This is a genomic window from Rhizobium sp. 11_C7_N12_5 (assembly GCF_051811145.1).
In the GTDB taxonomy this organism is placed as follows: Bacteria; Pseudomonadota; Alphaproteobacteria; order Rhizobiales; family Rhizobiaceae; genus Rhizobium; species Rhizobium lusitanum.
In genome coordinates, this window is the sequence record NZ_JBPWPY010000004.1 from 114,271 (window position 1) to 171,941 (window position 57,671).

At 57.6% G+C, this 57,671-nt stretch carries 51 protein-coding genes and 2 pseudogenes (2 of these 53 only partly in view); 31 read left to right on the plus strand and 22 right to left on the minus strand.

What is annotated here, in order from left to right:
* The 3 genes in view from istA to AB8B29_RS35570 are tightly spaced (at most 35 nt apart) and all read left to right on the plus strand, a layout consistent with a single transcriptional unit that may run on beyond the window.
* Positions 1-959: the 3' portion of an IS21 family transposase gene (gene istA, locus AB8B29_RS35560; protein WP_439006679.1), read on the plus strand. Its footprint begins 562 nt before the window's first position; 959 of the gene's 1,521 nt are visible here — the last part of the coding sequence; its start codon lies off the left edge, out of view; the stop codon is at positions 957-959.
* Positions 949-1,743 carry an IS21-like element helper ATPase IstB gene (gene istB / locus AB8B29_RS35565; protein ID WP_421446353.1) on the plus strand — a complete coding sequence of 265 codons (795 nt, stop codon included), beginning with the start codon at positions 949-951 and terminating at the stop codon, positions 1,741-1,743. Before istA ends, istB begins: the two co-directional genes overlap by 11 nt.
* 35 nt (positions 1,744-1,778) lie before the next feature.
* The gene (locus AB8B29_RS35570; RefSeq protein ID WP_439007231.1) at positions 1,779-2,138 is read left to right on the plus strand and encodes a hypothetical protein; all 360 of its coding nucleotides are present in this window, start codon (positions 1,779-1,781) and stop codon (positions 2,136-2,138) included.
* A 211-nt stretch (positions 2,139-2,349) separates the two neighbouring features.
* On the opposite strand, the gene AB8B29_RS35575 is transcribed toward AB8B29_RS35570, so the two are convergent.
* A complete protein-coding gene (locus AB8B29_RS35575; RefSeq protein WP_037201436.1) occupies positions 2,350-3,246 on the minus strand; it encodes a LysR family transcriptional regulator in 897 nt (298 codons plus the stop codon).
* A gap of 218 nt (positions 3,247-3,464) precedes the next feature.
* Here AB8B29_RS35575 and dctA point away from each other — a divergent pair, with 218 nt between their 5' ends.
* Positions 3,465-4,772, plus strand: a complete 1,308-nt coding sequence (dctA, locus tag AB8B29_RS35580; protein WP_439007232.1) for a C4-dicarboxylate transporter DctA — start codon at positions 3,465-3,467, stop codon at positions 4,770-4,772.
* 38 nt (positions 4,773-4,810) lie between these two features.
* Entirely contained in the window at positions 4,811-5,974 is a 1,164-nt protein-coding gene (locus tag AB8B29_RS35585; RefSeq protein WP_037201439.1) for a mandelate racemase/muconate lactonizing enzyme family protein, read from the plus strand.
* A gap of 182 nt (positions 5,975-6,156) precedes the next feature.
* Here the strand turns inward: AB8B29_RS35585 and AB8B29_RS35590 are convergent, their stop codons facing one another.
* Positions 6,157-6,555, minus strand: a complete 399-nt coding sequence (locus tag AB8B29_RS35590; RefSeq protein ID WP_037201441.1) for a winged helix-turn-helix transcriptional regulator — start codon at positions 6,553-6,555, stop codon at positions 6,157-6,159.
* A 136-nt stretch (positions 6,556-6,691) separates the two neighbouring features.
* Between AB8B29_RS35590 and AB8B29_RS35595 the strand changes: the two genes are divergently transcribed.
* Positions 6,692-7,426, plus strand: a complete 735-nt coding sequence (locus AB8B29_RS35595) for an NADPH-dependent F420 reductase (protein WP_037201443.1) — start codon at positions 6,692-6,694, stop codon at positions 7,424-7,426.
* Between the two features lie 17 nt (positions 7,427-7,443).
* Positions 7,444-8,190 carry an NAD(P)-binding domain-containing protein gene (locus tag AB8B29_RS35600; RefSeq protein ID WP_037201445.1) on the plus strand — a complete coding sequence of 249 codons (747 nt, stop codon included), beginning with the start codon at positions 7,444-7,446 and terminating at the stop codon, positions 8,188-8,190.
* A gap of 32 nt (positions 8,191-8,222) precedes the next feature.
* On the opposite strand, the gene AB8B29_RS35605 is transcribed toward AB8B29_RS35600, so the two are convergent.
* From AB8B29_RS35605 to AB8B29_RS35630, 6 genes are all read right to left on the minus strand, one after another.
* A complete protein-coding gene (locus AB8B29_RS35605; RefSeq protein WP_037201447.1) occupies positions 8,223-8,510 on the minus strand; it encodes a MurR/RpiR family transcriptional regulator in 288 nt (95 codons plus the stop codon).
* A gap of 129 nt (positions 8,511-8,639) precedes the next feature.
* A complete protein-coding gene (gene iolG, locus AB8B29_RS35610; protein WP_037201448.1) occupies positions 8,640-9,632 on the minus strand; it encodes an inositol 2-dehydrogenase in 993 nt (330 codons plus the stop codon).
* 42 nt (positions 9,633-9,674) lie between these two features.
* Positions 9,675-10,478, minus strand: coding sequence for a TIM barrel protein (locus AB8B29_RS35615; RefSeq protein ID WP_037201450.1), 804 nt, complete (start codon positions 10,476-10,478; stop codon positions 9,675-9,677).
* An 81-nt stretch (positions 10,479-10,559) separates the two neighbouring features.
* Complete coding sequence (locus AB8B29_RS35620) at positions 10,560-11,354, minus strand: ATP-binding cassette domain-containing protein (protein WP_037199829.1); 795 nt, start codon at positions 11,352-11,354, stop codon at positions 10,560-10,562.
* 2 nt (positions 11,355-11,356) lie between these two features.
* Positions 11,357-12,478 (minus strand): ABC transporter permease, encoded by a 1,122-nt coding sequence (locus AB8B29_RS35625; protein WP_037199827.1) that lies wholly within the window; start codon positions 12,476-12,478, stop codon positions 11,357-11,359.
* A 125-nt stretch (positions 12,479-12,603) separates the two neighbouring features.
* Entirely contained in the window at positions 12,604-13,551 is a 948-nt protein-coding gene (locus AB8B29_RS35630) for a sugar ABC transporter substrate-binding protein (RefSeq protein ID WP_439007234.1), read from the minus strand.
* A gap of 172 nt (positions 13,552-13,723) precedes the next feature.
* On the opposite strand from AB8B29_RS35630, the gene AB8B29_RS35635 reads away from it, so the two are divergent.
* A complete protein-coding gene (locus AB8B29_RS35635) occupies positions 13,724-14,719 on the plus strand; it encodes a LacI family DNA-binding transcriptional regulator (protein ID WP_037199824.1) in 996 nt (331 codons plus the stop codon).
* 325 nt (positions 14,720-15,044) lie between these two features.
* Here AB8B29_RS35635 and AB8B29_RS35640 read toward each other — a convergent pair whose 3' ends face one another.
* Positions 15,045-15,761 (minus strand): FadR/GntR family transcriptional regulator, encoded by a 717-nt coding sequence (locus AB8B29_RS35640; protein WP_037199823.1) that lies wholly within the window; start codon positions 15,759-15,761, stop codon positions 15,045-15,047.
* A 594-nt stretch (positions 15,762-16,355) separates the two neighbouring features.
* Here AB8B29_RS35640 and AB8B29_RS35645 point away from each other — a divergent pair.
* Positions 16,356-17,735 carry an MFS transporter gene (locus AB8B29_RS35645; RefSeq protein WP_439007235.1) on the plus strand — a complete coding sequence of 460 codons (1,380 nt, stop codon included), beginning with the start codon at positions 16,356-16,358 and terminating at the stop codon, positions 17,733-17,735.
* A 316-nt stretch (positions 17,736-18,051) separates the two neighbouring features.
* On the opposite strand, the pseudogene AB8B29_RS35650 reads toward AB8B29_RS35645, so the two are convergent.
* Positions 18,052-18,231 (minus strand): annotated as a pseudogene (locus AB8B29_RS35650) (DUF2934 domain-containing protein); the annotation flags it as partial.
* 317 nt (positions 18,232-18,548) lie between these two features.
* Here AB8B29_RS35650 and AB8B29_RS35655 point away from each other — a divergent pair.
* On the plus strand, positions 18,549-19,721 hold the full coding sequence (locus tag AB8B29_RS35655; protein ID WP_051964122.1) for a DUF2252 family protein: 1,173 nt from the start codon (positions 18,549-18,551) through the stop codon (positions 19,719-19,721).
* Between the two features lie 602 nt (positions 19,722-20,323).
* On the opposite strand, the gene AB8B29_RS35660 is transcribed toward AB8B29_RS35655, so the two are convergent.
* From AB8B29_RS35660 to AB8B29_RS35670, 3 genes are all read right to left on the minus strand, one after another.
* The gene (locus AB8B29_RS35660) at positions 20,324-22,258 is read right to left on the minus strand and encodes a methyl-accepting chemotaxis protein (RefSeq protein ID WP_037199822.1); all 1,935 of its coding nucleotides are present in this window, start codon (positions 22,256-22,258) and stop codon (positions 20,324-20,326) included.
* A 446-nt stretch (positions 22,259-22,704) separates the two neighbouring features.
* Positions 22,705-23,334, minus strand: a complete 630-nt coding sequence (locus AB8B29_RS35665; protein WP_051964117.1) for a carbonic anhydrase — start codon at positions 23,332-23,334, stop codon at positions 22,705-22,707.
* A gap of 95 nt (positions 23,335-23,429) precedes the next feature.
* On the minus strand, positions 23,430-25,250 hold the full coding sequence (locus AB8B29_RS35670; protein ID WP_439007236.1) for a chloride channel protein: 1,821 nt from the start codon (positions 25,248-25,250) through the stop codon (positions 23,430-23,432).
* A gap of 112 nt (positions 25,251-25,362) precedes the next feature.
* Between AB8B29_RS35670 and AB8B29_RS35675 the strand changes: the two genes are divergently transcribed.
* The 4 genes from AB8B29_RS35675 (at position 25,363) to AB8B29_RS35690 (ending at position 27,088) form a co-directional block, all read left to right on the plus strand.
* Positions 25,363-25,821, plus strand: a complete 459-nt coding sequence (locus AB8B29_RS35675) for a MarR family winged helix-turn-helix transcriptional regulator (RefSeq protein ID WP_037199818.1) — start codon at positions 25,363-25,365, stop codon at positions 25,819-25,821.
* Positions 25,822-25,863: 42 nt separating this feature from the next.
* Complete coding sequence (locus tag AB8B29_RS35680) at positions 25,864-26,286, plus strand: MarR family transcriptional regulator (RefSeq protein WP_037199855.1); 423 nt, start codon at positions 25,864-25,866, stop codon at positions 26,284-26,286.
* A gap of 74 nt (positions 26,287-26,360) precedes the next feature.
* Entirely contained in the window at positions 26,361-26,630 is a 270-nt protein-coding gene (locus tag AB8B29_RS35685; RefSeq protein ID WP_439007237.1) for a hypothetical protein, read from the plus strand.
* A 110-nt stretch (positions 26,631-26,740) separates the two neighbouring features.
* The gene (locus tag AB8B29_RS35690) at positions 26,741-27,088 is read left to right on the plus strand and encodes a DUF488 domain-containing protein (protein WP_439007238.1); all 348 of its coding nucleotides are present in this window, start codon (positions 26,741-26,743) and stop codon (positions 27,086-27,088) included.
* A 75-nt stretch (positions 27,089-27,163) separates the two neighbouring features.
* Here AB8B29_RS35690 and AB8B29_RS35695 read toward each other — a convergent pair whose 3' ends face one another.
* Positions 27,164-27,439 (minus strand): DUF6522 family protein, encoded by a 276-nt coding sequence (locus AB8B29_RS35695; RefSeq protein WP_037199815.1) that lies wholly within the window; start codon positions 27,437-27,439, stop codon positions 27,164-27,166.
* Positions 27,440-27,664: 225 nt separating this feature from the next.
* Here AB8B29_RS35695 and metB point away from each other — a divergent pair, with 225 nt between their 5' ends.
* A complete protein-coding gene (metB, locus tag AB8B29_RS35700; protein WP_439007239.1) occupies positions 27,665-28,822 on the plus strand; it encodes a cystathionine gamma-synthase in 1,158 nt (385 codons plus the stop codon).
* Positions 28,823-28,874: 52 nt separating this feature from the next.
* On the opposite strand, the gene AB8B29_RS35705 is transcribed toward metB, so the two are convergent.
* Positions 28,875-29,996: an HPP family protein gene (locus AB8B29_RS35705; protein WP_092574684.1), complete on the minus strand. Its 1,122-nt coding sequence runs from the start codon at positions 29,994-29,996 to the stop codon at positions 28,875-28,877.
* Between the two features lie 52 nt (positions 29,997-30,048).
* The gene (locus tag AB8B29_RS35710) at positions 30,049-30,954 is read right to left on the minus strand and encodes a LysR family transcriptional regulator (protein ID WP_439007240.1); all 906 of its coding nucleotides are present in this window, start codon (positions 30,952-30,954) and stop codon (positions 30,049-30,051) included.
* On the opposite strand from AB8B29_RS35710, the gene AB8B29_RS35715 reads away from it, so the two are divergent.
* The gene (locus AB8B29_RS35715) at positions 30,899-31,747 is read left to right on the plus strand and encodes a 5-formyltetrahydrofolate cyclo-ligase (RefSeq protein ID WP_439007241.1); all 849 of its coding nucleotides are present in this window, start codon (positions 30,899-30,901) and stop codon (positions 31,745-31,747) included. The two genes, AB8B29_RS35710 and AB8B29_RS35715, sit on opposite strands and share 56 nt — an antisense overlap.
* A 399-nt stretch (positions 31,748-32,146) precedes the next feature.
* Complete coding sequence (locus tag AB8B29_RS35720; protein WP_439007242.1) at positions 32,147-32,557, plus strand: hypothetical protein; 411 nt, start codon at positions 32,147-32,149, stop codon at positions 32,555-32,557.
* Between the two features lie 207 nt (positions 32,558-32,764).
* Here the strand turns inward: AB8B29_RS35720 and AB8B29_RS35725 are convergent, their stop codons facing one another.
* Both AB8B29_RS35725 and AB8B29_RS35730 read right to left on the minus strand, forming a co-directional pair.
* Positions 32,765-34,063 (minus strand): NRAMP family divalent metal transporter, encoded by a 1,299-nt coding sequence (locus AB8B29_RS35725; protein WP_439007243.1) that lies wholly within the window; start codon positions 34,061-34,063, stop codon positions 32,765-32,767.
* A 488-nt stretch (positions 34,064-34,551) separates the two neighbouring features.
* Entirely contained in the window at positions 34,552-34,815 is a 264-nt protein-coding gene (locus AB8B29_RS35730) for a DUF6894 family protein (RefSeq protein WP_092574691.1), read from the minus strand.
* A 140-nt stretch (positions 34,816-34,955) separates the two neighbouring features.
* Between AB8B29_RS35730 and AB8B29_RS35735 the strand changes: the two genes are divergently transcribed.
* Positions 34,956-35,396: a hypothetical protein gene (locus tag AB8B29_RS35735; RefSeq protein ID WP_167669578.1), complete on the plus strand. Its 441-nt coding sequence runs from the start codon at positions 34,956-34,958 to the stop codon at positions 35,394-35,396.
* A 92-nt stretch (positions 35,397-35,488) separates the two neighbouring features.
* Here AB8B29_RS35735 and AB8B29_RS35740 read toward each other — a convergent pair whose 3' ends face one another.
* Positions 35,489-36,448, minus strand: coding sequence for a zinc-binding dehydrogenase (locus tag AB8B29_RS35740; RefSeq protein WP_439007244.1), 960 nt, complete (start codon positions 36,446-36,448; stop codon positions 35,489-35,491).
* A gap of 148 nt (positions 36,449-36,596) precedes the next feature.
* On the opposite strand from AB8B29_RS35740, the gene AB8B29_RS35745 reads away from it, so the two are divergent.
* From AB8B29_RS35745 to AB8B29_RS35795, 11 genes are all read left to right on the plus strand, one after another.
* Positions 36,597-37,004: a winged helix-turn-helix transcriptional regulator gene (locus tag AB8B29_RS35745; protein WP_092574698.1), complete on the plus strand. Its 408-nt coding sequence runs from the start codon at positions 36,597-36,599 to the stop codon at positions 37,002-37,004.
* 776 nt (positions 37,005-37,780) lie between these two features.
* A complete protein-coding gene (locus AB8B29_RS35750; protein WP_439007245.1) occupies positions 37,781-38,077 on the plus strand; it encodes a helix-turn-helix domain-containing protein in 297 nt (98 codons plus the stop codon).
* 364 nt (positions 38,078-38,441) lie between these two features.
* The gene (locus AB8B29_RS35755; protein ID WP_439007246.1) at positions 38,442-38,705 is read left to right on the plus strand and encodes a hypothetical protein; all 264 of its coding nucleotides are present in this window, start codon (positions 38,442-38,444) and stop codon (positions 38,703-38,705) included.
* Between the two features lie 1,136 nt (positions 38,706-39,841).
* Positions 39,842-40,444 (plus strand): ANTAR domain-containing response regulator, encoded by a 603-nt coding sequence (locus AB8B29_RS35760; RefSeq protein ID WP_439007247.1) that lies wholly within the window; start codon positions 39,842-39,844, stop codon positions 40,442-40,444.
* Complete coding sequence (locus AB8B29_RS35765) at positions 40,441-41,658, plus strand: CmpA/NrtA family ABC transporter substrate-binding protein (RefSeq protein WP_439007248.1); 1,218 nt, start codon at positions 40,441-40,443, stop codon at positions 41,656-41,658. Before AB8B29_RS35760 ends, AB8B29_RS35765 begins: the two co-directional genes overlap by 4 nt.
* Before the next feature lie 312 nt (positions 41,659-41,970).
* Positions 41,971-43,242 carry an MFS transporter gene (locus AB8B29_RS35770; protein WP_439007249.1) on the plus strand — a complete coding sequence of 424 codons (1,272 nt, stop codon included), beginning with the start codon at positions 41,971-41,973 and terminating at the stop codon, positions 43,240-43,242.
* A 19-nt stretch (positions 43,243-43,261) separates the two neighbouring features.
* The gene (gene nirB / locus AB8B29_RS35775; protein ID WP_439007250.1) at positions 43,262-45,712 is read left to right on the plus strand and encodes a nitrite reductase large subunit NirB; all 2,451 of its coding nucleotides are present in this window, start codon (positions 43,262-43,264) and stop codon (positions 45,710-45,712) included.
* A gap of 4 nt (positions 45,713-45,716) precedes the next feature.
* Positions 45,717-46,052: a nitrite reductase small subunit NirD gene (nirD, locus tag AB8B29_RS35780; protein WP_439007251.1), complete on the plus strand. Its 336-nt coding sequence runs from the start codon at positions 45,717-45,719 to the stop codon at positions 46,050-46,052.
* Between the two features lie 244 nt (positions 46,053-46,296).
* Positions 46,297-48,951: a nitrate reductase gene (locus AB8B29_RS35785; protein WP_439007252.1), complete on the plus strand. Its 2,655-nt coding sequence runs from the start codon at positions 46,297-46,299 to the stop codon at positions 48,949-48,951.
* Positions 48,923-50,395, plus strand: a complete 1,473-nt coding sequence (cysG, locus tag AB8B29_RS35790) for a siroheme synthase CysG (RefSeq protein ID WP_439007253.1) — start codon at positions 48,923-48,925, stop codon at positions 50,393-50,395. The genes AB8B29_RS35785 and cysG overlap by 29 nt, the downstream gene beginning before the upstream one ends.
* A 370-nt stretch (positions 50,396-50,765) precedes the next feature.
* The gene (locus tag AB8B29_RS35795) at positions 50,766-51,956 is read left to right on the plus strand and encodes a diguanylate cyclase (protein ID WP_439007254.1); all 1,191 of its coding nucleotides are present in this window, start codon (positions 50,766-50,768) and stop codon (positions 51,954-51,956) included.
* Between the two features lie 59 nt (positions 51,957-52,015).
* Here the strand turns inward: AB8B29_RS35795 and AB8B29_RS35800 are convergent.
* Both AB8B29_RS35800 and AB8B29_RS35805 read right to left on the minus strand, forming a co-directional pair.
* A pseudogene (locus AB8B29_RS35800) lies at positions 52,016-52,741 on the minus strand (substrate-binding domain-containing protein); the annotation flags it as partial.
* 140 nt (positions 52,742-52,881) lie between these two features.
* Positions 52,882-53,640 (minus strand): metallophosphoesterase, encoded by a 759-nt coding sequence (locus AB8B29_RS35805; RefSeq protein ID WP_439007255.1) that lies wholly within the window; start codon positions 53,638-53,640, stop codon positions 52,882-52,884.
* A gap of 293 nt (positions 53,641-53,933) precedes the next feature.
* On the opposite strand from AB8B29_RS35805, the gene AB8B29_RS35810 reads away from it, so the two are divergent.
* Complete coding sequence (locus AB8B29_RS35810) at positions 53,934-54,131, plus strand: hypothetical protein (protein WP_439007256.1); 198 nt, start codon at positions 53,934-53,936, stop codon at positions 54,129-54,131.
* On the plus strand, positions 54,124-54,738 hold the full coding sequence (locus tag AB8B29_RS35815) for a hypothetical protein (protein ID WP_439007257.1): 615 nt from the start codon (positions 54,124-54,126) through the stop codon (positions 54,736-54,738). Before AB8B29_RS35810 ends, AB8B29_RS35815 begins: the two co-directional genes overlap by 8 nt.
* A gap of 399 nt (positions 54,739-55,137) precedes the next feature.
* On the opposite strand, the gene AB8B29_RS35820 is transcribed toward AB8B29_RS35815, so the two are convergent.
* Positions 55,138-57,671, minus strand: the 3' portion of a protein-coding gene (locus tag AB8B29_RS35820; RefSeq protein ID WP_439007258.1) for an error-prone DNA polymerase. It continues 727 nt past the right edge of the window; only the last 2,534 of its 3,261 coding nucleotides appear in the window; its start codon lies off the right edge, out of view; the stop codon is at positions 55,138-55,140.

A 57,671-nucleotide genomic window follows, 5' to 3' on the forward strand; every position in this document is an offset into this window, starting at 1 on the left:
GTCGCGGCATTTACGACAACATGAAGACCGCGGTTGATCGTGTCGGTCGTGGCAAAGAACGGCAGGTCAATATCCGTTTCCTCGCGATGACGAACCACTACGTCTTTGCGCCTGAGTTTTGCAATCCCGCCGCGGGTTGGGAGAAGGGTCAGGTCGAGAAGAATGTCCAGGATGCCCGACCGCGACTGTGGCAACAGATGCCTGACTTTCCGGATCTGGCGGCATTGAATGCCTGGCTGGAACAGCATTGCCAGGACCTGTGGCGCGACACAGCACACGGCACCTTGCCCGGCACGATCGCGGACGTCTGGTCGGCAGAACGCCCGGCATTGATGGCGCTCCCTGCCGCGTTTGACGGCTTCGTCGAGCAGAGCAAGCGCGTCTCGCCCACCTGCCTGATCACTTTTGAGCGGAACCGCTACAGCGTGCCTGCATCGTTTGCCAACCGGCCTGTCAGCCTGCGGATCTATCCCGAGCGACTGGTCGTTGCGGCAGAAGGCAATATCCTATGCGAGCATGAGCGGGTCATTGAACGTAGCCACGACAAGCCGCCACGTACGATTTATGACTGGCGGCATTATCTTGCGGTCATCCAGCGCAAGCCCGGTGCCCTGCGTAATGGTGCGCCTTTCCTGGAATTACCGTTGGCCTTTCGGCAACTTCAGGACCAGATGCTCCGCCGCTCCGGCGGTGATCGTGAGATGGCCGATATCCTTGCTCTTGTACTTCACCACGACGAACAAGTTGTTGTCAGGGCTGTGGAATTGGCCCTGGATGCAGGCGTGGCGACCAAGACGCATGTCTTGAACCTGCTGCATCGGCTGATCGATGGCAAGACAATCGATGGTCCCGACGTTGATACGCCACAGGCGCTCACGCTGTTGCGTGAACCCAAGGCTGATGTTGAACGCTACGATGGTTTGCGCCTGCGGACCGCAGGAGGCCGTCATGCGTCATGATCCTGCCAGCGCAGCCGTCGTCATCATGCTGCGCAGCCTGAAGATGTATGGCATGGCCCAAGCCGTCATCGACCTGATCGAGCAAGGGGCTCCAGCCTTCGATGCGGCCGTGCCGATCTTGTCCCAGTTGCTGAAAGCCGAAATGGCCGAGCGCGAGGTTCGCTCGATCGCCTACCACATGAAGGCAGCTCGCTTCCCGGCCTACAAGGACATCTCCGGGTTCGACTTCGCAGCCAGCGAGATCAACGAGGCGACGGTGCGCCAACTGCACCGATGCGAGTTCATGGACGGAGCGCAGAATATCGTGCTCGTCGGCGGGCCGGGCACAGGAAAAACACATGTCGCGACCGCCCTTGGTGTCCAGGCGATCGAGCATCATCGCCGAAAGGTCCGCTTCTTCTCGACCATCGAATTGGTCAATGCGCTCGAACAGGAGAAGGCCAAAGGCAAGGCAGGCCAGATTGCTGAGACGCTGGTTCGCCTCGATCTGCTGATCCTCGATGAGCTCGGATACCTTCCGTTCAGTGCCTCAGGCGGTGCGCTGCTCTTCCATCTGCTGAGCAAGCTCTATGAGCGCACCAGCGTCATCATCACTACCAACCTCAGCTTCAGCGAATGGGCGACCGTCTTCGGTGATGCCAAGATGACCACGGCTCTGCTCGACCGCCTGACCCATCGTTGCCATATCCTGGAAACCGGGAACGATAGCTTCCGCTTCAAAGCCAGCTCGGCTGCAGCAGCCCAAAAGAGAGGAGAAAAAGCTAATCCCTTGACCAAATCCTGATCAGAAAACCATACTCAGAGGTGGCTCACTTCTCGGTGGAAAAACCGGCTCAGTTCCGCGTGGAAACCAACACGTTAGACGAACCATTCCGTTCGCCTTCTTTCCGCGGCTGTCCGTTCGTGAAAGGTCTGGCCGAATTCGGACCGGAGGCTAACTCCCCTGACGTACAGGCGACCATCGCCTTCTATTTTAAGGGCTTACATGAATTTGTTACCTCACTCATCAAGCCCCTGGCATTGAGCGACCCCGAAAAAGCCGTGATCCAGATCCTGTCGCTCATCCAGGGCTCGATTGTGATGGCGCAATCGACGCCCGATCCAGGACTTGTCAAGACAATCTGCGATGCAGCCAGAGTGTTGCTCGAGAATGCGTTGACCGCGTCGTCTGAAACCTGAAGTTCGTGAGGTGGTGGGTAGACGGTCCCGCCACCGACGCAGCTCTGACCTAGTTCGTCCATGGTATCGATTCAAACCGGGGCGCTCAACACGAGCGCCTGCATGAGGATCAAGAATAACGGAATTCGACTTCGGGGCAGACGCGTCCGCACCCATGATTGATTTTCCTAGGCCGGTCACAGTCGTGCTCGTGACCAGCATCACGATCAGCTTATTTCTGAACCAGCTCCCAAAACGCCTCCGCAAATGCGGTCATCCGCGTTCGGGGGCGGATGAGAACGATCTTCACGCTAACGGCCCATTCATCCGACGCAGCCTTCGTCAGCCGGCCTTTTGGTCCCAGTTCGTCCGCAGCAAGGCTTTCGGGTATCCAGGCCACTCCCTTCCCATCGACTGCCAAGGCTTTGAGCACCATCGCAAGATGGGATGTAAAGACGGTATTGAGATGAAGCTCACCGAGTCTGGACGACAAGTTCGAGGCGAGGATGCGCCCCATGCCGGACTTCTCTTCGAATGCAATCTCGGCAACCGGAGCCTCCTGCGTACCCGGCAGACGATGACGCGCACCACCTTTCTCATCCTTGCCGCTGACAGGAATGAGCCGGTCAGTCGACAGCTCGACATGTTTGAAGTCCGCCGCGTCCAGGCGAATTTTGCTGTTTTCGTGGTAGTGGCAGAGGAGAAACTGGGCACGCCCCCCCAGCATGATCTTCTCGCATTCGTTCATGTTATCGGACAACAGTCGAATAGGCATGGTCGAGGTGACATGCCCGAGGCCCTGTATCCACCTTGGGAAGAACACGAATGACAGCGCGTGGGTCGCGGCGAAGGTCACTGTCGAAGAATCCGCCCGTGTACGATCGAGGTCTTGCCTCACCCGTTCCAGTCGGTTGGCAACATCGTTGGCCGCATCGAGCACAATTTCGCCTGCTGCCGTCAGCTTCAGGCGATGCGTGGATCGATCTATCAATTCCAGCCCACACCATTCTTCCAAGGCTCGGATACGACGGCCGAACGCTGGCTGCGTGACGTTGCGATTTTCGGCCGCACGGGAAAAATTCAGCGTTTCGGCTAGGGCCTGAAGATCGGCCAGCCAAACAATTTCCATCCTATCATACCTCAGTAAGCCATGCCGCCACCGCACCGAGATACATCCAGTTCCCCCACGAAATCAAGATGAATGCTGGCGCCAGAGAGCGATGTTCAGTTTTAACTATGCCAAAACGGCACCAATAGAACCCGTATCGGCATTGGACGAGGAGCCTCCCTCATCCCTATGACATGCCCCTGTGCGGAGGAACGCATTTAAACAGGGAGGAGAGACCAATGGCTAGACGCCTGTTGAGTCAGCTTTACATACAGGTGTTGATCGGCATCGGGGTCGGCATCATCGTTGGCCTTTTCATTCCCGACTTCGCCACGAAATTGCAGCCGTTCGCCGATGGCTTCATCAAGCTCATCAAGATGCTGCTTGCGCCGGTCATCTTCGGCACCGTTGTCCTCGGCATCGCCAAGATGGGTGACATCAAGGAGGTCGGAAAGATCGGTGCACGGTCTCTGATTTACTTCGAGGTCGTTTCGACGATCGCCCTCGTCATCGGGCTGATCGTCGTCAACATCATGCAGCCCGGCGTCGGCATGAACATCGACGCTAGCAAGATCGACGCCAGTACGATCTCAACCTACCAGCAGACCGCCCAGCAACAGGGCGGCGTCATCGAGTTCTTCATGAACGTGATCCCAACGACGATGGTCGATGCATTTGCCAAGGGCGCGATGCTTCAGGTCATCCTGATCGCCGTGCTGATGGGCTGCGCACTTGTACAGCTCGGCGAGAAAGCCAAGCCCGTCATCGACGTCTTCGATTCTCTGCTCCAGGCTCTGTTCCGGATCGTCGGCATGATCATGCGCCTGGCACCGATCGGCGCCGGCGCGGGCGTGGCCTATACGATCGGAAAATATGGCGTCGGCTCGCTCTGGGCTCTCGGGCACCTGATGTTGGGCGTCTACCTGACGTCAGCCTTGTTCGTGATCGTTGTCCTCGGATCGATCGCCCGTTGGTCGGGTTTTCCGTTGCTGCATTTCTTCCGGTACTTCAAGGACGAAATCCTGATTGTTCTTGCGACCTGTTCGTCGGAAGCCGTACTGCCGCGCATGATGGCGAAGCTGGAGAGGCTCGGCTGCAAGAAATCCGTCGTCGGACTGGTGCTACCGACCGGATACACATTCAACGCCGACGGCACCTGCATCTACCTGACGATGGCAGCGGTGTTCGTTGCGCAAGCGACCAATACCCCGCTCGGCATCGAAGGGCAGCTCGTTATCCTCGGCGTCCTTTTGCTGACCTCCAAGGGGTCAGCAGGTGTTGCCGGCGCAGGCTTCGTTACCTTGGCCGCTACCTTGTCGAGCTTCCATGCCATCCCGGTCGCCGGTCTCGTCCTTCTGCTTGGTATCGACCGCTTCATGAACGAGGCCCGCGCCGTCGTAAACCTGATCGGCAATGGCATCGCCACCATCGCAATCGCAAAATGGGAAGGGGCTCTCGACCAGGAGACGGTCAACGCTGTCATCGCCGAGCAGCGCGGCGAGCGTCCCCGAAACATCACCGCATCACCCGCCGAACTGGCGTCCTGATTACAGACAAATCGAACAAGTACCCAACGGAGAATACAATGCGTATCCTTGATGTTTGCGAAGTTACCAAGCCGATCGCTTCGCCCATCCGCAACGCCTACATCGACTTCAGCAAAATGACGGCTAGCCTGGTTGCCGTCGTCACCGACGTCGTCCGGGACGGTCGCCGTGTCGTCGGCTACGGCTTCAACTCGAACGGTCGTTATGGCCAGGGCGGCCTGATTCGTGAGCGCTTCAAGGACCGTATCCTCGAAGCCTCGCCGGAAAGCCTGATGAATGACGCGGGCACCAATCTCGACCCGCACAAAATCTGGGCGACGATGATGATGAACGAGAAGCCCGGGGGGCATGGCGAGCGGTCTGTCGCCGTCGGTACCCTCGACATGGCAATCTGGGACGCGGTTGCCAAGATCGAGGGCAAGCCGCTCTTTCGCATCTTGGCCGACATGAAGGGACGTGAGGCCAATCCGAAGGTCTTCGTCTATGCGGCCGGCGGCTACTATTATCCGGGTAAGGACAACACTGCGCTTCGCAAGGAGATGCGCAGCTATCTCGACCGTGGCTATAACGTCGTGAAGATGAAGATCGGCGGGGCGTCAATCGATGAGGATCGCGGTCGTATCGAATCGGTCCTCGAAGAGATCGGCTCACAAGCCCGGCTGGCAGTGGATGCCAACGGTCGCTTCGATCTTGAGACCGGCATCGCTTATGCCAAGATGCTGTGCGACTACCCCCTCTTCTGGTACGAGGAAATCGGCGATCCGCTCGACTACGCCCTGCAGGCGGCGATTTCCGAGTTCTACGACGCCCCGATGGCAACCGGCGAAAACCTGTTCTCCCACCAGGATGCCCGCAACCTGCTGCGTTATGGCGGCATGCGAGCCGACCGGGACTATCTGCAGTTCGACTGCGCCTTATCCTACGGGCTTGTCGAATACCTTCGGACCCTCGATGTCCTGCGCCAGTTTGGCTGGTCGCCTTCTCGCTGCATTCCGCACGGCGGCCACCAGATGTCCCTCAACATTGCGGCAGGGCTTGGTCTTGGCGGCAATGAAAGCTACCCGGACCTGTTCCAGCCCTATGGCGGTTTCCCGGATGGCGTGAAGGTCATCGACGGACACATCACCATGCCGGAACTGCCGGGCATCGGCTTCGAGGGCAAGTCCGACCTCATCAGGGTCATGCGCGAACTCGCTGAGTAAGATCAACGAAGCGGGCGGAGGGCTTTCGCCCGCTCCAACTCACACTCCTTCAACGCCTGCCACGAAGTGTCCCACCGAAGTCGCTGGACGCTGTTGTAGCGCTTGAGAGATATCTTGATTATGCTGGAGAGATCCGCGCGTGAACCTGCCCCGCGATATACGGCTTACAACGGAAGCGCCTGTCAGCCTCGCGATATATCTGCGTTCAGCCCAGGCGATGACTGACGCATGTCGCGTCGCATGAAAGCCCAGTCGATGAGTTCCGCCATCGATGGGCCTAGGGCAATCCCCATCTCACTGAGTGCATATTCGACCCTTGGCGGAACCTGGGCATAGACGGTTCGAGTGACGATACCGTCCTTCTCCAACTCCTTGAGCTGCTGAATGAGCATCTTCTGGTTCACGCCCTCGACGCGCTTCTCGAGTTCCGAAAACCGAAGCGAGCCCTTTGCAGCGAAAAGCTGACAGATAATGACAATCTTCCACTTCCCTTCAAGGACCTGAAGAGCATCCCGGGTTGCCGCTGCCCATATCATTTGCTGCTTGGGGTCGTCACAGCGCCAGTCTCGTTCGATTGCCATACTTACCTCAAGGTGAGTTACCCACTTATTAGTCGGTTCTTGCCGTATCAGATAGCTATACCTATTCTTCGGAGCACCACAAGTCACGTCTCCGTCGGAGTGCGTGTGAATTCCATACTCACCGCAAGGAAATGATATGAAGATCGGAATTATCGGCGCGGGGAACATCGGCGCGATACTCGCACGCAAGCTCGGAGCCGCAGGTCACGAGATTAAGCTCGCCAATTCCAAGGGCCCGGAATCGATCCGCGAGCTCGCCGCTGACGTTGGTGCGACGGCTACGACCAAGGAAGATGCCGTGACAGGGGTGGATACTGTGATCCTCTCCATCCCGTTTTCAGCCCATCGCGACCTTGCCGGGTTGTTTGAAGATGTTCCCGACAACGTCGTCGTCGTAGACACTTCCAACTACTACCCGTTTCGTGACGGAGCGATCTGCGACGTCGATGACGGCAAGCCGGAAGCGGTCTGGGTCACCGAGCAGATCAATCGACCCATCATTAAAGCCTGGAACGCGGTGCTTGCCGCGACCCTTGCGGAAAAGAGCGTAGAGAAGTTGCAACCAGGCCGCATCGCCCTTCCGGTAGCGGGTGATGATCCCGAAAAGAAGTCGCGCGTCATGGAACTGGTAGAGGCAACGGGCTTCGACGCCTTCGATGCCGGGGTGCTTGCAACCTCATGGCGACAGCAGCCCGGTACCCCTGCCTATTGTACGGAACTGACGATTGATGAGCTGAGGGGGGCGCTCGAAAAAGCAGACCAGACCCGCTCGGCCGACAACCGCGAAACCTTGATCAAGGGATTCATGGAGAGAGGCGATAGCCTGATCCACGACGAAATTGTCGCCCGCAACCGCGCCGTAACCGCGTGAGAGATACAAGAGACATCATGCAAGTTGGTATAATCGGCGTCGGCCATATCGGAAAAACGCTGGTCCGGGAACTGAGCAAGGCCGGGTATGATGTGAAGGCGGCAAATTCTCGCGGTCCCGACACAATCGATCCAGAGGTGTTTGCGTCAGGCGGGCAAGCTGTCACTGTCGAGCAGGCAGTCGAGGACGCATATATCCTGATCCTGTCGATTCCTTTCAATCAGCTGCCCGAAATAGCACCTCGACTAGCTGGACTTCCGAAAGACGCGGTAGTGATCGATACGTCCAACTACTACCCAATGCGCGACACCGAGATCGCCGATATCGAAGGCGGCGAGGTCGAGAGTGTCTGGGTATCCAGACAACTCGGCCGACCGATTGCAAAGGCTTGGAATGCTATCGGTTCGGACTCTTTCGCCCGACTGGGAAAACCTGCCGACCACCCGGATCGGATCGCCATTCCGGTTGCAGCGGATAATGAACGTGATCGATATGTCGCCATGGCGCTTGTTGGCGATACGGGATTCGACGCGGTCGATGCTGGATCGCTATCTGAATCATGGCGTCAGCAGCCGGGCTCCCCTGTCTACTGCACCGATCTAAAGGCCATCGAGATGCCCGATGCACTTGCCGTCGCGGAAAGATCAAGATTGCCAAAGCGACGAGACCTGTCCGTAGCTGCGGTTCAGGAGAGGCTTGGCGATACGAGGATCAATCCCACTGCCGACTATCTCGTGCGGTTGAACAGGGCCTTGTTCATGTAGATCTCAACCTCCTGTATCCGTCACTCTGGCCCCTAGCGCTGATGTGCGGAAATCTTGCGAAGATGGTCTCTTATCATCGCGCGCAACTCCCCAAATGTTCGAAACCCGATGTGCTGTGCAAGTCGGTGAACGGTCGTTTGGGAAACCCTGCAATTGCGCGCAACCGCAGCGGCACTTTCGAAAGCAATCATGTCCGGCCGTTCTATAATCTGCCTCGCGACCTGCTCGAGACTGTTTGGAAAGACGATCTGCCGTTTGGCGATCCGGTACTTCAGTTCCTGCAGCGTCGCGGGAGGACGGTGGTCTCTATCCTGTAGCATTGCGCTTTACCTTCCAAAGAATTGCCTTCCGGCAAACTCAATGCGACCCGGCGCATATCACGAGGCGGAACGTCACCCCCGGCAGCGATGCGGCAGTGTCAGGACATCACCGCATCGCGTCGAAACGTGCTAAGCGACCTGCACCGGCCTCCCCGTCTGCCAGCTCACGGTCGCCGCCTCCGCCAGTTTCTGAGCCTGGAGGCCATCAAGTCCGCCGGGCTTCGGCGAACGGTTGCCGCTGTCGATCGCATCAATGAAGGCATTGATCTCGTTGGCGTAGGCCTGCGCGTAACGTTCGAGGAAGAAATATTGGACGGGATCGCCGCTGACGCCGTTCGCATTGGAAAGCTCGACGCTGGTTGCGTGGATATTCTTTGCCGCAAGCATGCCGGCAGCTCCATGGACTTCGATACGCTGGTCGTAGCCGTAGGTCGCCCTGCGCGAATTGGTGATGACGGCAATGCGTCCGGAAGCCGTCTGCATCTGCACAGCGGCGGTATCCACATCGCCCTCTGCCCCGATCGCCTTATCGACGAGTGACGATCCAAGTGCATTCACGAGGACGAATTCCTCTCCGATGAGGAAGCGGGCCATATCGAAGTCATGGATCATCATGTCGCGGAACAGACCACCGGAGGATTTGACGTAATCGGCCGGCGGCGGCGTGGGATCTCGGCTGGTGATCGTCACAATCTCGATTTCTCCGACATCGCCGCGGCGCAGGCGCGCTTCAACGCTAGCGAAGTTCGGATCGAACCGGCGATTGAAGCCGATCATCAAGGTGGATTTGTTCTTCTCTACGACGTCGAGGCAGTCATTGATGCGCTCAACCGACAGGGACACCGGCTTCTCGCAGAGGATGGCCTTGCCGGCCCTCGCCGCCGCCTCGATGAGATCGGCATGGCTGGGTGTCGGCGTCGCAATCAGGATCGCATCGACATTTGAGGACTTGATGACATCCTCGGCGTCGGCAACCTCGGCGCCGGTCTGCGCGGCAAGCGCCTCTGCCGATGCCTTGAAGGCATCCGCCACATAGACGAGCTTCGCCTTTGGGTTCGCCGCGATGGTTGCGGCATGCACCTTGCCTATCCGGCCGGCGCCGATCACTCCAAACCTGATCATTGATATCTCTCCATGATATGTAAGTGTTGACTATCGAAATGTTCAAACCGTGAAGGCTTCGCGGAAACGGGCAAGCGCCGTCTCGTCATCGGCGGAGGCCCAGGCCTCCATGCCGATCGTGCCGCGATAGCCCATATCCTTGAGCGCACGGGCGATTGCCTTGTAGTTGATCTCTCCGGTGCCCGGTTCCATGCGACCGGGAACATCCGCCACCTGAATTTCGCCGATATAAGGCAGAGCGCGCCGGCACAATTCGATCAGGTTTCCTTCGCCGATTTGCGCGTGATAAAGATCGAGATTGAGCTTCAACGCCGGTCGGTTCACCGACGAGACGAGCGCAAGCGTATCCTCGGCCCTGGCAAAAGGTGTCTTGGGGTGATCGACGGCTTCATTGAGGTTTTCGAGTACGAAGGTGACGCCTTCTTGTTCGCCGAGGTCGGCGATCCGATTAAGGGTATCGCGCGCCTTGAGCCACATGGCGCCCGTCACCTTGTCCGCCTTGACCGCCGGCAAACCCTGGCCATCGAGACCGGTCCCATGCAGGTTGAGGCGCGGGCAGTTGAGCTCCCTGGCGATCGAGATCGATTGCTTCGCAGTTCGCAGTAGTTCGTCGGCGCCCTCGTCATCCGCGAGTGTGCCGGTCACATAGCCCGTCATCGACGAGAAGACCGCTCCGGATTTTGCAAGGGCGGCGATGTCATGTTTCGTCCAGTCCCAGATCTCGGCGTGAAAGCCGAGTTCGGTGATGCGCTTGAGCCTGTCGATGACAGGAAGCGACGTGAAAATCATCTCGGCGCAAACTGCGAGGGTGAAGGGAGATGAGGCATTCGACGAACCGTCGTTCATGACCGTGTTCCATGGTTGATGATTGAGTGAAAGGCGGCGGCCGCCGAGTGCCGATCGATCACCGCCTTGGAAGCGAGCAGGCTAGATCGTGCCGCCGAGCTCTTCCGACAGTTGCTGCAGCTCCTTGCCGCCGGCCATGAGGTTCTGAAGCGCATCCATCTCAATATCAGCCTTGGCAAAGGTGCCGAGCGTCTGGCCGCGATTGAGGATGGTGAAGCGGTCTGCCACCGCATAGGCGTGGCGGACATTGTGGGTGATGAAAATGACGCCCAAACCATTCTGTCGAACCTGGTGGATGTATTTCAGCACCATCGAGGTTTGCGCCACGCCGAGCGCCGAAGTCGGCTCATCGAGAATGAGGATCTTGGCACCGAAATAGACGGCGCGCGCAATGGCAACACATTGGCGTTCGCCCCCTGACAGAGTGCCCACCGCCTGATTGGGATCGCGGATATCGATGCCGATCTTGTGCATCTCTTCACGCGTGACGTCGTTGCAATGCGTAAGGTCGAGGTGACGGAACGGGAATAAACCCTTGCGAGGCTCCCGCCCCATGAAGAAATTGCGAGTGATCGACATTAGCGGGATCATGGCAAGGTCCTGATAAACGGTCGCGATCCCGGCATCGAGCGCGTCGCGCGGACTGCGGAAATTGACCGGCTTGCCTTCGACGAGGAACTCGCCTCCGCTTGGGCGGACAACGCCGGAGAGCGTCTTGATCAAAGTGGATTTGCCCGCGCCATTGTCTCCGAGGAGACAAAGCACCTCTCCGGCCGACACTTGCATCGATACGCCGTTAAGCGCAATCACGGAGCCGTAGTGCTTGATGATATCGGTCACTTCGATGATCGGTATTCGATTATTGACGTCAGACATGATCAGCGCTCCCCGGTAACCTTGCGACGGATGAAATTGTTGAAGAGCACTGCCAGCAGCAGCATTGAGCCCAGGAAGACCTGAAACCAGTCGGAATCGAACTTGGTGTAGGTCAGGCCAATCGAGACGGAACCAAAGATGATCGCGCCAAAGAAGGCGCCGATCGCCGAACCATAGCCGCCTGTCAGCAAGCACCCGCCAATGACGGCTGCGATGATCGCCTCGAACTCTTTCTGAAAGCCGCGTCTGGCGTCAGTCGAGCCGGCATCGAGCACCGTGATGATGGCGACCAGAGCTGCCGCACATGCCGTCAGCGCGAAGAGGCCGGTCTTTACCCTGTGAACCGGGACACCGGAATTTCTCGCCGCATTGGGGTCACCACCCGCGGCAAAGATCCAGTTACCTGTGCGGGTGCGCAGAAGGACCCAGGTCGCAGCCAGGGCGAGCGCAACGAACCACAATACCGACACCGGGATACCCGTGACTTTCGGCATGCCATTGGGAAACTTGTCGATCAGATCGTGATCAGCGAGCCAGACAAAGGCGCCCTTCAGCGCATCGCCGGAAAAGAAGCCAAGCAGCGGACTGTCGCTGACCCGCACGCCGATACCGCGAAGCTGTGTCGAGCCGCCTGTCGCCCATTTCAAGCCGACAAGCGTCAAGCCACGGAGAATGAAGAGGAATGCCAGCGTCACGATGAAGGATGGAAGGCGCGTATGAATGACGATCTGTCCATTGATCGCCCCCATGAACGCCGCAAAGAGCATCGTCATGACGATGGCAACCGAAAGCGGTTGACCGAAATTCGTGAGAATGACGCCGAAGATCAGTCCCGCAAAGGCGACCATCGAGCCGATCGAGAGATCGAACTCCCCTCCGATCATCAGAAGTGCTGCGGCAATGGCCAGAATTCCCAATTGCGATGCCGGTGCCATGATGGTCATCAGGCCGGAAAGCGAGAACATGGTGCGATCGGCGGTGAGAAAGAAAAACACGATGACGAGAACAAGGCCCGCCACGGCACCAAGCTCGGGCCGCCGCATCATATGCGTCAGAAAACTCACTTGTTTGACGCGCTCATCGGCCTCCGGCGCGATGGCCGTTTTCTGCTCAAGTGAAGCCATAACTCCTCCCAGGGGAACATAATGTAGGGTAGCGTTGGCGCTGCTCGGCAGCGCGCTCAGTCAGCCAAACCTCCTCCCCCATGAAGGGGAGAAGATTCTGGGAGAATGCCTTTCGGCAATTCCTGTTAGCGAATACCCTTGGCGGAGAGATCCACGACCTGGGCTGCCTTTTCCTTGGTGATCAGGTTCGGGCCGGATGGAACATTGCCCCCGGGGATAAGCCCGTACTTGGCATAGTTAGCCAGGAACACGACCGGCAGATAACCCTGCAGGAACTGCTGCTGATCGATCGCGAAAGCTGCCTTGCCGTCGGCCACGGCCTTCAGGAAATCGGCCGAAAGGTCGAAGGTCGCCACCTTGATCTTGCCGGTCATTTCGACATCCTCGACCGCCGCCAGAGACGGCTCGCCGGCCGTGCCGGCACCAAGCGCCATGACAGTGTCGACAGCGGTATTGGAACTTAACGCCGCTTTGACCTTCGCGCGGACATCAGCCGGATCGTTGCTGACCGGAAGAACCGTAACCTTCCCGCCGAAACCATCGGCAAAGCCCTTGCAGCGCAGGTCGAGCGAAACGTTGCCGACCTCCTGGTTCACGCATAGACCTTCCTTGCCGCCCATCTCACGCAGCTTCGCGCCGGCGGCCTTGCCGGCGGTATATTCGTCCTGGCCGACATGCAGAAGCGCTCCCATTTCCCTGGAAACATCGGAACCGGAATTGATGGAAATGACCGGGATGCCGGCAGCGACAGCCTTCTTGATCGACGGTCCGAGCGCCGAGGCATCGGGAATGGAGACGATAAGGCCGTCGGGCTTCTGATTGACGGCAGCATCGATGAGCTGCCCCATCGACACCATGTCGAAGGTTTCCGGAGCGCGGTAATCGACGCTGACGCCCATATCCTTCGCCGCTGCATTGACGCCATTCTTGACCACGGACCAGAAAGGATCATTGGCCTGTCCGTGTGTGACGGCAACGATGTGAATGTCTGCGGCGTTGGCGATTGCCGAAGAGCACAGGAACGCGGCAGCCATTGCCGCGCCTGTGAGAAGCGATTTCAAACCGAATTTCATTTTACCCTCCCAAAACAGTCCGCTCCATCGCGAACCTCCTCTTGCTACCGGTAGCAATCTCCCTTGCACCCGGTAGCAAGCTCGATAAAACTACTTTATTGTCGACAGAAATCAAGCATCCATTCCATTTTTATTTTTTTGTGGAATATTCATTCCAATTGAGGAGGCAACCATGCGCAAACGAGCGACGGCGAAAGAGGTGGCGGAAGCCGCCGGCGTGTCAAAATGGACAGTTATCCGTGCATTCACGCCCGGTGCGTCCATTACGGATGTCAGCCGGCAAAAGGTGCTTCAGGCGGCCGAGGCCTTGAACTATTCGCCCAACCTGCTCGCCCGCAGTCTTGCCACGAACACCACGCATCAGGTCGCCGTCTTTGTCGACGACTTCGCCAATCCGCACAAGCTTCCGGTTCTGGAACTATTGACCGCGCGCCTACAGGCGGAGGGTCTGCTGACCGTCTTGATCAACATCAACCGCCATTTCGATCACGTTCACGCGTTGATCAATGCCGGCCAGCGGCAATTTGACGCCGTAATCCTGTTCGGCACGGCCTTTCGCGAGGAGACGTTGGGAGATCGGAGGCTTGGCCCAGGTTTCCCGCCGATGTTCGTTCTCGCGAGAGACAGCCAAATCCTCGGCGTCCCCGCCATCGCCTGCAATGCTGAGCTCGCTCTTGGCGAAATCGTCGATTACCTGTTCGACAAGGGATATCGCCGCCCCGGCTTTATGACGGGAGCGAGAACCCTGTCGACGGCGCTTGGCAGGCGCCATCACTATATAAATTTCTGGCGGCGGAAAGGTATCGAAGGCGTCGCGGAGCTGGCCGCCGGGAAATACAGCGCGGAGGCCGGCGCGGAGGCGGCCCGCACTTATTTGAGCGCGACTTCGCCCGCATCGCGCATCGACGTATTGATGTGTGAAAATGACATTCTGGCACTCGGAGCGATGGATGTCGCCCGGAGCGAATTCGGTCTTCGAATTCCACAAGACCTGGCGGTCGTTGGCTTCGATAATATCGAGCTCGGCTGGGCTCCCGCCTACGAATTGACCAGCTACGAGCAGCCCACCGACGCAATGATCAACGCGCTGGTAGCGATGATAACCAGCAAGCGCGATGCTGATACGGTTGTCATACCGGGACGCCTTGTGCCAAGATCATCGGCGTAAAATACTTCGAAGAATCGGCCACGAAATACCAGCGGTCGCATTTCTCCTTGAGCCTACCGGATACTCTTGCAATTGAACGTAAGAGGTCCAGTGAGCGAAATTGTCAAGCGGATGAGGCCACGATCGGGCAGGGTGTAACGACTAAGGGTCGCGGAGAGGCTATCTGTACCTTCACCGGCCTGCTCGCTGTGTCAGACGTACGTGATGCCATTGGTCTGGCGAGCGGATGTCTGATGCATTGATATGCTTGAGTTTTCGAATACCATAATCATGACCACAGGATTTTTTGCGCGCGTGATGTCAGCAATCTATCGAGCAGCAACTGTCAGCGATCTCTCTGGCTGTCTGTTACGCGTTGTCGAAGGCGGTCCAGATGATACCGCATCGCAAGTTCGGCACCTTGCATATCTCTTTGCTCGATCGCCCGATAAACAGCTTGGTGCTCGTCGAATACCCTTTTGGCACGTTCTGGCGTCCCTTCGCGCGTAATGCTGAGCGCGACTTTCATGCCGCGCTCGATCAGATCATGAAGCGATTGCAGCACCTGCAAGAACAGCTCATTTCCGCTCGCGGTGGCGACGGCGCGATGAAAGGCAAAGTCTGCGGAGACCGCTAGATTGCCGGTCTCCATTTCTACCCGAATTGCTGTCAATGCGCTCTGAATATCCGCGAGTTGAGAAGCGGTATGTCGGAGAGCCGCCAGCGCGGCAGCCTGGCTTTCGACAGCCATCCGCAACTCGAGGCAACGCAGCATCTCGGAGACGTCGGAAGGTTCGGCAAAGCGCGTCAAGCTTTGCGGCGGTTGTTTTTGAATAAAGGTTCCCGCTCCCTGGCGTGACGCGACAAGACCGTCAGCTTGTAAACGCAACAGCGCCTGACGAACGATCGGCCTTGATACGTTAAATGACTGGCATAACTGATTTTCAGACGGCAGCCGATCGCCTTCGCTCAAGGCTCCCGAGATAATCTGCTCGAGTATTTGACCATAGAGCCTGTCGCCCAAGCGCTCTCTTTTCTGCGGGGTGAAAATCAGACCTGTCACCTTAGTGCAATCCCTCGCTCATCTCTCCGGTTGCCATCGACGCAATCAAGCCTCCATCGCGCCTTGACTTGTAATCGAACTTGTAAATATAAATTACATGTTAGCGGTCGCCTCACACCTTTAGATGGAAGAACTTCATAAACTAAGTCAACACGTCATTGAGAAAAGCGCTGCGCGATGTGTCCGGCATTCTCGTCACACCGTTCGACCGCAACGATCACATTGCGCCCGAGCGACTGATACCCACGCCTCTAAACCGAATTTCCGGATCCTGGAATGTGGCCTACCGAATGAAACCGCTGGATCCAACGGTACATGCTACTCGGCGGCCAAACCATGGGCGACGCCCATTGCGTGCTCGACCCCTATCTGCCGAAGGACTGCTATCTCGAGTTGAGGCCCGATCGACCAGGCGGGGCGCCGAGATCAACGAAGAATATCTGGAAACCGACCGGTATGCGCATTGGGAGCGGAAAGTCCCAACAAGGCCGGATGGATCGACAGCCTAAATGTGACGGCAGCGTTCGACACGGATCTTCTGGGAGAGAAGATCATAAATGCCCTGAATGAGGGCTGTATTGGGAGGGAAACACTATGACACCGAGCGAGCCTGTCCGCTCCGGCTACCAACGATTTATCGTCCTTGCGCTGATCACAATCGTCCTGGCATTGAGTACTGGAGACCGGGCGACACTGTCCGTGGCGGGGCCTGGAATTGCGCGAGACCTGGGCATAAGCCCCATCAACATGGGCTGGCTTTTTTCGGCATTCTCCTGGAGCTATTTTCTTTCCCAGGTGCCTTCCGGCTGGCTCGTCGATCGAACGGGAGCAAAGGCCGCAATTCTGGTATCGCTTGCTGGATGGTCGGCGACGGTATTCCTGGTCAGCGGCGTCGGTTGGATAGCTTTTCCCGTCGTCGCCCTTTTCATCCTGCGCCTCATACTCGGAATTCTCGAAGGCCCGGTCGCACCCGCCTCGGCGCGCATCATAGCTGCGTGGTTTCCTTCCGACGAACGAGGGATTGCTGGCGCGATCTTCAACTCGGCGCAGTATCTCGCTTTGGCGGTGTTCACGCCCTTGATGGGCGCTCTCTACCACTATTTCGGCTGGGAATCGATTTTCTCGGTGATGGGCGGTCTGGGCCTCGTCCTTGCCGTTGTCTGGAGCCTGACATATTTCGCACCCAGCCAACATCCGCGTGTTTCTCGGTCCGAGCTCGACTATATCAAGTCGCGAGGCGCCTTGACGGATGTCGGCGCGAAACCGGCAGCCGATGCGCCGCCGCCGCCAGCTACCCGTCAGGCCATCAAGCAGATTCTGACAAACCGGATGCTTTTCGGGATCTTCCTGGCGCAATATTGCATCGCTTCACTTTCGACCTTCTTTATCTCATGGTTTCCAAGCTACCTCGTTGAAGCCCGTCATTTTTCGATGCTTCAAGCTGGGTTCGTCGCGTCCTTGCCGGCGATCTTCGGATGCATCGGTGGGGTGACGACAGGCTTCTTTTCCGATTGGCTGCTTCGCCGGACCGACTCATTGAGCCTCGCCCGCAAGATCCCAATCACTCTTGGGCTGGGTCTGAGTGCGAGCATCATTCTCTGCAATTACACCGAGGTCAATTTTATCGTGGTGGCGATCATGTGCGCAGCCTTCTTCGGGAAAGGGTTTGGGGCGCTCGGCTGGACAGTCGTGGCAGACACGGCGCCGAAGGAAGCCATCGGACTGACCGGGGGGCTATTCAATGCTGCGGGCAGCGTCGGCGGCATCATTACTCCCGTCGCTATCGGCTATATCATTCAAGGCACCGGCTCGTTTCACGGCGCGCTGCTGTATGTCGGCCTCCATGTGATTTGTGCCGTGGTCAGCTACTGGCTACTGGTCGGACCTATCGAACGTTTCACGCTTTTGCCATCCGAGGCGGTATCGATGGGCGCGGGCGAAATAACGACGTTGGTCGAAGCCCGAACTGAGTGAAAGACTTAGCACTGTTTCGAGGTCGTTATCTGTTCTGCTGTTGATCGCAGTCAAGGTTTGCTGCGTCAAGTGCTTGAGGTACGTACATCATATTCGCTGTCGCCGATGTCCTACCGTGAGCGTAACTCCTTGCCAGCAGGGCAGGTATAGAGATCGCGCCTATCGTCGTAGGCAAAGTCGGCTCGCTCGAAGGCACAGTGGCGCTGCTCGGACTTGTTGAAGACCAGGATGTGTATGGTCAACCTGTCGCCAACGCTTCGCAAGATCCCACTCGCTCATCGGCCAGATAGTATGATGTTCTTGTTCGGGCCCCCCTTGCTTCATTGTCATGGTCATCCTCAGCGATAAGATCTTTTAGCGGTTCGGGCTCGTCCTCTCCGGCCAGTTCATCCGTCCCCTACAACCAATGCCGGGACGCCGCGCCGTCGGGGCGGCCTTCATTCTCCCATATTTCATAAGCTCGTCGCCGAATCTGCTCGTGCTTATCCGTTCCCAATGGCTCCTCCTCTAACAAGGGCTGCCGGCGTGCTTAAGCAATCGCTTCCTTCGCGACGCCCTGCACCCTAGTAACGGCGTATGGCTGCTATTGTTCCGCTTGGAATGCCGGCTGGCCCAACGTTTGCCATTGCGGTAACGGATACCAGCACGGTCATATCGACTTGGATGCAGCTACCACTGGCTCGGCATGTTGAGGTGTCAGAGACCACTCAATCCCATGAGGGAACCATCGGCTTCATATCCTCGTTTACGGGCTTACAGACGCATGAATGCGCGCCTTTCCTTTGTTGGTGCGCCGCAACCCAATGTAAACCGATGAGTGGCAAGGACCGGACTTCTTTTTTGCATTACCGGCGCGACCTTAAGATGGCGCGATCCCCGGAAGCGTATATACGGGGAACAACCAAGCTATTCTATGAGTGGCTGGACCAACGCGCTGATACCGGCCCCTGCGGGCCTCACATCTGGATCTGCGGAGATTGCCACTTGGGCAACCTTGGGGCGTTGGCCGACCGCGACGGTGACGTTGCGGTTCAGATCCGGGACTTTGACCAGACGGTCATCGGCAATCCGGTCGATGATCTCATTCGCTTGGGCCTTTCGCTCGCGTCGGCTGCGCGCGGCTCGGACTTGCCTGGGGTTACGACTGCGAAAATGTTGGAGGCGCTCATTGCCGGATATGAGACCGCCTCCGTCGAGGCAGACGGAAGCACTCCGCATCTGCATCAACCAAGGGACATTAGAAAACTTCTGCGGCGTTCCACACGGCGGCGCTGGCGAAACCTTGCAATGGAGAATTTCCAGACTAAGCACCCTTTGCTTCCCCGCGGCAAGCGCTTATGGCCGTTACACAGAACCGAGCGCACCGCGGTTCTTGCGCTTTGCAAGCAGACGGAATTGGCAAGGAGTGTCCTTGGACCGGAACGGTTGAGAGGCGGCAAGGAGCGTGTGCTTGATGCCGCCTATTGGATCAAAGGTTGCAGCTCGCTCGGTCAACTGCGATGTGCGGTTCTCGTTCGAGACGGCAAACATGGACCGGTTTCGTTGCTAGACATCAAGCAAGCCGTTCGGACGTGCGCCCCTTCGGCTGCCGGGGCTGTGATGCCGTCCGATCCCGCCGAAAGAGTCGTGACAGGAGCAAAGGCACTTTCGCCCAATCTCGGCGATCGGATGATCGCGTCGCATGTGATGAACAATGCTGTCATTGTTCGAGAGATCGCGCCTCAAGATAAAAAGTTCGAAGTAGGCCGCCTTGCAGACGACGAAATCTGCGCAATTGCCCGCTACCTCGGAGGAGTTGTGGGTCACGCTCACGGTCGACAGATGGATCATCAGACATGGCGATCATGGACTGTCGAACTGAGGAATGCACGCCGAAAAAAGCCAGATGCTCCATCATGGCTTTGGTCGAGCGTAATCGAACTCCTGTCCATTCACGACAAAGCCTATCTCGAGCATTGCAGGCGATTTGCGCTCACGCACCGTTAATGGTCGCTGCCATCCGACTGAAATATTGAGACGGTGGCCTAGCATAATGCAGGTTGCCGGGCTTGGCAGACGGCGACATGAGAACGGGTCTCGATAGCCTTCCACGTGCTCACCGGATTGCGGCTTTACCCGCGCGGTTCGCGATAAAGTGGCTGCGGTAGAGCGCTTGCAGCGCGACATTCGCAATCCTGATGAGCACGCCCTCTAAGGTGCGCCGCGGTGCCGGACGAGGAGCCGGCATAGGGGTACCGCGACGCACCCCGGAGAGGAGGAAGACGGCACGCTCTCCTCCGCTTTCGGAACTCATGGCGACTGCCGGTGTTCCATCCGTCGAGGGCTTTTTCTTCCACTTTTTCGAGGAGACGCCTCGTGAAGCACTCAATGCGCGTCACTTTTCGCGCGCCATGCCGCAACTGAAATGCAATGCCGAGCGTAGAATACGCCAGCCGTTCTAATCCACCGAAGTCGAGTAAACCTTTCCAATAGCTAACAATAACACGCGGCGAAGGCTTACCGCGAACGAAGCGGATCGGGTCCAGAGCTGTTATCAAAGCCGCATACCAAGGTTGTCATTATACGGGAAAGCAACCAGTGCCTTCCGATCAGAGCTCTTCCCAACCGGTGGCCGCCACTACCGCGCTGCCCGTCCCCCCGAAGGCGCCGGCAAGCTTTGCACGGAGCGATCTGGCGGGCGACACTGCGGGAGCCGACTGTTGGGTGGTGGCGACCGGCCGGTGATGGCTTCGAACGTCTTGGAGGGTGAATTGCCCGAGCAGATCGTTCAAGGCCGATACTTCCTTGGCCAGGCTGTAGCTCGCGGCGGTGGATTCCTCGACCATCGCGGCATTCTGTTGCGTTCCCTGGTCGATGCTGTTGACGGCCGTGTTGATCTCTTGCAATCCGGTCGCCTGTTCGCGGGCGGCTTCGACGATCGCGCGGACGTTGCCATCGATTTCCTCAACCTCGTTGACGATCTGCTGGAGCGACTGCCCGGTTCTCGTAACGAGATCGACGCCGCTGTTGACCTGTTGGCCTGATGTCGAAATGAGCGCCTTGATCTCCTTGGCCGCCTTGGCCGAGCGCTGCGCCAGTTCCCGCACTTCCTGGGCGACAACCGCAAAACCCTTGCCGGCATCGCCAGCCCGAGCCGCCTCGACGCCTGCATTGAGGGCAAGCAGGTTTGTCTGGAAAGCAATATCGTCGATAACGCCGATGATGTTGCTGATCTCGCTCGATGACTTCGAGATTGCTTCCATGGCCGCGACCGCCTCGCGCATTACGTCGCCTGACTTCTGCGCTCCGACACGAGCGCGGCCAACGAGTGCACCTGCCTCCTCCGCCCGGCGGGTAGAATCCTTGACGGTGGTGGTGATCTCTTCCAGAGCTGCGGCAGTTTCCTCGACCGAAGCGGCCTGCTGTTCCGTGCGCTTGGAGAGGTCGTCGGAGGCTGATCGGATCTGGTTCGCGCCGGCGGCGATCGCCTGGCCGCCCTGGCCAACCGCACGCAGTGTTTCCTCGAGCTTTGCCATGGATGCGTTGAAATCCGCCCTCAGCTGGTCAAGGTGAGCAACGAAGGGCTTTTCAATGCGATAGACCACGTTGCCATTCGAAAGCTCTGCCAGGCCGCTCGCCAAACCATCGACGGCAAATTGAGTATCAGCCGCATCCTTGGCTTTCTGCGCTTCGCGTTCGAGCCTGTCCTTCTCCGAGAGACTACGGTCGGCATCGGCCTCCTTCTCCAGGCGGATACGCTCGACAGCGTTGTCCCGGAAGATCGCGACAGCGGCGGCCATTTGACCGACCTCGTCCCTGCGCTCGATACCCGAAATGGCTTCATCGGTCTCACCCTTTGCCAGCGAGACCATACGGGCACGCAGCCGCTCGACGGGGGCAGTGATGCCACGGGCAGAAATCAGCACGGCAATCAAAATTGCTGCTGCAAAGATGATACCGAGCGTCATTAAGGTATAGATGATGGTCTCGGCTGTCTGGGCGCCAAGCGTAGTGCTTTTGGCAGCAATGTTCTTGTTGAAGGTATCGAGCCAGTTGCGAACCGCAAGCACTTCTGCCCCGGTCAGGGGATCTGCTTGTTTCAGTAGGCGCGTGGCTGTTTCGTTGTCATCCGCAATTCCGGCCTTTACAGCCTGATCGGTCAAGGCAATGATATTGTTGGCCCGGACAATGAGCGCGTCAATCGCTGTCGCTTCGGCGGGAACAAGTCGCCCGGCTGTCGCCAGACGGTCGAGGAGGACCCTCTTGTTCTCGTCGTAATCCTTGGTAAACTTCGCCATTTCCTGATCTTTCGAGCTGTAGACCAGGATTTGATAGGCGTTGTAGCTGAGTGCAACTACTCGCTGGCTGGCTCGCGCCATCTCCACAGCCGCCGCCTCATCGTTCGAGATGAAACTCGAATAAGTATCAACAGTGCTCTTGTACTGGCTGGATAGGACGAGCAGTCCTCCAATGCCGATCAGACAGATCGGAATAATGATGGACAGGATTTTTGTTCTGATCTTGGCATTCTGTAGAAGTGACATGGCATAGCTCGCGCAACATGATGAGCCGGGAAATACGCGCGATGAAAGACTCGCGTGTGGCGACAATTGTCTGTTTTCCGATTGGGAACATCACAGAGAAAGAGCATCCTGCTCATCGCCGATGGCGCTGTACACGAACATAACCACGCCAACCTGACAAAAGATTTAATAGTTTGCATTGGCCATAAGTATTAGCCTTCTCAAAGGCATATCGGAGCATGTCAAACATCGTTCATCGATGTTGCTCGAAACAACCCATGATTGAGCTTAAGAAAAACAAGATCCAAGCAATGAAGAGAGCAAAGTCGAGGAACAACGCGAGTTCGGCAATCGAGGACGGAGCAAGCATATCCAAAGAAGTAACACGTTATCGTTTAACGGTGGCATTGAAGGACGCTGCGTTATGATTGCACCCTCGATCCTTCGCGAATGCAGCCCGAAATCATTCAACCGTTCGGTGTCGATTTGTCCGTTACATTGCCAAGAAGCCCGGTCACCGTACATCCGAGATCGGCAAGTAGGCCGTCCTTCAAACCATAGACCCAGCCGTGGATCGCAACATTATTACCGGCCTGCCAGGCCGCCTGGAGCGTCGGGGTACGGGCAAGTCGTTTTACCTGTGCGGCGACGGAGGCCTCGCAAAGTCGATCAAGCTCTGAGTCCGTCCAGGCGTTGCAGCCCCTGCACTCGAACGCCTGTTCCGCCGCCTCGCGCACAGGCTGCAGCCAGTGGTCGATAAGGCCGTAGCGCTCTTCGTTGACGGCGGCGCGTATTCCGCCGCAACCATAATGCCCGCAAACGATGATATGCCTCACGCCAAGCTGGTGCACGGCATATTCCACCACGGACAGCATGTTCAGATCGGCGGGGTGGATGAGGTTAGCGACGTTACGGTGTACGAAGACCTCACCCGGCTCCAGGCCGGTGATGACATTGGCGGGCACGCGGCTGTCGGAGCAGCCTATCCACAGATAGTCCGGCTGTTGCAACTTCGACAGCCTCTCGAAGTAGTCAGGCTTTTCAGCCTTGCGCTCAGTAGCCCACACCCTGTTCCTGGCAAAGAGGTCTTCAATCATGACAAAACTCGCCGTTCAGAAACCGAGGCTCCGTGCGCCATCGATCACATGCCTAAACATTGCGGCCCCCCCCGTGCATTGAGGCAACCCAATGATTATTGGTCCGTAACCGCCTCCGATCGGGCACCAAAATATGGGCGTCGCTCGAGTTCGGCGGTTTTCAGAGAGCTTCTCAAGCGCAACAAGTCCTTGCGGGCTATCAGGCCAACGAGCTTGCCCGTTGGCCGATCCACAATCGGGATACGACCGGTATCGGCGGCAAGCATAAGATCGGCAATGAACCCCACCGTGTCGTCTGGATGACCGACGGGGAGTGAGCTATCGGAAATGCTCTCTCTGAGACTTTGGCCTGCCAGACCTTCGTCCCCCTGCCAGCGCAACACATCGGCGCGAGAGACCACGCCTGCAAGCAGGCCACTATCTTCAACGACCGGATAGACGCGATGGTTCTTTTCTGGAGATGCAAAGAAGCTGCAAGCTTCTCCGACACTCATGTTCGCCGGTAGCGTATCGACTTGCCGGATCATAATTTCGGATGCCCGTGTCAGTTCGAAGGGATCGATGCCGTATTCGCGGGTGATGTGCTGGCCGCGGCGCGCAATCTTTTCGGTCAGAATGGAGCGGCGCAGCAAGAGGACGGTCACTGCATAGGCGGTGACCGTCGCAACAAGCAACGGCACCAGCGTGTTGATGTCGCCGGTAATTTCTATGGCAAAGAAAGTGCCGGTCAACGGAGCGCGCATCGTGCCCCCCATCATGGCCGCCATGCCGAGAAGAGCCCAGAAGCCGGGATCTCCGGGAAAAAACAGTCCAACGAGCCAACCGAGAGCGCCGCCGAGGATAAGGAGTGGCGCTAGTACACCCCCTGAAGTTCCGGAGGATAGCGCAACTAGCCAGATCCCTGCTTTAACGAGCAGGATCGCAAGGACTGCTTTGGCAACGATGTGGCTGCCCAACAGATCCGAGATGATGTCGTAGCCGACGCCGAGAGCGCGCGGTTCGATTAACCCACCGAGACCGACGACCAAACCACCGACGGCAGGCCACCACATCCAATGGATCGGCAGCCGCTCGAAGGCATCCTCTATTTTGTAAAGCAACGTCGTAAGCAGCCCGGACTGCAGGCCGGAGATGATGCCCAACGCAACGCAGAGAAACATACTCCACCACGGAAGATGGTTCTGGAAATTGGTCGGGAACAGCGGACCCTGTCCGAACAGGAGCGGCCGCCAGTAGATCGAGACGCAAGCTGCCACGGCGACTGGAATGAAGCTGCGCGGTTTCCATTCAAACAACAGCAATTCGACGGCCAGCATGACAGCCGCAATCGGTGATCCGAAAATCGCCGTCATGCCGGCCGCTGCACCTGCCACCAGCAGCGTTTTGCGTTCCGCAGCACTCATGTGGAAACATTGCGCAAATAGCGAGCCGATTGCACCGCCGGTCATGATGATCGGACCTTCAGCGCCGAAGGGGCCGCCGGTTCCAATGGAGATGGCCGATGAAAGCGGCTTCAGGAGGGCGACCTTTGGCGACATTCGACTGCCGCCAATCAAGATGGCCTCTATGGCTTCGGGAATACCGTGCCCCCGGATCTTTTCAGAGCCGAAGCGAGCCATCAGGCCGATGACCAGACCGCCGATCACGGGAGCCGCCACCATCCAGGCCGATCGTGGTGCATTGGCAAGTGACGCTGCCTGAGTGCTGAAATGCCCAAACCACACCACGTTCGTCACGAGTGAGATCAGATCGACCAATACCCAGGCCGCCAATGCGCCGCCAGTGCCGACAATGATCGCCATGCCGATCAGGAGCAGGACGCGTTTGTCCGTGGTGAAGTCGCCAGCCTCCCGTCGAGCAAGCCCGCCAGTGAAGTCATGTTGACGATAGTGTGGTCTGCTTTCCGGGTTTTTCAATGCGTTGTCTCCAGATCACGCTGCTGTCAGCGGAGGAATATTTCTCATCGGCGCTTCGCATATATCGTGATACGATATAAATCAATATGTTTGTGACCGATGGAGTTGGAACATGACCACAAAAACACATGAGGATGCCCTTTCGCCGGGGGATTATGAGGCCCTTGCCGATCTGCGCTACGCGCTGCGAAGATTTACCGAGTTCAGCAATGCGGAAGTTTCGAACCTCGGCATGACGCCACAGCAACATCAAGCACTGCTTGCAATTAAAGGGTTGCCACCCGAAAAGGAGATGACCATCGGCATGCTCGCCGAACGATTGCTAATTGCGCCGCATTCGGCAACGGAGCTCGTGAACAGGCTCTCCGATGCGGGCTACATTGAGCGTCTGTCAAGCAAGGATGATGGCCGGCGTCAGATCGTGAGACTGATGGACAAGGCCGACGGCATTCTGGCAAAGCTCAGTGGTGCGCATCTTCATGAGATCAGGGAGATGGCTCCGGAGCTGATGCAGGCACTTCGCATCCTCCAGGATCGGCGCAAACTGGAGAAAATCGCCTGGATGGCATAGGTCTGGGTGGCTAGGGGCGACGCAAATACTGAGATCGTGACGATGACGAAAGAAACTTTGAGTGGTAGCGATTATGAAGCGCTTGCCAATCTGCGCCACACGCTACGGAGATTTATGGATTTCAGCACATCGGCTGCCCAGGAAGAAGGACTTCCGAGCCAGCAGCACCAGGCGTTGCTCGCGATCAAGGGGCATCCCGTCGATGCCGCCATGACCATCGGATTGCTGGCGAACCGTCTGCTGATCGCGCCACACACGGCAACAGAGCTCGTTGGGCGACTGAGTGCTGCCGATTTGGTGACCCGGCACTTAGATCCGCAGGACAAGCGCCGGCAGACATTGACGTTGACCGCGAAGGCGGACGCAGTCCTGCTGCGGCTCAGCGCTGTCCACCTGAAGGAAATCCGGGAAATGGCACCTGAACTGATCGGGATCCTTCAGCGCCTGCAGGCTAAAATCTCTTAGAGACGGCGGCGGTTCCATCTGGACATTGAAATATATCGTAATGCGATATATTGTCGAATCAGGAGGATGGTTTAATGGCAGAGACGATCGTCGAAACGAAGACCGATTTAGAACTGTTCGCCGAGCGTCTATCGCGGAGTGGCAAACGGAAGCACCCGCCGCAGCATTCACCTACCGCCGACGAACTCGCCGAACTCAAAAGGACACTCTATAGGAGGCTGCAATCTGGTCCCATGGACCTCAGGCTTCTCGCCTTGGAATGGCGATATGACGTTGCGCTTCTGCTCGATCACATGCGCCATTGGATGTATACGGTTGACCGCGATTTCAACCGGGATCCATAGCGGCATGGACAAGCGGCGCGCTCGGTCGCGACTAACGGATCGATCCAGTCGTCTGAGTGAAGCAAGAACCGAGAACGTTGATGGAAATTCGGGAGACGCTAGATTGAAACATGACTGTGCATATCAAACCAATCTATGAGCCTGCAGTCGAAGGTGACGGTATCCGGATCCTTGTCGACCGGTTATGGCCCCGCGGCGTCAGCAAAAACGACGCTCATATCGACTTCTGGCTAAAGGACATCGCCCCAAGCGCTGAGCTGCGGCGCTGGTTTGAGCACGATCCGAACAAATGGAACGAATTCCGTCGTCGCTACCTGGAGGAGCTCGAGAGAAACGCCAAAACGGTGGACGAACTCAGGGAGAAGATCGGCCAATCGACGGCGACGCTTCTTTACGGAGCGAAAGATGTTGAGCACAACCACGCCATCGTGCTGATGGATTTCATCACCAGGCAGTGAGTCGAGATGGTGTTCGTCCGCGACGACGTGCTTGAACAGAATGTCTGGACGGTAACGACCAAAGCCGCGCCCGCATCAAGATGAGGACGGTCGCGCACTGCTGCGAAGGAAAGTCATCTCCTCGTGGCGGATCTGATTCTCATCGTCTAGAACGACGCGCCATAGTCTATTGCCAAATCGCAGGGACAGGCGCCTCGTGCCTTCATTGTCCGCTGTGCCCACCTCTACTGAGGACGTAATCGAGCCTCGCTGCATATGGCCGCGAAAGTCGCTCAGTGATAGACCGAACCGATCGGCAATCTCCGAGGAGTCTACGATAAAGTCTCCATTTTGCGCACGCTCGACAAACATCGTTGACCCTCTTTTCCCTCGGACGTGAAAACGTTATTCAGCGATATTAGAGAATGATCAATCATTGTCATTCTTAAAATAGAAATTATAGTTGCGACAAGGGAGCAATCTTCGACAGCGTCTGACGGCCAGCAATACCTCCTGCGCTTGCTTGCGACCCATCAATCTACCGGTGACGCGCAACGCCGCAAGCACCAGCTCCAATTCGTGAAAGGCAATTCATTGGTGTCGATCAACAAGGACTTCAGAACGATTGCGGCCGCAAACGGGATCGCCGACGACATCGCCTATGGTGCCGTCACCCCGCCCCTTTACCTCTCAAGCAACTTCGCCTTCCGGCAGTTCGAGCAAGCGCAGGCCTATGAATATTCCAGAACGTCCAATCCGACCCGCGATCTGCTGGCCGATACACTGGCAAAGCTCGAAGGTGGCGCCGGAGCCGTGGTGACCTCATCCGGGATGGCCGCCGTCAATCTTGTCCTCGGGCTCCTGAAGCCTGGTGATCGAGTAATTGCGCCGCATGACTGTTACGGTGGGACCTATCGACTATTGGCCGCCTTGCAAGACAAGGGGCATTTTGACGTCGAGTTCGTCGATCAAGGCAACCAGGAAGCCCTGGTCTCAGCCTTGAGCCGCGGCGCGACGCTCGTCTTTGTTGAAACGCCGAGCAACCCGCTTATGCGCATCGTCGACATCAATGTCATTGCCCAGCGGACAAAAGCCGTGCAGGCACGCCTTGTGGTCGACAATACCTTCTTATCGCCTGCACTGCAGCGCCCGATCACCCTTGGCGCCGACTTCGTCATCCATTCGACGACGAAGTATCTGAACGGCCATTCCGATGTCGTTGGTGGCGCCGTCGTCGCGGCAAACTCGAATGACGTGGAAGAATTGAAGGCCTGGGCAAATATGATCGGTGTCACGGGATCGCCATTCGATGCCTATCTCACTCTGCGCGGCATTCGGAGCCTTTTTGCCCGGATCGAACGACAGCAGACGACAGCCATGGTCGCCGCTCGCTTTCTCTCGCAGCACCCGCGGGTCGGTGTGGTCCATTATCCTGGTCTGATATCCGATCCCGGCCACGAACTTGCGGCACGACAGCAATCCGGTTTCGGAGCCATGTTGAGTTTCGAACTGAAAGGGGGGCTTGAGGCGGTCCGCAGTTTCGTGGCGGGGCTGAGGATCTTCACCCTTGCCGAATCCCTCGGTGGCGTTGAAAGTCTCGTTGCGCATCCAGCAAGCATGACCCATGCCGGCATGGGTGCCGAGGCTCGCCACGCCGCCGGCATAAAGGAAGGCTTGCTAAGAGTATCAGTGGGTCTGGAGGCAGAAGAGGACCTGTTGTCGGATCTCGCCTTCAGCCTGGCGAACATCGAGTAGTCGGCCAGTCACATGCGCTCGGGGAAGCCGCCTCGAACGCTTCACGCCTATTTCAAGCAACACTGACGGACGCGGCGTTCTTGTTTGGCAGAAGCCGCGCCATGGCACTCAACAGGTCCGTTTGTGATATCAGACCGAGGATTTGCCGGTCGGCATCCACGACGATCACGGCGTGCGTGCGCCCATCCGTCAGAACAGGCAACAGCGACAAAGCTGGATCCCCGGCATCGGCGATGGCGGGCCGCGAGAGCGCCTGCGCGATGGTGCCATTGCTTTCCGACAGCTCGCGCAAACCGACCGTTCCAAGCAACCGGCCCTCTCGGTCCTTCACCGGCAGCGTGCGGACATTATGCTTCAGCAGAAGTCGCCGTGCATGATCCGGCTCGGCATCCCAGTCGATGCCGATGACATCGCGCGACATGACGTCGGCGCAGCGAATGTCTCCATGCGATCGCACCGCCGCCTGCTGTTCGACCTGCCGCAACAGGCGGCTGAGATCTGCCCGGTCGATATCGAAGGTCTCGTCAAGCACTTCCAACGCCGAGTCGAGGTCTTCCTCCTGAAAACCTACGCGCAAAGGCGGCGGCACATCGCGCGTCTGATGGGTATTCTTCGCGGGCTTTGCGACGACATGGGGATAATTGCGTCTGGAGAGCTTGTGGAACAGCAGCCCGAGGCCAACGAGTATGCAAGAGTTCAAGGCAACCGGCACAAATGGAAACAGGAACCCCCAGCCTGCAACGACCGGGCCACCGAGGACGGCTGTCAAGGCGGCGGCACCGCCTGGCGGATGCAGGCACCGGGTGAACGACATCGCACCGATCGCAAGCGAGACGCCGACGCCGATCGCGATGATCGGATCATGAATGAGGTAGGCTGCGATAATACCCATCATGGCGGAAATGGTATTGCCGCCAATGATCGACCACGGTTGAGCAAGCGGACTTGCAGGCACCGCAAAAAGCAGCACTGCGGACGCACCCATTGGCGCAACGATGAGCGGAAGTTGTGGCCCCTGCCCGAAAAGATAGCCGCTGATGACGCCGGTAAGGCCGATGCCGATCAGGGCGCCAAGACAAGCGATCAATCGCTCGCGTAAGGTTGCGCCGGCAAGGATCGGGGCAAACAAGCGGAACCGGCTGGATCCCGCCTTCTGGGAATCTGAATGCTGCATGGTGAAACCAGTTTTGGGAAGGGCAACTCGTCAATGATGGGTAGAACCTCGCCTAGGTCATCATCAGCCGCGGCCCCCTGCCCTTGGCGGTGCCAAGGACTTCATGAAACGCATTGAACGCGCTCGGGCGATCGTTTTTACGATAGATGAGGACCGTATCGACGGTCGCGAGTTGATGCGTCGGCGACGGCATTGGCCAATGCATGAGATCAAGAACCGACTTTGGCATCACGCCGGCCGCATTGCCGGTCGCCACACTAGCCAGGATCGCATGATAGGAGCCAAGCTCGGTGGTTTGCAAAGCGCTCGACTTGCGTGCCCAACCTTCGGCGATCCTTCGATAGGTGCATCCGGGTTCCAAAGCCGCAATTGATCGGACCCGCAAGTCGGCGGCCGATCGGATCGATGGATGACCGGATGGCAATACAAGCAATAGATCCTCGACAAACACCGGCTCGGCCTCAAGCTGTTCGAGTTCAGCATCAAGACCTGCATCTTCATCCAGCATCGCCTTGGGTGGCCAAGCGATCAGCGCGCAGTCTAAAACATCTAGCAGAACACCTCGGGCAAGATCACGGGACGCGCCAAGGGTTAGTTGGAGCGATATATCCGGCCACATCTGATTGAATTGGCTAAGTGCCGCGGGCAATCGGCTTGCCGCTGTACTTTCCATCGTTCCCAAACGCAATGTGCCCGATGGGCGCAAGGGCCTGACCGCCTGACGTGCTTCAAGTGCAAGCGCGGCAAGCCGATTGGCATAAATCAGAAACGTCTCGCCTTCTTTCGTCAGCGTCATCTTCTTGCCGTCGCGGCTGAAGAGCAAGACGCCAAGATAGTCCTCCAACTGCTGGGTCCGCGTCGTCACATTCGATGGCACGCGCCCGAGAGCTTTCGCGGCCCTGGTGACGCTTCGCTCACTGGCGACGGCGAGGAATATCTCTATCGATGAAAGGTCCAACGGAAAGATCTCGATTCAGGAATTAAGTTGCTCTATCATTCCCTATATAAAAATCATTGTCGCAGCTCAAGCATGTTTCGACATCGAGCCATGGAATGGGAGCGTTAAGGAGCGGATGGCAAAATCAGATCAAACGGACGAAATAGCCCACGAATACGCGTCACCCGCCTGCATGCTGCAGGAAGTCGACCCGGCTTATAGCGGTATCTCGTCCAGCAAGGACCGGGTCCCGGATATTTTCGCATGGCGAAAGGTGCAACGGCAAAGGCTGATCGACGAGCGAAAGGCCTTGTCGCTCGCACAACGCAAAGACTATGCGCGCTTAATCGCGGCTTATCTCGATCAGATCGTCACGGATGTCGCTGGCAAGCATGTCAGCCTGTTCTGGCCATTCCTGGGAGAGCCGGATCTTCGAGGATGGATGGCGGCCTTGACGGCCCGCGGCGCGGATTGCCTGCTGCCTGTGGTCATCGCCAAAGCAAAACCCCTGCTCTTCCGATCATGGAAAATGGGTGAGCGGCTTGAACGCGGGGTATGGAACATCCCGGTGCCGGCAGAAGGCAAAGAAGCCGTTCCAGACGTCGTCATAGCACCGCTCGTCGGCTTCGATGCACGCTCATTCCGGCTTGGTTACGGAGGTGGATTTTTCGATAGAACCCTCGCCGCCCTCGACCGCAAGCCTCTGATCATCGGCGTCGGCTTTGAATCGCAAAGAATCGAAACCATTCACCCCCTTGCTCACGATATTCCGATGGATGTGATCATCACCCAGGTCGGAGCGTACTGTCGATGAACTCCTGCGCAATACCTTTTCCACAAGGGCTCTATTCATGCCGGCCAATCTGGTAAACGAGCTGTTGCTGGTTCTCTCAATCGCTTGGAGCTGGAATGCCTTTATTCGGGTCTTCGACCCGAAGGCTCAAACACGACTACTACTATCGTTCAAGACGAGCGTTGCATCCAGTGTAGCCGTCGCGGCAACTGGTTTCGGCTTCCTTTACTATGGTCCAATAAGCGGTAGCGTCGTTTTTGGCTTCGGCATTGGTCTCTCATGCCTTTGGTCTTCAAAGCCAACCGATCCGGCACCAGTCATGCTGTCGTCAATTTCCATGCTGTTGTTTCTCGCAAGGGTTTAAGTCATAGGCTTTCGCGAGAGTGCGAAGCAGAGCGGCAGTCGCTCTTAAAATAGGCAATGGCCACCGCCGGCCGCCCGTTTATCTCTTGGGACGTGGTCTTTCTGTTTTGGCATATGAATTGCGTCTTCATCGGAAGGCCGCCTGAAGAGACCATATTCATGTTGCAAATTTTGCCTTCATTGCTTTTGAGCGTCGCGCTTGGCTTGAGCTGGAATAGGTTTCTGCTCACGTTTTCCGGCCGGAACGACATCCTTCAAAACGAGATGCCGATGACGATGGTGGCCGCAGCCGTCAGCCTGTCCGCGCTTGGCCTCTCCATTGCCGACCAGGGATTATTGCTGGGAGCCGCAATTGTCCTACTTGGCTTGGGGCTTGCGGGCATCAGCAAAAGCTTTTCCAGTCCCATTGTCGGACTATCGATCGTCAGTCTTGCCACCTATCTGCAGTTGACACCGCATACCCACTAACCCTCCTGACGTTCGAGAGCCGCGCAAAAAGCACGCCTTGGATGAAAACGAGACCGCTAGCCTCTCCACCAAGTGCAACGTAGTCGGGCTTTCGCCAGCCGTGCCGTACATCAAATGGACGTTTCCACTACGGTAGTCTCTCGCGCAAAAAGCCGCTATCAAACTGACCAGCACAGCGAAGCTGATGGATAAGAAAATTGCGGCACCCTAGAGAAATGCGGTGACCGCCATACCAATCACTGCAGCGAGCATGGCGAGGCACGAAGCCCAACCAAATGTTTTCAAAACGCCTTTGACAACAAACTGCTTCATGACTTTTGGATTGGAGGCGATCAGCATCAGGATCACCATGACGGGGACGGCGACCACACCGTTGATCACCGCACTCCAGAACAGGGCCTTCATCGGCGAGATCGGCGTGAAGTTCAACAGCAGCCCAACCACGGTCGCCAGCCCGATGGTCGTGTAGAAGGCCTTCGCCTCGCTCGGCTCCCGTGATAGCCCCACTTTCCAGCGCGCCGTCTCGCCGATAGCATATGCCGCCGAACCGGCGAGAACAGGCACGGCCAACAGCCCTGTTCCAATAATGCCTGTTGCGAAGATAATCTTGGCGAATTGCCCGGCTAGCGGCTCGATGGCTTTCGCGGCATCGACGGAACTCTCGATGTTGGTCGTACCCGCCTTGTTGAGCGTGGCGGCGGTCGTTGTGATGATAGCAAGCGCGACGACATTGGATGCGGCCATGCCGATCAACGTATCCAGAGTAATTCGTGTATTCGCTTTCTTGGCCTCCTGCGGGTGCTCGATCAGCGCCTCCTCACGGGGCTTTTCCTTCAGATCCTCCGCTTCCTGAGAGGCCTGCCAGAAAAAGAGATAAGGACTGATGGTCGTCCCGAAGATGGCGACGATCATCGACCAATAACTCGGATCCATCTTGAATGTCGGCAATACGAGCCCGCGTGCGAAGCTCGACCAATCCACATGCACGACAAACAGCGTTGCGATGTAGGAAAGCAATGCCAGACTTAACCACTTCAAGACAGCGACATAGCGCTTGTATTTGAGAAAGACCTGCAGAAGGATACATATGATGCCGAAAGCGGCGACATAGAGGAGCGCGTAGCCATTGATGAGCAAATGCGCCGCATCTCCCATTGCGCCAAGATCTGCGCCGAGATTGATGATATTGGCGATCAGAAGGGGAACTGTTACGGCGACGCCGACCCAGCCCGGATAGCATTTCGCCATGCTGCCTGCCAGCCCGCGACCCGTGGTCCTTCCGATGCGCGCGCTGATCATCTGTATGGCCACCATCAGCGGATACGTGAATATCAAAGTCCAGCTGGCCGCATAGCCGAACTGTGCTCCGGCCTGCGAATAGGTCGCTATCCCGCTCGGGTCATCGTCCGACGCACCGGTGACCAACCCCGGGCCGAGGATTTCCAAGATTCGTGGTTTTGAAGATTCGACAAGAACACTCCTGTCGTCCAAATCGTAGTCGCTCATGGAGTCTCCCAGCAAACGCCGACACGGCGCGCTTGCGCCGGCCACAGTTCTAATGAATCGCGCTTGCCGCCTGTTTGTTCCAAACAAGAAGGAGACGAAAAACGATATGAGCTCAAGACCTTGGTTCCTGTGGTCGCTCCGTCCCTGCGTGCGCGTTCACACTATTAATCCTCGGAAGAACGTTCGGCTCGCGTCTCAATTTGCGTGTTCGAGAGGAGGCGGATCATCAGATAGCCCGCCTTCAGAAAAGAAGAAACTTCAATGGCCGACAATGAACACAAGAACGAGGGCAAGTGCCGCAAGCGCGCTCACAGAATCTAGGAAGAAGGGCTGGCGGCCCGACGGTTGTCGTCTCGAACATTGGCAATGAGCGGAGGAGGAGCGCGAGCGCGAGGCCAATCCTCCAGCAATCCAAGACGGCAATGGCTCAGGGCGACCGAGCCTTTTCTGAAAACGGGCCGCTTGAATATTCCTCGAGATGGGTGCCGCTATTGACCTCTAGCCTTCGGCATTTCTACGGCAACGTACGAAATCGTCATGGTCAATGCCAACTGCACCACCGGGATCCTGTCCGGCCCAGCGATTTCAACGACGAGCCGTTCCCCGTCTTTTCTTGGAATTCCGTCCGCAGCCATTTCCGCGAGTATCTTCTTTGCCTCATCAACAGCGGCCAGCAGATCTGGAAAGTCCAGACCATTCTCGTCCTCCCAGGCGCTCTCGCTGTCTCGCGTCAAAAAGTAAAATACCGTCATTTCCTGATCCAAAGAGGTGTGGCAGCAACGCACGCAAACAATATGAGGCATTGCATCTTTACGTCCAAGTGCTTAACCCACTCGATAAGTGTGCCATAGCGGGCGATCTCCTAAGGCTCGATGGCTTGCGCTGACGAGAAATGACCGGCATCGAGCGGGGTATCTTCCATCATCTAGTCGGCTTCGACGATGATCCGCTGGATCGCTTCGCATTTGTTGCTGCCTGCCGCCTTTCCAAGGAGCTCGAAGTCTCGCTCCAGACGTTGAACGTGACCTTAGGTTTGATCCCGATGATGAAGAAGGCCGTCCTTGCCTTCTTTCCCCTGAGCGGCACGGGCCATCTTGGAGAAGAAGCCCGCCGATGCGGGCTTCTTCCGAATTCCTTAAGAATTCTTATGGCTCTGCTGCCCAGCCTTCACATGCTGTTCATGAGAGCCGCCGCGTTCGCCGCCGGACTGCTGGTCCTTTTGCGACGAAGCCTGTTTCGTATCGGTATTCTTGTGGCTCTGTTCGCCCGCCTTGACGTGCTGTTCGTGGGAGCCGCCTCTATTATTGGTCATGGTGTTTCTCCTCTAGCTTAGTTGCGAGACCTCTTTTAGTCTCGCCCTGACCAACAGCCGGACGACGATTTGGTTCCCCTTATCTCCACAATAATCGAATGACGGACGGATGGTTATGGAATGAGGGCTAACCTACCGAATACATCTCCCGTCTCCATCTTGCGATGTGCAGGAATGACCTGGTCCAAGGCGAATACCTCGGCCACGACAGCTTTCAGTTCTTTCCGACTTGCCGCAGCGAATAACTCCGCCACAACTGCACGTCGAGCTGCCGGCTCAACCGTATGTGCGCTAAAGGTGGCAAATGAAAGTGATTTCTGGAAAGCTGCATACATCCCCGCAGCAAAATCCGCTGGAGGAAAACCGGCGATGGCACCAACTGCCACCATGCGACCGTTGGAATTGAGCCGGCTAAAGTAGGATGCGAGTTCCGGCCCGCCAACGATGTCTATGATCACGTCATACCCCGATGGCGAGCCCCGGCCATCGCCAGTTCGATCAAGGACGATGCTGGCTCCAAGTTTGCGCAGGCAGTCGCCCCGTTCGGGCGAAGAGGCGGTGACGGCAATGATACCGGCGCCAGCGCGAACAGCGAGTTGGACCGCCATGACGCCAATGCCTCCAGCTGCTCCACGCACAAGTACCGACTCTCCTGGGACGAAATGGGCGTGACGAATGGCAAAGTGTGCCACGATCCCAGAGCTTCCGAGCGTTACCGAATCCACTGGCGACAGATTAGACGGCAGTATGACAATGTCCTCGACTGGCATCCTCACCTTCTCTGCGTAGCCACCACCAGACCCGGTGAATGCCCACACGCGCTTTCCTATCCATGAAACATCAACGCCAACGCCGACCGCAGATATTTTTCCTGCCACCTCGCTCCCCGGAATAAATCCTTCCCTGAATCCGAAGGCGGCCAGCGCACCGCTACGAATCATTTTATCGACTGAGCCAACGCCGACAGCCTCCACGGCGATCACGACCTGTCCTTCGGCTGGCATTGGATCAGGACAGCTAATAATCGATAGTCCTTCAGGACCACCGAAATTTTTGACCACAACTGCTCTCATAGGCTGCCTCCATGTGCGACGAGCGTTAAAAGTCGTCGGATCTCTTGCGGACGAAACGTTCGTCAGAAACGTAACGTGCTTTACAGAGCCTGCAAGAATGGACAGTTATGTTCATAGGGAACATCGATGACCGCGCTTGGAGCTTCGAATGACGGATAAAGGGATTGGGTTGAACGAACTTGCCGAACTTGGCCCGCACGGTCAGCAGAGCTGTCTGGCTCACGCGCAAATCCTTCAACGACTGGGCGACAAGTGGACGATCTTGGTCGTTGGTGCCTTGGTTGCAGGACCAGTGCGTTTTAACGCACTTCTGCGAGCAATCCACGGCATCTCGCACCGAATGCTCACTCTGACGCTACGAGGATTGCAGCGCAGCGGCGTGGTTTCCCGCAGGACTTATCCAACGACGCCGCCAAAGGTAGAATATGAGCTAACGCCACTGGGCCACTCACTCGTTGAGCCGCTGCGCCATATCGTTGTCTGGGCGCAGCACAATGAGCAGCGCATCACCGCTGCGAGAGCGATATTTGACCATCACGATGGGGCGAATGGGTAGCGCGATGAGTGTGGCCAGGCAACCATCCCTCCGATATCGGGCTAGTTGACACTGTCAAGACCTTGCCGGCGATGGAAGCGCTTGGTCGTACCGTCGCCGGCGAGGAGATCTTGAAGAACTCCTTTGCAAACTTCGCGTTCGAGAACTTCGAGATCGCTGCCCATAGGTGATTGCTGAGAGTTGCCGAGGCTGACGGATACCGTGCGGCGACGGCCGGGCTGCAGGCGAATCTCGCTGCGGGCCAGTCAACGTCGAGGCGAATAAGGGATTGTGAAATATACAATCTGAAGCTGTTTCCCGTTCTTCTGCCTTTTCGCGATCGGCGCCCGTCGCCAATCGCTTTTTTTACCATATCCGCAGCCCGCCCATTAAAATGCGGGGAATTGTATTATTAATTAATGCCACGCGCTGATATATGTGTAACCTTAGATGAGCAGGCTGGAAACAGGCTGAATTCAATCCTACGTTGAATTGAGCCTGGCGTTAGCCCTGCAGAGTTCGTCCGGGCGGAGCGGTGCAGAATGAACCAGGCAATTGAGGTTCGAGAGCGGGCCAATCAACATATGGTCGGTTTAAATCCTCAAAATGCAAGTCCGCGAAAAGTGGTTATGCCGGTTAGGCTGCTCATTCGAGTGCATTGCGGCGGAAATTTTGAGTGATATTCATCCTTATTGGTTGATACGTTATCCAACATGCATCTGCCTCGTTCCTATGCGAGTCGCATGAAGCAGCCTCCATTGGTCAAGGGAGGCCTCTCTGCGAGAAGCGCTCAACGCGTGCAAGAGCATCTCCAGCGAAATTTTTCGCAAAAGATACTTGTTGCGGAGCTCGCGGCGGTCGCCGGCATTTCGCCGAACCATTTCATCGTGCGGTTTGCCAAGACGTTTGCCATGCCGCCGCATCGGTATGTCATTAATCTGCGCCTGTATTTTGCGGAAAAGCTGCTTGTCGGAGGCCGACTTCCGCTTTCCGAAATCGCCTATTTGGCGGGTTTTTCCGATCAAAGCCACCTGGCAACCACCATGAAGCGCTATCGGGGAAAAACGCCGACGGAACTTCGGTTCATACGTTAAAGGACGCGAATGCAAGCCGCAGAGCCTGATCACTCCTGCAGACATCGCGTGTTGCTATTGACGACCATCCTGCCGGATAGGGCATCACTAACAAACATATAGTCTTCTCAATGACGTAATGCCCTATGATCGAACGGCCGCGCCATCGTTTCGGCGCAGGTGTCAGAAGAACGGTCACCGGAACCCTATTGTGCTGTCAACGTTTAGCCTCTGCAAGCGTGAGGGATGGCCGCGGTGAGCGCTCATTTACTTGCGACGTGCGCGGGTCCTGCTTCCCTCAAGAGAGCCGCCGACGGGAGCCGGAACGGTTGCTCGTCCCAGGCCAAGTAATGGACGACCGGAAAGGCAAGTTGAGGAATTCTCGATGCATCTGACGAACACGAAAGCTACACACGGGATAGACTTCTGGAAGGTCGATTTCATCGGCGACCAGGGAGAGCGGGTCACCGTTATTGTACCAGAAGGCGAAGCTTCCCAAGAAGATAGCGCCATCAACCGGGCGAAAGCGATGATGGTCGAATTAACGGCGTTCGGAACCCGTGGCGGAGCTAAAAGCTTGAACAAATACGACGCCATGAGCAACGGAAACTTCGACAACGGAGGTTTGCCCTCGGATCCGCGACATTAGCGCCTGTGGTTCCCAAATGGCGTCCCATCGAACCACTATGGGATCGCTCGGCAGCAAGGTGACAGAGACGACTTCTAGTGGATAGACGCAGAAGTCGGAGCGTTGATCCGCGTGGCCCATACCCCGACATAAGTTCCAATTAGCATGGTAGAAAGGTCTTCAACCGTACGGCAACCGCCGTCGAAGAGCTTTCGAGCCGCACTTGTCAAAGTGTTCGACGCTTGCTCGTCCGGTTCGACCGAATAGAATGTGAACCATGCGTTGACGGCCTCGGAAAGCATGCGAAAGTCCGTATCCGATTGCGGGTTTCTCATCTCGCACCTCCTATCAGGTTTTGCAGATAGGGTCCGCTGGTGCTCGGTCAAGCGAGCACGACGACGTAGGACGCTGCCATGCCAATTTCCTGGCTTTAAAGCCCTGTCGCCTTAAGAGCTTTGAGGTTCAGCGATAACGAGAGGCGCGGGATTGAGGATGCTGAAAACGAAGAGGCCGCGCATCGCCGGCCGCCAGCCGTGCCTTTGCCGACAAGGCGTCTCTCTCAACTCTAAGCGGCGGGAAGTACAAATGGCTCTCATCGAGCGGCGAGCGTTGTGCTGGATCGAAATCCCCGTGATGCCGGACCTGATTGGCGGCGGACGTCCCTTTTGTCCCCCGGCGGCAGTCCCTGCGAAACCGCGGCTGCGTTCGGTGCGAATTTGCGGCCGTGGCTGTGCCTGCAGTGTGCCCTTGTTCGGCATCGACCCCGGGGTTCTCTGATGAGTAAATACGCCGATCGCGCGGCTTGCGGTCCGAATTATATTAATACTTCCATTGCAAAGCTTCGATCGAGTTGCATTAAACCGATGACAAACAACCGATGTCCTGAGCAAAGCTCGACCGCCGGTTTGAATCGTTCGAGCTTCCCGTCTTAAACAATAGTCAGCGGTCCTTGTTCGTAATAGGGGTGTCGAGGAAACGGGCCAGACGATGCCAACCGTCCGCTCTGCATCTGTCGTATTACGATTCGCGCGATAACATCCAAAGACATCGCTTGATTTTCAGGCTGACTTCCCGCATGTGCCGTCTTGTCGTTTCGGCCTTCGTTGTCCGCAAGTCTGATATTGAATGCATATCGAGAAACCCGTGGCGTCGATCTCATGAAACCCAACAATCTGAATGTACTGGTGATTGATGAGAACCGCATTCGCGCATCCATCATTGAAGAGGGGTTGCGGGACGCAGGCTACGATAGCGTTACAATCATCGCGGACATGACCGGTCTAGTCAGGCGGATCGCAGAGATCAATCCTGATGTGATTGTCATCGATCTCGAAAACCCCAACCGCGACATGTTGGAAAGCATGTTTCAGATATCGCGCGCGGTAAAGCGGCCCATCGCCATGTTCGTGGACAAGTCCGACGAGGCGTCGATCGAGGCTGCTGTGGACGCTGGGGTTTCAGCATATATCGTCGACGGTTTAAAGCAGGAACGTGTTCGCCCTATCCTGAAGATGGCGATTAGTCGCTTCAACGCATTTTCGCGACTGAGCCGAGAGCTTGAAGAGGCACGCGGAGAGCTGGAAAATCGCAAGCTGATTGACCGCGCCAAGGGACTATTGATGCGTGCCCGCGGGCTTTCGGAGAAGGAGGCCTATGTACTCATGCGGCGAACGGCCATGGGTCAGAATAGGAAAATCGTCGAGATCGCTCAGAGCCTCATTACCGCGGCTAGCCTGCTCGATCCGGGAGAAGATGCATGACGAAGAGCAGGTACGAAATCACCGCTGGCTTCTTGCCGCTCTTAGACAGTGCCCTCTTAGTCGTTGCTAAAGAGAAGGGCTTTGCCCAAACGCAGCAAGTGGATCTCACGCTCGTGCGCGAACGCTCCTGGGCAACGATCAGGGACAAATTGGCGGTTGGGCACTTCGAGGTAGCCCATATTCTCGCGCCGATGCCGATCGCCTGCAACCTTGGGCTTACGGCGCCCGCACCGCGAATGATCGTGCCGATGGCACTCGGCCTCGGCGGAAATGCTGTCGCGGTATCGGGTGGCCTCTGGTGGGAAATGGTTGATAACGGTGCGACCGGCAATCTTGATGCGCGATCAAGCGGTGCGGCGCTGCGGCGAGTAATCTCACAACGGATTGGAGACCGGCTTCGCTTCGGTGTCGTGCATCCCTATTCAGGACATAACTACGAACTGCGATATTGGCTTTCTGCAAGCGGTATCGATCCGGACAGAGAAATCGAGATCGTATTCTTGCCTCCTGCAGATATGGGAGATGCGTTGAAAGCTGGCTCCATCGACGGCTATTGCGCCGGCGAGCCATGGAATACGTTCGGCGTACTGAAAAGAGGCGCTCATCTCGCGACGGTCAAGGCAGCAATCTGGAAATCCAGCCCCGAAAAGGTACTAGGTGTGAACGGCCGTTGGGGTGACAGCCATCCTGAGGCCCTCGCCGCGATGCTCAGAGCGCTCTACAATGCGTCGGTTTGGTGCGCCGATGCGGCCCACCACGAGGAGCTTGCCGTGTTGCTTTCGGGGCCAGCTTACATCGACAAGTCCGTGGAATGGCTGCGACCCGCAGTGACTGGCGAACTTAGAATCGGCGGCCGCTATACGCAAACAGTAAAGGACTTTTTTGTCCCGAACGCGAAGGCGGCGACATTTCCCTGGAAGAGCCATGCGCTTTGGTTCTACACGCAGATGGTCCGGTGGGGTCAACTCAAGCATACGGCACCCCATCAGCACGTTGCCGGCAATACCTATAGGCCGGATATTTACCGTAGCGCTCTGAAGACTCTGGGGCTGGCCATGCCGGCCGCAAGCTCCAAGGTGGAAGGCGCCTTGCGCATGGAAACGCCGGTTGGCTCCAGTGGCATGTTGACACTTGGCCCGGACGGCTTTTTTGACGGCACGCTTTTTGATCCCGATCACGTTGATGAGTATGTCGCATCTCAAAAACAGTCGTGAGCCGATGCCTATTTTACGGGCATAGCCTATTTTTTGATAGTTTCTGCCAATGATTTAATCGGCTGGTGGCCTGATTCACGGCAGATTGCGCCAAGAGATATAGAGCCAGCCGCCATTTCGGAACTGGCACGGCACTTGCTCCTCTCTCTGTGAGCCGAAAGGCCGCATTTTTGCGTCCAAAGACGGGCGCCTCAAGCAAAGCCGCTGATCAGGATATTCCGCGTACTTTCGTATGCGAACCCTGACGTGCGGCTTTTTTTGTTTCCAACCTCAACGATGGATTGGCACGACCTTGTCGGGCCTGGAGAAGTCATGTCTGTTCTCGAGAAAACGCAGTCCATGTCTGCCGGCGAGCCAGCTAAGGCATTGTGGATTTCCACATTTGCCTTCACGATCTGTTTTGCCGTCTGGACGATCTTTGCCATCATAGGCATTCGCATCAAGCAGGATCTCAGCCTTAACGAGACCGAATTCGGCCTGCTGGTCGGCACCCCGGTGCTCACCGGCTCGATCGCTCGTATCCTGCTTGGCATTTGGACAGAGCGCTACGGCGGCCGCTTGGTCTACACACTCACAATGCTGGCGGCTGCGGTTGCGACCTTCCTACTCTCCTATGCAACAACTTACGCGCAAATGCTGATCGCTGGCCTGGGTGTCGGCCTTGCTGGCGGCTCCTTCGCAGTCGGCATCGCCTATGTTTCCCCGTTTTTCCCGCCGCAGAAGCAGGGAACGGCACTCGGCATCTTCGGCGCTGGCAATGTCGGCGCGGCCGTCACCAAGTTCGCCGCACCCTTCGTGCTGATTGCATGGGGATGGCAGGCTGTCGCGGAAATCTGGGCAATCGTGCTCGCAGCCATGGCGATTTTTTTCTGGTTCACCACCACCGATGATCCGGCCTTCCGCGCCCGTCGTGATCGCAAAGTTGCCTCTAAGAGCCTGTTGCAGGAATTCGCGCCGCTGAAAAACGTTCAGGTGTGGCGCTTTTCGCTCTATTATTTCTTTGCCTTCGGGGGATTCGTCGCCCTGTCGCTTTGGTTGCCGCGCTATCTCGTTGGCGTTTACGGGTTCAATCTCGAAGTTGCCGGCATGGTCGCCGCTGCCTACTCCATTCCCGGCAGCGTCTTTCGCGCCTTTGGCGGCGTCCTTTCCGACAAGAAGGGTGCGCGCAGCGTGATGTACGCCATGCTGGCGGTGTCGGCGCTCGCCACCTTGATCCTTTCATTACCCGCGGCCACCGCGACAGGCCCGACCTTTGGCATCACCCCGGCCGTCTTCATCGTCGTCATCTTCGTCCTCGGCTTCTTCATGAGCCTCGGCAAGGCGGCCGTGTTCAAGCATATTCCCGCCTACTATCCTCAGAGCATCGGCGCAGTCGGCGGCATTGTCGGCATGATGGGTGGCCTTGGAGGCTTCGTTCTGCCGATCGCCTTTGGCCTACTCAAAGACATCACCGGCCTTTGGTCCAGCTGCTTCATGCTGCTCTTTGCGGTCGTCGCGATCTCGCTCATCTGGATGCATCTCTCAATCCGGCAATTGCAGCGGAACCGCGCATCAAGCGCAGACACCAGCATTTATGCCCAATAATTCGGATCGGAGTCCCCTCATGACCCAGAAACTCGTCATCATCGGCAATGGCATGGCGCCCGGGCGCATGCTGGAACATCTTCTCGAGAAGGCGCCCGACCTCTATCAGGTCACGATCTTCAACGCTGAGCCGCGCGTCAACTACGACCGCATCATGCTCTCACCCGTCCTTTCCGGCGAAAAGGACTACGAGCAGATCATCATCCACGGTGATGGCTGGTACATCAAACACAACATCACCCTCTACAAGGGCCATAAGATCGTCGCTATCGATCGCGCAGCCAAGACGGTGACCTCGGATCATGGCGTCACCGAGAGCTACGACAAGCTTGTTATCGCCACCGGCTCCGTGCCTTTCATCATCCCGGTTCCGGGCAAGGAGCTGCGAGGGGTTATTACCTATCGCGACCTTGACGACGTGCAGGCGATGCTGCTTGCCGCCCAGTCGCGCGAAAAGGCGATCGTCATCGGTGGCGGCCTGCTCGGTCTCGAAGCCGCCGCCGGCCTTGCCTCCCGCGGCATGGATGTCACCGTTCTCCACGTCATGCCGACGCTGATGGAACGCCAGCTCGATCCCGCCGCAGGCTATCTTCTTCAGAAAGCCGTAGAGGAGCGTGGCATCAAAGTCATCACCAAGGCCAACACCAAGGCCATCATCGGCAACGGCAAGGTCGAGGGGATCGAGCTCGATGACGGTCGTATCATTCCCGCCACGCTGATCGTCATGGCCGTCGGCATTCGCCCGAATATCGGATTGGCGAAGGACGCCGGACTTGCCGTCAACCGCGGCATCGTCGTCGATGCCGGCATGGGCACGTCCGATGGCGATATCTATGCGCTCGGCGAATGCGCCGAAGTCGGCGGGCAGGTCTATGGCCTGGTAGCACCGCTCTACGAGATGGCGCGCGTTGCGGCCGCTCAGCTTGCCGGCGATACGTCCGCCGGCTTCGTGCATTCGGATACGCCGACCAAGCTCAAGGTCACCGGCATCGACCTGTTTTCCCTCGGCGACTTCGCCGATGGCGACGACCGAGAGGAGATCGTCCTGCGCGACGCCTCGGCCGGCGTCTACAAGCGGCTGGTGCTCAAGGACAACCGCATTATCGGCACTGTACTTTACGGAGAAACGGCTGACGGCGCCTGGTTCAACGACCTGAAGAAAAAGGCGACTGACATTTCCGAGATGCGCGAGACCCTGATCTTCGGTCAGGCCTATCAGGGAGGGTCGCCGCTGAACCCTATGGCGGCCGTTGCAGCCTTGCCGGATGACGCGGAAATCTGTGGCTGCAACGGCGTCTGCAAGGGCAAGATCACCTCGACCATATCAGCCAAGGGACTGACCTCGCTCGACGACGTCCGCGCCCACACCAAGGCTTCCGCCTCCTGCGGCTCCTGCACCGGCCTTGTCGAGCAGCTGATGTCGATCACGCTCGGCGATGCTTATAATCCGAAGGCGGTTCAGCCGATGTGCACCTGCACCGAGCTTGGCCATGACGATGTCCGTCGACTGATCAAGGCCAAGGGTTTGAAGACCATCCCCGCCGTCATGCAGGAGCTGGAATGGAAGACTTCCTGCGGCTGCGCCAAATGCCGGCCGGCATTAAATTATTACCTCGTCTGCGACTGGCCGGACGAATATGCCGACGACTACCAGTCGCGCTTCATCAATGAGCGCGTCCACGCCAATATCCAGAAGGACGGCACCTATTCGGTCGTGCCGCGCATGTGGGGCGGCGTCACCAATGCCGGCGAGCTGCGTGCCATTGCCGATGTCGTCGACAAGTTCGAGATCCCGATGGTGAAGGTAACCGGCGGCCAGCGCATCGACCTGCTCGGCATTCACAAGGAGGACCTGCCCGCCGTTTGGGCCGATCTCGGCAAGGCAGGCTTCATCTCTGGCCAGGCCTATGCCAAGGGTCTGCGCACGGTGAAAACCTGCGTTGGTTCGGACTGGTGCCGCTTCGGCACGCAGGATTCGACCGGCCTCGGCATCCGCATCGAGAAATTCATGTGGGGTTCGTGGACACCGGCCAAGCTCAAGCTGGCCGTGTCGGGGTGTCCGAGAAACTGCGCCGAAGCGACCTGCAAGGACATCGGTGTCATCTGCGTGGATAGTGGCTTCGAGATCCACTTCGCGGGTGCGGCCGGCCTCGACATCAAGGGCACGGAAGTGCTCGGCCTCGTCAAGACCGAGGATGAGGCGCTGGAGCATATCGTGGCGCTGACACAGATGTACCGCGAACAGGGCCGCTATCTCGAGCGTATCTACAAATGGGCAAAGCGCATCGGCCTCGACGAGATCCGCCGCCAGATCATGACGGATGTCGACAAGCGCAAGGCCTATTACGAGCGCTTCGTCTTCAGCCAGACATTCGCCCAGGTCGATCCGTGGTCCGAGCGTGTCTCGGGTAAGGACAAGCACGAATTTCGGCCGATGGCGACGGTCGGCTTCCATCAGGCGGCCGAGTGAGGAGATGGACATGAACTGGATCGAAATCGGCGACATCGCGGAGATCCCGCTGCGCGGCGCGCGCTGCGTGAAAACCCCGCAGGGCAAGATCGCCGTGTTCCGCACCGCCGAGGACCAGGTCTTCGCCATCGAGGATCATTGCCCGCACAAGGGCGGCCCGCTCAGCCAAGGGATCGTCCACGGTGCCGCCGTCACCTGTCCGCTGCACAATTGGGTGATCTCGCTCGAAACCGGGCAAGCTCTCGGCGCGGATAAGGGCGCAGTCAGGACCATTCCGGTCCGCAACGACAACGGCGCGCTCTTCATTGCGCTCGAAAGCCTGATGATGGCGGCGGAATAGGTCATGGCAGTGCGTGCGGCGATGCCCTCCTCTGTCCGTTCGAGACATCTCCCCCTTAAAGGAGGAGATCGGTTTGAGTTTGCTGCGGCCCGTTTGGAAAAGAAAAGTGTCTATCGTTCTTGTTCAGTGGGTGGAGACCAGTGGCACGGCGAGCTCCCAATTTTTCCCTTTAAGGGGGAGACGTCAGCGAAGCCACCAGAGGGGCGTGCAAGCCATCAGCGCCTAAGCATCAGGAAGATCAAGGATGTCCACTGAAACCAAGACTACGTGTCCCTACTGCGGCGTCGGCTGCGGCGTTATTGCCAAGGTCGACGATCACGGAAAGGTTTCCGTCAAGGGCGACCCCGATCATCCCGCCAACTTCGGACGACTGTGCTCCAAAGGCTCGGCACTCGCTGAAACACTGTCGATGGATGGCCGCGTCCTCTGCCCGGAAATCCACGCTCAACGTGCAAGCTGGAATGACGCGCTCGATCTCGTAGCCTCGAAATTCCGCGAAGCCGTCGATGAGCATGGGCCGGACTCGGTCGCCTTCTATGTCTCGGGTCAATGCCTGACAGAGGACTATTACGTTGCCAACAAGCTGATGAAAGGCTTCATCGGTTCGGCCAATATCGACACGAATTCGCGGCTTTGCATGGCCTCCTCCGTGGCTGGTCATCGCCGCGCCTTCGGTTCGGACACGGTGCCAGGCACTTACGAGGATCTCGAACTCGCCGATCTGATCGTCCTCGTTGGTTCGAACCTCGCATGGTGCCATCCGGTGCTCAACCAACGGATCCAAGCGGCAAAACAAAGTCGGCCTGACATGAAGATTGTCACGATAGACCCGCGACGCTCAGTCAGCGCCGATCTTGCGGACATGCACCTGATGATCAAAAGCGACGGCGATGTTGCCCTCTTCAATGGATTGCTTGCCTATCTCGCCGGATCGTCGGCTTTCGACCACGATTATGTATCGGCGCATACGATCGGCTTCCACGATGCACTGGGAGCCGCGCAAACCAGGAGCATGCCGGATATTTCGGAGGAAACAGGTCTATCGGTCGCCGAACTGCAGGCCTTTTATGGTCTGTTTGAAACGGCGGGAAAGGTGGTGACCTGCTACAGCCAGGGCGTCAACCAATCCTCCACCGGCACGGACAAGGTCAACGCGATCATCAATTGTCATCTCGCCACCGGCCGCATCGGCCGGCCCGGCATGGGTCCCTTCTCGCTGACCGGACAGCCGAACGCCATGGGCGGACGCGAAGTCGGTGGGCTCGCCAACATGCTGGCAGCGCATATGAATATCGAGGACGAAGCCGCGCGCGACCGCGTGCAGCGCTTCTGGAACTCGCCAACCATTGCGGCAAGACCTGGTCTCAAGGCGGTCGACATGTTCGAGGCCGTGGCGGACGGGCGCATCAAGGCGCTGTGGATTATGGCGACCAACCCGGTCGTTTCGATGCCGGATGCCGACCGGGTGCGTGAAGCCATCCGCAACTGCCCGTTCGTCGTCGTTTCCGATATCCAAAAGAACACCGACACCGCCGCACTCGCCCACGTGCTATTGCCAGCCGCAGGCTGGGGTGAGAAGGACGGAACCGTCACCAACTCCGAGCGGCGCATTTCCCGCCAGCGTAATTTCCTGGATCTGCCCGGCGACGTAAAGCCCGACTGGTGGCATATGGCCGAAGTTGCCAAGCGGATGGGCTTCAACGGCTTCGACTACGACAGTCCCGCCAAAATCTTCGCCGAACACGCGGCTCTTTCTGGATTCGAAAACGGTGATACGCGTGACTTCGATATAGGCGCGAAAGCCGATATCTCATCTGAAGCCTTCGAATCCATGTCACCATTCCAATGGCCGCATCGCAAAGGCATCCCCGATGGGGCCACGCGGTTCTTCGCCGATGGAGAATTCTACACACCGGACCGCAAGGCCAGGTTCATCCCGGTGAAATCCGAGCGCGATGACCGAACGGGCAAGGATACCCCCTTTATTCTCAATACCGGCCGCATCCGCGACCAGTGGCATACGATGACGCGCACCGGCAAGGCGGCGCGGCTCTCATCGCATCTCGCCGAACCTTTCGCCGAAATCAACCCCGCGGACGCCGCTGAACTCGGCATCGACAAGGCAGGGTTGGTAAGGGTGGAAAATTCCTTCGGCTCAGTCGTGTTACGAGCACTACTCACCGAGCGACAACCACGCGGCGGCGTCTTCGTTCCGATGCATTGGAACGATGAGTATTCTGCAAATGCGCGCGTGGCCGCTCTTATGGCGCCACACACTGACCCCGTCTCCGGTCAGCCTGCGCTCAAGAATATTGGTGTTAACCTGCGGCCAGCAGAAATGGCGTGCTACGGTTTTGCGGTTGTCTCCTCTCGCCCCGAGCGACTGGAAGCGCCCTATTGGGCGATCGCGAAGGCAGAGGCCGGCTGGCGCGTGGAATTCGGCTTCGACAAGGCACTTGACGATATCGAAATGTGGTGTCGCGATACGTTCGGTCTGTCTGATCGTAGCGAGCATCTCGCCTATGTCGACAACCCGACGCAACAGCAACGTCATGGCTTCTTCGACGGAGAACGGTTGTTGCTCGCCTTTTATGCCGCGCCGGAACCTGTCGCAGTATCGCGTGACTGGGCCGTCAAGCAACTCAGCACACCACTTGAGACGGTGCGGGGGCGCTTTGCGGTGCTCGCCGGTCGGCCGGGCTCAGGTCAAATGGATCCTGGCGCAACCGTCTGTTCGTGCTTCTCGGTTGGCGTCAACCAGATCATAGGCGCCATTGCGGGCGGTTGTCACACGGTCGAGGCTGTCGGCAAACAGCTCAATGCCGGAACCAATTGTGGCTCTTGCCGCATGGAAATCAAAGGGATTATCGATGGTTGCCTTCGTCAAGCCGCGGAATGACAGGCAGGAGCGTATCGCTCCGCTCGCCTCACTGCCGGTGTTCTTCGACCTCAAAGGGAAATCCGTGCTGGTCGCCGGCGGCAGTGACGGAGCGGCGTGGAAGGCCGAGCTTCTAGCCGCAGCGGGTGCAGAGGTTCATGTTTTCTGCCCTATGCGCGAGCTTTCTGAGGCATTTCGGGAAAAACTCGCCCAATTTGTACACCACGCTGCACATTGGCAGACAGCATATTTCAAGAGCTTTGCGCTGGCCGTGGGTGACTGCGAAACCGAAGAGGAGGCGCGTCGTTTCTACGATCGCGCCATTGCTTCCGGAATACCGGTCAACGTCATAGACAAGCCTGCGTTCTGTCAGTTTAAGTTCGGCTCTATCGTCAACCGCTCACCCGTGGTGATTGGCATTTCGACAGACGGCGCCGCCCCCATTCTCGGGCAAGCCATCCGCCGTCGTATAGAAACCTTGCTTCCTCAATCACTGAAATCCTGGGCTCGGCTTGCTCAAGTTCTACGCGACCGGGTTGGCGAGACTCTTCAGCCCGGCCCGCATCGGCGCAATTTCTGGGAGCGTTTCGTCGATAGAGCTTTCTCTGCCGGCGAGCCGGATGACCATGCGGTAGCCGACCTCATTGCCGACGCGGACCGAATCCGCAGCGATGTTGCCGCCACTGGCCGCGTGACGCTTGTGGGCGCCGGCCCCGGCGACGCCGAGCTGTTGACGCTAAAGGCCGTCCGCGCCCTCCAAGCCGCAGACGTGATACTGTTTGATGACCTTGTGTCCGTGGAGGTGCTGGAACTTGCCCGCCGCGAGGCCAAACGCATGCTCGTGGGCAAACGAGGCGGCCGCGAGAGCTGTAGGCAGGAGGATATCAACGCAACGATGCTGGCGTTCGCCAAAGCTGGAAAACGCGTCGTTCGCCTCAAAGCGGGTGACCCTATGATTTTCGGCCGTGCTGGCGAAGAAATTGCCCATCTCGATCGAGAGAACATTCCTGTCGACGTTATCCCCGGCATTACAGCGGCAAGCGCCATGGCCTCGTATCTTGGCCTATCACTCACCCATCGCGATCATGCCCAGTCCGTGCGCTTCATCACCGGCCATTCCCGTAATGGCGGACTGCCAGCCGATGTCGACTGGGCATCCGTCGCCGATCCGCATACGACCACCGTGTTTTACATGGGCGGCAGGACAGCACCGCTCATTGCCGATCGGCTGATCGCCGGGGGTCTTCAGCCGTCCACCCCTACCGTCATCATGGCCGACGTCAGCCGTTGCACGCAGCGGGAATGGCGCGGTTGCGTCATAAACCTCGCCGCGGGCATCGAGGAAATCGGCTACGAAAATCCCCTCCTGATTGCTGTGGGCGATGCTCTTTCTGCCCGTCAGGCCGTGGCCGCAAAGGGCGGCAGTGTTGCCGAAAATTCCGCCCAGGCCGCAGAGTCTAACTAATGCAAATTGACCTGATTTCACCGGTACTTCACACAGGCGAGGTCAATCCTCAGGAGGCTTCGGTTGTAAGCTTTTGTCAATCGACCCTTTGATTACGGAAGGCTATCCAACATGTGCAGTGGACTTTTCGAGTTGACTTGATCCAAAGTCAAGGCCAGCGGAAGCGCCCGCAGTTTCTGGATATTTCGATTTCGTCGAACCGATATTGAGATGCGAATTTGATGGACTTTAATGTTGCGTTTGCCCCATCATTCTTGCCCGCGAGAAACACTCCACTAAATGGGCTGTGATGGATGCACATAACAATGTCTCGGCGAGACCGTCGGACGCCCCCACACAAAGACCGCGCCCGGCGCAAAATCCCGCTCTCATGGCAGAAGTCGAACGTCTTTTGCAAGGCCGCACCCGAGACATCCGCCTAAAGGGCGAGCTTCTTCGTCTGTTTCAAGAGCGTTCCTGGTCTAGAACGGCCAAGATCATTCGTTCCTGGATGATTTGGGTGACACTGCTGGATGCGCTGACATTGGGCCTCAACGCTATCTTGCTGCCAACGGCGATAGCATTGTCGATGCTTGCGCCAGCTTGCATCCTCCCTCCAGCGGCTTTGGCAACTGCCTTTGTCTGGAGAAAACCGAGAGCTTTCCAGTTCCAAGGGATCGTCCTGATTATAGGCATGCTCTTTATCCTCTTGTCAGTTGCACTCGTGGGAGTAAATGCGGGAGGCGAGTTTTACGAACGACACTTAAACATCATGGTTTTCGTGGCCATTACCGCGATCATCATCTTTGCCATCCCACTAGCGTGGACGACGACAATCGCGGCAATGGCGCTTGGCCTTTATTTGGTTTTTCAAATACGCAATCCGAGTGTCGAATTGGGAAGTTCGGAAGCCGCCGCCTTGTTTTTCGCCAGCGGCATCATCGCAACAGTGGTATCCCGGCGTACCATGACGATCCTGGCCCAGAAGACATTTCTTCTCGAACTGAGGGACCAAAGCAGAGTGATGGAATTGGCTGATGCGAATGGTCGCCTCGAACTTCTTGCGAGAACCGACCCACTCACCGGCATCGCCAATAGAAGATCGATGATGGAAATGCTCAACCATCTTTGGAGTGGGGACATGGAGAGAGAGGGGGTCGCCATGCTCATGTGTGACATCGATCATTTCAAAATGCTGAATGATAGTCTCGGCCATGGCGAGGGCGATCGCTGCCTTGTAAAAGTTGCCGGTATCATTCAAAGCAGCATGCGAGGGAATCGCGACCTCGTCTCACGCTATGGCGGCGAAGAGTTTCTGATCGTGCTCCCTGGGGGGGGCGAGGAAGAAGCAGTCGCAGTCGCTGAACGAATTCGAGACGGTGTAGAAACTGCTTCTCTCCCGAATCCTGCATCGCAGGTATCGCCGTACGCCACGGTTAGCGTTGGAGTGGTGCACGTACCAGACGTTACGACTATCCTTCCTGAACAGCTCCAGAACCAGGCTGATGAGGCGCTTTATCTGGCCAAGCAATCTGGTCGAAACCGAGTGGTGCTTTATAAGGCCAGTCTACCAAACGCGTAGCCAGCGCCGCTCGTGCCCAACCGGCTAAACCGAGACATCCAGCCGGCTGAGCCCGAAATTTACTTGCCAACCATCTGCCTAGCATTCGTGGGCGTAACGGCGGTGGTATCGACAGTTACAGTTGCCGGCACCGACGACGCGCAGTCAAGCAATATCGACTTTGCCATGTCGATCGCCTCTTTCGCTCCTGTTGGATATGTGAACGTCGCAGACCAGTCTCCCTTTGCGACCGCCTCGATTCCACCTGCGGGACCTGGCAAGCCATCAGTGCCGATGATCTTCACGCTCTTTCCGGCCCCCTTTGCAGCAAGCAAGGCACCGGCTGCCATCATGTCATTGCTCGCATAGACCATCTTGATATCGGGATGTGCCTGCAGCATGGCGGCGAATGCGGTCTGCGCTTTGTCCGGCAGCCAGTCGGCCGCCTGTTCCGCTACGATCTGGATTTTCGAGTTGGCCTTCACGCCTTCTTTGAAACCGTTCAGCCTCTCAACGGCGGGTGTTGAACTGGGAAGGCCTTCGAGCACGGCAACTTCACCGCCATCCGGCAGCAGCGTCTTGCTCGTATATTCACCGGCGGTCAGCGCGATCTTGTAGTTATCGCCTCCGATGAACGCCGTGTAGTCCTTACCGGCGTCACCGTTCGTCTTGCGATCAAGTTCGATAACCGGGATACCCGCGTCCATGGCTCGCTTAACGGTAGGTGTGAGCGGCGCCGCCTCGAAAGGCGAAATCAATAGCAGGTCAACCTTTTGGGTGATGAAATTGTCAACCTGCGATGTCTGTCTGGGGGCGGCATGGCTCACCGAGCAAGCCCGCGCCGCTTTACTGGGGCTCGATCCAGACTACAATTCAACAGAGTATTGATTTCCGCGCAGGACTGAGCCGGCGGTGAGAGCAGTTAATTGCGGATATGGAGACGGCGTCATCCTGGCCGCCACTCGCTGACTTGGATAGCGCCCGCCTCCATCAGTTCGGTGCAGACGAAATGTGAAAATTCGCCGCGCCGGATTACAGCGGCACTCAGCCGGCCAGTCCGATATGCTCCAGTATCCAAAGCTATTCGGTTCGGGTAAATTTCAGGACGCAGCGACTGCGTGATCGTGTGACCGTGTATGACGACATGGTCAAAGGCTTCCACATGGTCGAGAAAGCCTGCCCTGATCCAGCGCAAATCATCCTCGCTTTGTTTTGCGAGAAGCACGCCAGGACGGATTCCAGCATGCACAAAACAGTAGTGGCCGATCTCCATGAAGGTCAGCGCATTTTCCAACAAATCGATGTGCTGGGGAAAAGTGCGGCGGATATCGGCGGCGATATTCTTGAAATCTGGGACCGGGCTGTCGGAGTATGCGCTGACGGTTGCAACCCCGCCCCAATCCATCCAGTTGGTGGCGTCTTGGTCGGTCAGCGTGCCGCGAAGCAGCTCGCGCAGATAAAAGTCGTGGTTGCCGAGAATAAGTCGAGAGCCGGGATATAGACTAAGTGTCAAGGCAACCTGATCAAGCACCTTCGGACTATGCGGACCGCGGTCAATCAAATCGCCAAGGAAGATGACAATCGGTTTGGACGCCTGCTTATGCGAGGCAGCGATGTAGCCAAGCATTGCTTCGAGGAGATCAGCACGCCCGTGGACGTCGGCAATTGCGTAAATATCTGAAGGCAGGCTGTCGGTAGAAGTCAATTTTTTTCCTGCGAGCAAAACATGATGCGGGGCGGTATTCCTGGTACTTGCTATATAGCAAAACTTAAAGCAATGACGATGCCACCAAGGCTAACCTCAGTAGTGAGAGAAATCGTCACGGCTGTGTTATTTTCCCGCCCTCTGATTTGAAGAAAGCCGCCCTTGACTCGATGTCAAATGAGAACATAATAAGAACAAATTGTTGGACCGAACGCCGGCCGCGCAATTTCATATCGACGAATCCGCAGTTGGAATTCCCCTGACATCAGGGGAATAGAAAGATGTATTGCCTCATGACAGCCGCAGCCGCTCAGAACGATGAACCGCAGCTCGGTCTGTTCGAGGGCGACGCCAACGCCACGATCGGCGCGTTGCTTGCCGAGTTGCAATTCATCCGCGGCCAGTTGGCCCTTTGCGAGGCTGGAATGAGCGTCGGCTTCACCCGCGGCTGGGTTCCGACCTTTAACAGCGAAGGAGATGGTAATGTTTGAGTATTCGAGAGAGCCCCGGCCAAGAGATGGCGTTCTCAGCATCACCCAGGACGAGGCGAAGGCACTTTACGAATTCGTTGGCCATTTGAGCCGGCACGCCTTCGACATCTTCAAAGACGATGTGCCCGGCTTTCGTGGTAAGTCGCCCGATATGCGGCGGCATCTCGACAGCATGCGCGACCTGCTGGAAAACGTGATGGACTATCCAACGTTGGACGAGGAACTTTGCTGGGATGAGCCCAAACCGCTATTGACGGATGAAGTGCAGAACCTGCTGCTGACGGAGGTCGGCAACCGATCTGGCATTCGATTTCTTCAAATCGCGGTTTACTGGATTGAAGACCGATCAAGCTTTGGCACGCTCGAGCTTGCCGTCGACGACGAGGCGGGCGAAACTTGCGGCCTCTTCCAGGTCCAAGACCTTGCCGGTAAGCAGGTCGATTGCGGTCCCGGATGGACGCCATCCGGCGCCGATTTGGACGAAACGATCCGCATCTTCATCAATGCCTTTCCGTTGCAGCAACTTGAAGCGCGCAATGAGGAGTGCATCAACGAAATGCTTGAGGCTAAGATCGCCAAAAGCGCAGCCGAAGTTCAGCTCGCCTGAGATTCTGGGGCGGCAGGCGATGCCACCCGTCTCTTTAGACATTTGTGATATTCGATTGTCAAAAAGGGCAAATCAGTCCACCTTTTGCCTATGCCCGATATCACACGACCATTCGTGAGTGATGATGATCCTGACCGGCACATCCGTTGTCAGGATGCCCTTCAGGCAGCTTTTCGGAACCTGGTCGGTGCTGCGACTGAGGCCGGATGGTCCGAGCGCGAGATCTTACTGGCGATCGCTGAGTTGGCGGACAATCAGTTGCTCTCGCTTGATGCCAATGACAACACGGACGCTCTGATCGCTCTCCTCAGACGACTGACGTAATCTGCGTTGCCGTGCGGATCAGCGGATAGATACGCGATCTCCTAGACTTGAATCGCTGTAAACATTGCCGCCGGATCAATGAAAATTCCTAGATTTCACCTTCAGCCTATCGATGTGAAGGTCCGGCACGTAGATCTCGCGCGCCTTCACGACAGCCCGCTCCCTCGCATCTGGACTACCGGGCGAACCATGGGCGAACTCATCACCACGACCGGTCGGCAGCTTGAACGCCTCGTCGTGATCGGCAAGTCCGGACAGGTCACTCGAGAGATCGAAGAGTTGCTGGGCGATCAGATGCACGACCTCCCCTTCCCTCTGGATACGGCCGTTGATCGCCATCATGCTGGATCCGAGTACGATGCGCCGACGGCGCTCGAAGAGTTTCGGCCAGACAACGATGTTTGCCGGACCGGTCTCGTCTTCGATGGTCAGGAACATCACGCCTTTTGCCGATCCCGGCATCTGACGCACCAGCACGAGCCCCGCGGTCATCAGCCAGCGGCCGTCGCGGGCCGACATCGCCTCCTCGCAGGTGACGATGTTGCGAGAGGCGAGATCCTTGCGCAGGAAGGCAACCGGATGGCTGCGCAGCGTCAGGCCTGTGTGGCTATAGTCGAGGATGACCTTGTGCCCTTCCGTCATGGGTCGCAGATCGACCTCAGGCTCTTGCTGTTCGGCGATGGTTTTCCTTTCGCGATCAGCCGCCGCAGCAAACAGCGGCAATGGCTCGTCCCGCAGCGCCTTGATCGCCCACAGCGCATCACGACGCTGCAGGCTGAGCGAGGCGAGGAAGGCATCTGCCTCGGCGAGCTGCACCAGCGATGCCGCCGGCACGCCCGATCGCCGCCAGAGATCGTCGACGCTGTCGAACGGCTGGTCGGCGCGGGCGGCAACGATGCGGGCCGCATCAGCCTCCGCGAGGCCGTGAACCATGCGCATGCCAAGACGGACTGCATGACGGTCGCTTCCCTCGGTGCTTTCCAGCGTGCAGTCCCATCGCGAGCTGTTGACGCAGACAGGGTGGATCTCGACCGCGTGCTTACGGGCATCGCCGACGATCTGGGCGGGTGCATAGAAACCCATCGGCTGCGAGTTCAACAGAGCCGCGCAGAAGGCATCGGGATGATGGCACTTCACATAGCTTGAGGCATAGGCAATCAGCGCAAAACTCGCGGCATGGCTTTCGGGGAAACCGTAGGAGCCAAAGCCTTCGAGCTGCGAAAACGTCTTTTCGGCAAACTCGCGGGTATAGCCATTGCGCTCCATGCCGGAGACGAGCTTGTCCTTGAACTTCGAGACACCGCCGGTGAACTTGAAGGTCGCCATCGATTTGCGCAGCTGGTCAGCCTCGCCACCGGTAAAGCCGGCACAGACCATCGCGACCTTCATGGCGCTTTCCTGGAATAGCGGCACGCCGAGCGTCTTGCCAAGCACGGCCTCCAGTTCCGGGGTGGGATAGACGACCTCCTCCTTGCCTTCCCGTCGGCGCAGATAAGGATGGACCATATCGCCCTGGATCGGACCGGGGCGGACGATCGCCACCTGGATGACCAGATCATAGAAGGTCCGCGGCTTCATGCGCGGCAACATCGCCATCTGCGCGCGGCTTTCGATCTGAAACGTTCCGAGCGTGTCGGCCTTGCGGATCATTGCATAGGTCGTCTGATCCTCCTGCTCGATGTTGGCAAGGTCGATCGGTAAGCCCTTATGCGCCTCGATCAGCCTGAAGGCTTTGCTCATGCAGGTGAGCATGCCGAGCGCCAGCACGTCGACCTTCATGAACTTCAGTGCCTCGACATCATCCTTGTCCCATTCGATCACCTGGCGGTCGGCCATGCTCGCCGGCTCGATCGGCACCAGATCGTCAAGCCTATCATGGGTGAGGACAAACCCGCCGGGATGCTGGCCGAGATGGCGGGGGGCGCCCATCAGCTGTTGCGCCAGCTTCAGGGTCAGGGCAAGCCTGCGGTCGTCCGGATTGAGGTTCAGGTCGCGCAAGCCACGCTCGCTCACCAGCTCGTCGGACCATGACCACATGCCAGACGACAGTGCCTTGATCACGTCCTCCGGCAGGCCGAGCGCCTTGCCGACATCGCGGATCGCTCCCTTGGCGCGGTAGCGCGTGACGGTGGCGCAAAGTGCTGCCTTCTGATGCGTGTAGGTCCTGTAGATCCATTGAATGACCTCTTCGCGCCGCTCGTGCTCGAAATCGACATCGATGTCAGGCGGCTCGTCGCGCTCCTGGGAGACAAAGCGCTCAAACAGCAGATTGTTGGTGTCGGGATCGATGGAGGTGATGCCGAGAATATAGCAGACGGCGGAATTGGCAGCCGAGCCCCGCCCCTGGCACAGGATGCCCTGCGAGCGGGCAAAGCGGACGATCGAAAACACCGTCAGGAAGTAGGGGGCGTATTTCATGGCGCGGATGAGATTGAGCTCGTGGCGGACAACCTTCAACACCTTCTGCGGCAGGCCTTCGGGATAGCGGTGGGGCATGAATTCGCGCACATAGTGCTCGAGCGATTCCTGCGCCGTCTTGCCGGGGACAATCGCTTCCTCCGGATACTGGTAGGTGAGCTCCTCGAGTGAGAAGCGACAGCGCGCAACGA

What these genes read in the sequence shown, in the direction of transcription:
- AB8B29_RS35810 (WP_439007256.1), top strand. Translation starts at nt 53,934, where the DNA reads ATGACAGCCGCAGCCGCTCAGAACGATGAACCGCAGCTCGGTCTGTTC.
- AB8B29_RS35690 (WP_439007238.1), top strand. Translation starts at nt 26,741, where the DNA reads ATGACTGTGCATATCAAACCAATCTATGAGCCTGCAGTCGAAGGTGAC.
- AB8B29_RS35590 (WP_037201441.1), bottom strand. Translation starts at nt 6,555, where the DNA reads ATGGCAATCGAACGAGACTGGCGCTGTGACGACCCCAAGCAGCAAATG.
- AB8B29_RS35615 (WP_037201450.1), bottom strand. Translation starts at nt 10,478, where the DNA reads ATGAACGACGGTTCGTCGAATGCCTCATCTCCCTTCACCCTCGCAGTT.
- cysG (WP_439007253.1), top strand. Translation starts at nt 48,923, where the DNA reads ATGGTTGCCTTCGTCAAGCCGCGGAATGACAGGCAGGAGCGTATCGCT.
- AB8B29_RS35660 (WP_037199822.1), bottom strand. Translation starts at nt 22,258, where the DNA reads ATGTCACTTCTACAGAATGCCAAGATCAGAACAAAAATCCTGTCCATC.
- AB8B29_RS35785 (WP_439007252.1), top strand. Translation starts at nt 46,297, where the DNA reads ATGTCCACTGAAACCAAGACTACGTGTCCCTACTGCGGCGTCGGCTGC.
- nirB (WP_439007250.1), top strand. Translation starts at nt 43,262, where the DNA reads ATGACCCAGAAACTCGTCATCATCGGCAATGGCATGGCGCCCGGGCGC.
- AB8B29_RS35815 (WP_439007257.1), top strand. Translation starts at nt 54,124, where the DNA reads ATGTTTGAGTATTCGAGAGAGCCCCGGCCAAGAGATGGCGTTCTCAGC.
- AB8B29_RS35685 (WP_439007237.1), top strand. Translation starts at nt 26,361, where the DNA reads ATGGCAGAGACGATCGTCGAAACGAAGACCGATTTAGAACTGTTCGCC.
- AB8B29_RS35680 (WP_037199855.1), top strand. Translation starts at nt 25,864, where the DNA reads ATGACGAAAGAAACTTTGAGTGGTAGCGATTATGAAGCGCTTGCCAAT.
- AB8B29_RS35620 (WP_037199829.1), bottom strand. Translation starts at nt 11,354, where the DNA reads ATGTCTGACGTCAATAATCGAATACCGATCATCGAAGTGACCGATATC.
- AB8B29_RS35745 (WP_092574698.1), top strand. Translation starts at nt 36,597, where the DNA reads ATGACGGATAAAGGGATTGGGTTGAACGAACTTGCCGAACTTGGCCCG.
- AB8B29_RS35760 (WP_439007247.1), top strand. Translation starts at nt 39,842, where the DNA reads ATGAAACCCAACAATCTGAATGTACTGGTGATTGATGAGAACCGCATT.
- AB8B29_RS35605 (WP_037201447.1), bottom strand. Translation starts at nt 8,510, where the DNA reads ATGCTACAGGATAGAGACCACCGTCCTCCCGCGACGCTGCAGGAACTG.
- AB8B29_RS35675 (WP_037199818.1), top strand. Translation starts at nt 25,363, where the DNA reads ATGACCACAAAAACACATGAGGATGCCCTTTCGCCGGGGGATTATGAG.
- AB8B29_RS35730 (WP_092574691.1), bottom strand. Translation starts at nt 34,815, where the DNA reads ATGACGGTATTTTACTTTTTGACGCGAGACAGCGAGAGCGCCTGGGAG.
- AB8B29_RS35795 (WP_439007254.1), top strand. Translation starts at nt 50,766, where the DNA reads ATGGCAGAAGTCGAACGTCTTTTGCAAGGCCGCACCCGAGACATCCGC.
- AB8B29_RS35725 (WP_439007243.1), bottom strand. Translation starts at nt 34,063, where the DNA reads ATGAGCGACTACGATTTGGACGACAGGAGTGTTCTTGTCGAATCTTCA.
- AB8B29_RS35765 (WP_439007248.1), top strand. Translation starts at nt 40,441, where the DNA reads ATGACGAAGAGCAGGTACGAAATCACCGCTGGCTTCTTGCCGCTCTTA.
- AB8B29_RS35755 (WP_439007246.1), top strand. Translation starts at nt 38,442, where the DNA reads ATGCATCTGACGAACACGAAAGCTACACACGGGATAGACTTCTGGAAG.
- AB8B29_RS35665 (WP_051964117.1), bottom strand. Translation starts at nt 23,334, where the DNA reads ATGATTGAAGACCTCTTTGCCAGGAACAGGGTGTGGGCTACTGAGCGC.
- iolG (WP_037201448.1), bottom strand. Translation starts at nt 9,632, where the DNA reads ATGATCAGGTTTGGAGTGATCGGCGCCGGCCGGATAGGCAAGGTGCAT.
- AB8B29_RS35705 (WP_092574684.1), bottom strand. Translation starts at nt 29,996, where the DNA reads ATGCAGCATTCAGATTCCCAGAAGGCGGGATCCAGCCGGTTCCGCTTG.
- nirD (WP_439007251.1), top strand. Translation starts at nt 45,717, where the DNA reads ATGGACATGAACTGGATCGAAATCGGCGACATCGCGGAGATCCCGCTG.
- AB8B29_RS35625 (WP_037199827.1), bottom strand. Translation starts at nt 12,478, where the DNA reads ATGGCTTCACTTGAGCAGAAAACGGCCATCGCGCCGGAGGCCGATGAG.
- AB8B29_RS35695 (WP_037199815.1), bottom strand. Translation starts at nt 27,439, where the DNA reads ATGTTTGTCGAGCGTGCGCAAAATGGAGACTTTATCGTAGACTCCTCG.
- AB8B29_RS35735 (WP_167669578.1), top strand. Translation starts at nt 34,956, where the DNA reads ATGACCGGCATCGAGCGGGGTATCTTCCATCATCTAGTCGGCTTCGAC.
- AB8B29_RS35635 (WP_037199824.1), top strand. Translation starts at nt 13,724, where the DNA reads ATGCGCAAACGAGCGACGGCGAAAGAGGTGGCGGAAGCCGCCGGCGTG.
- AB8B29_RS35720 (WP_439007242.1), top strand. Translation starts at nt 32,147, where the DNA reads ATGGCCACCGCCGGCCGCCCGTTTATCTCTTGGGACGTGGTCTTTCTG.
- AB8B29_RS35655 (WP_051964122.1), top strand. Translation starts at nt 18,549, where the DNA reads ATGAGTGGCAAGGACCGGACTTCTTTTTTGCATTACCGGCGCGACCTT.
- dctA (WP_439007232.1), top strand. Translation starts at nt 3,465, where the DNA reads ATGGCTAGACGCCTGTTGAGTCAGCTTTACATACAGGTGTTGATCGGC.
- AB8B29_RS35575 (WP_037201436.1), bottom strand. Translation starts at nt 3,246, where the DNA reads ATGGAAATTGTTTGGCTGGCCGATCTTCAGGCCCTAGCCGAAACGCTG.
- AB8B29_RS35645 (WP_439007235.1), top strand. Translation starts at nt 16,356, where the DNA reads ATGACACCGAGCGAGCCTGTCCGCTCCGGCTACCAACGATTTATCGTC.
- istB (WP_421446353.1), top strand. Translation starts at nt 949, where the DNA reads ATGCGTCATGATCCTGCCAGCGCAGCCGTCGTCATCATGCTGCGCAGC.
- AB8B29_RS35740 (WP_439007244.1), bottom strand. Translation starts at nt 36,448, where the DNA reads ATGAGAGCAGTTGTGGTCAAAAATTTCGGTGGTCCTGAAGGACTATCG.
- AB8B29_RS35595 (WP_037201443.1), top strand. Translation starts at nt 6,692, where the DNA reads ATGAAGATCGGAATTATCGGCGCGGGGAACATCGGCGCGATACTCGCA.
- AB8B29_RS35585 (WP_037201439.1), top strand. Translation starts at nt 4,811, where the DNA reads ATGCGTATCCTTGATGTTTGCGAAGTTACCAAGCCGATCGCTTCGCCC.
- AB8B29_RS35600 (WP_037201445.1), top strand. Translation starts at nt 7,444, where the DNA reads ATGCAAGTTGGTATAATCGGCGTCGGCCATATCGGAAAAACGCTGGTC.
- AB8B29_RS35770 (WP_439007249.1), top strand. Translation starts at nt 41,971, where the DNA reads ATGTCTGTTCTCGAGAAAACGCAGTCCATGTCTGCCGGCGAGCCAGCT.
- AB8B29_RS35630 (WP_439007234.1), bottom strand. Translation starts at nt 13,551, where the DNA reads ATGAAATTCGGTTTGAAATCGCTTCTCACAGGCGCGGCAATGGCTGCC.